The following is a 57,671-nucleotide window of genomic DNA, read 5'->3' as shown; positions in this document are numbered from 1 at the left end:
GCCGGCCGGATGGAACCCGACGCGGGCCGCGTCACGCGCCGGCGCGGCGTCACCATCGGCATGCTCGACCAGTCCGACGACCTCGCTTCGGGCCAGACCGTGGGCCACACCATCGTCGGCGGCATCGACGAGCACGTCTGGGCGGGCGACGCCAAGGTGCGCGACGTGATTGCGGGACTCGTGCGGGACATCCCCTGGGACGCCCTTGTCGACGACCTCTCCGGTGGCCAGCGCCGCCGGGTGGCTCTGGCCTCCGTGCTGATCGGTGACCACGACGTCATCTTCCTCGACGAGCCCACCAACCACCTCGACGTGGAGGGCATCTCCTGGCTGGCCGGTCACCTGAAGACCCGCTGGGCCACGAACTCCGGCGGCCTGGTGGTCGTCACCCACGACCGGTGGTTCCTCGATGAGGTCTGCAACATGACCTGGGAGGTGCACGACCGCCTGATCGAACCGTTCGAGGGTGGCTACGCCGCCTACATCCTGCAGCGCGTCGAACGCGACCGGATGAGCGCGGCCTCCGAATCCAAGCGCCAGAACCTGATGAAGAAGGAACTGGCCTGGCTGCGGCGCGGAGCCCCCGCCCGCACCGCGAAGCCCAAGTTCCGCATCGACGCCGCGAACGAGCTGATCGAGAACGAGCCGCCGCCCCGCGACACCGTGTCGATGCAGTCGATGGCCATGCAGCGCCTGGGCAAGGATGTCGTCGACCTGATCGACATCGGCGTGAAGTTCGGCGAGAAGACCGTGCTGAACGACATCACCTGGCGCATCGCACCAGGTGAGCGCACCGGCATCATGGGCGTCAACGGCGCCGGCAAAAGCACGCTCCTGAACCTGGTGGCCGGCACACTTCTGCCCACCACGGGCACCGTCAAGCGCGGCAAGACCATCAAGGTCGCCGTTCTCACCCAGCAGCTGTTCGAACTCGACGACATCCAGAACGACCGCGTCAGCGAGGTCATCGGCCGTCAGAAGACGTCGTACATGGCCGGCGGCAAGGAAATCACGCCCGGCCAGATGCTCGAGCGCATGGGTTTCATGAGCGCCCAGCTGACCACCCAGGTCAAGGATCTCTCCGGTGGCCAGAAGCGCCGCCTGCAGCTGCTGCTGATCGTGCTCGACGAGCCCAATGTGCTTATCCTCGACGAGCCCACCAACGACCTGGACACCGACATGCTCGCGGCCATGGAAGACCTGCTCGACTCCTTTCCCGGCACCCTCCTCGTGGTCTCGCACGACCGGTACCTGATCGAGCGCGTCACCGACAACCAGTACGCGGTCACCGAGGGCGGCTTCCGCCACCTTCCCGGCGGTGTGGACCAGTACCTCGAGATGCGCAAGAAGCAGACGAGCGGCATTGACAAGCCCGCCGAGGCGAACGCGGCGAACACCTCCGGCGGGAAGGCGTCGCGCAAGCTCGCCATCGGTGGCGCCGACCTCCGCAACGCGCAGAAGGAACTCGCCTCCATCGATCGCAAGGTCGCCAAGCAGAACGCGCGGATCGCGGCCCTGCACGAGAGCCTCGCCGTGCACGACCAGTCCGACTTCGACGGCCTCGGCGTGCTCAGCACCGAATTGCAGACGCTCGAGTCCGCCATCGCCGGCTTCGAAACCCGCTGGATCGAACTCTCTGAGTTGATCGAGGGCTGAAGTCGCAGATGCTGTGACCGCGTGTGACGTTGGCGCGCACGCGGCGCAGCATCTCCCGTTAGCCTTGTAACGTGCCTCGCGACGCAGCGGCACAGACTCCCACCCCTCTTTGTCCCGTGGTCCCTCTGTGCCCGAAATCGCGCCGGCACCCACCGCCGTCCAGACGGCACCGAAGCCAACAAGGGGAACCCCATCGTGAACAAGAAACTGCTCGCCGCTCTCGCGGTCGTACCGCTCGTCGCCCTGCTCGCCGGTTGCTCCGGTGCGGCCGCCGACGAGACCGTGAAGATCGGCGTCGTCGGCGCCAGCGACCCATACTGGGCCGTCTACGAGAAAGCCGCGGCGGATGCCGGCATCACCGTCGACATCGTCGACTTCACCGAGTTCGGGCAGCCGAACCCGGCCCTGTCTGCCGGCGAGCTCGACCTGAACCAGTTCCAGCACATCGTCTACCTCGCCGAGTACAACGTGGCCAGCAAAGAAGACCTCGCGCCGGTCGGCGCCACCGCGATCTACCCGCTCGCCCTGTACTCGACCCAGTATGACGACGTCAGCAAAATCAAGAAGGGCGACACCGTCGCTGTGCCGAACGATGCCAGCAACCTGGCTCGCGCGTTGCTCGTACTGCAGTCGGCGAAGCTGATTACGCTCTCCGACGGTGGCAGCATCTACTCGACCCTCGACGATATCGATAAGAAAAAGTCCAAGGTCACCGTGACCGCGCTCGAGGCCTCGCTCACCGCCACGTCGCTTCCCGACGTCGCCGCCGCGATCATCAACAACGACTTCGTCGAGAAGGCCGGTTTGAAGGTTGAGGATGCCCTCGCCCAGGACGATCCCGCCGACCCCAACGCGCTCCCGTACGTGAACGTTTTCGCGGCCCGCGCAAAGGACAAGGACAACGCCACCTACCAGAAGCTGGTCGAGATCTACCAGACCACGAAGGCCGTTCAGGATGGCGTGATCGACGTGTCCGCCGGTTCCGCGGTGATGGTCAAGACCCCGGTCGCCGACCTCGAGGCCTCCCTCGCCACGGTCGAGAAGGACACCATAGCCCAGAGGTAGCGCCGCCCGACCTCAGCCCAGCACAGCCGCACAGTCCGGCGCCACGCCAGTCAGTAAGGACGTCCCATGCCTGCCCCCACCTCCGTTGTCGAACTGCGTGACGTGAGCAAGGTGTACCTGCCCACGACCCGGGGCGGGGCCGAGGTCGTCGCCATCGACAAGGTCAGCCTCACGATCGACGCCGGGGATGTCTACGGCATCATCGGTTATTCGGGGGCAGGCAAGAGCACCCTGGTGCGGCTTGTGAACGCCCTCGAACGGTCGACGTCGGGCGAGATCCTGATCAACGGCACCGACATCGCCCGCCTGCCCGAGCGGGAGCTGCGCCCGGTGCGGCTGGGCATCGGGATGATCTTCCAGCAGTTCAACCTTCTGGGGTCACGCTCCGTCGCGGCGAACGTCGCATACCCGCTCGAGGTGGCCGGACAATCGAAGGAGACGCGCCGGGCCCGGGTCGCCGAGATGCTCGACTTCGTCGGGCTCGGCGACAAGGCGGGCGCCTATCCCGACCAGCTCTCCGGCGGTCAGAAGCAGCGCGTGGGCATCGCACGGGCCTTAGCCAGCCAGCCGGGCATCCTGCTCGCCGACGAGGCCACCAGCGCCCTCGACCCGGAGACCACCTCCGAGGTTCTGGACCTGCTCGGGCGGGTGAATAAGGAATTCGGGGTCACCATTATCGTGATCACGCACGAGATGGATGTCATCCAGACCCTGGCGACGAAGGTCGCCGTGATGGACCAGGGCCGGGTGATCGAGCGCGGCGACGTGTTCGACGTGTTCTCGAACCCGCAGCAGGCGGCCTCCGCCCGGTTCGTCTCGACTGTTGTCAAGGGTCTCCCTTCTTCGTCGGAACTCGCCGTGCTGCGGCGGCGTCACCCGGGCCGCCTCGTCACGCTGGCGTTCCGCGACAGCAGCGTCGATCAGGCCCGCGTGTTCGGCGAGTTCGTCTCCGCCGGCGTCACCTTCGAGGTCGTCTACGGCGGCATCAACGAGATCCAGGGCCGGTCGTTCGGACACCTGACGCTGGCACTGGCCACGCCGGGGGCGACGGATGCCGCGGCCGACGCCGCCATCGACGCCGCGCTCGACCGGGTGCGAACCCTCACGACCGTGACCGAGGTGCGCTGAGATGGACAGCCTGATCGACCTGTTGCCCGAACTCTGGATCGCCGCGGGGGAGACCCTCTACATCGTCGGCCTCACGCTCTTCTTCGGCGGGATCGGCGGCCTGCTCGTGGGCCTCGGCCTGTATCTGACCCGCGCCGGCAGCATCCTCGAGAACCGCGGGGTCTTCGTGGTGTTGAACCTGTTGGTGAACATCGTGCGGCCGATCCCGTTCATCATCTTCCTGGCCGCCGCCCAGCCGCTGGCCCGGACCGTGGTGGGAACCGGCATCGGCAACGCGGCGATCATTTTCACGATCTCGCTCGCGGCATCCTTCGCCATGGGGCGCATCGTGGAGCAGAACCTCCTCACGGTGACGCCCGGTGTGATCGAGGCGGCCCGCAGCGTGGGGGCCGGGCCGATCCGGATCATCTTCACGGTGCTGCTGCCCGAGGCGCTCGGCCCGCTCATCCTCGGCTACACCTTCATCTTCGTGGCGCTCGTGGACATGTCGGCGGTAGCCGGCTACGTCGGCGGCGGCGGCCTCGGAAACTTCGCGCTGCTCTACGGTTACCGCCAGTTCAATCCCGTGGTGACCTGGGCGGCCGTGCTGCTGATCATTGTGCTTGTGCAGCTGGTGCAGTTCCTCGGAAACTGGCTGGCCCGGAAGGCATTCCGCCGGTAAGACGACCCCCGAGTGCGGGACATCTTTCGCGCGTTCTTTCAGCGCCGGACATCCCTCGTTCACCTCCGGTTCAGGTGATGCTCCCGGAACGGACATTCGTGGGCTGGACAGTACACGCGGGGTCGGCCTATTCGAGCCGCTTACACGTCACAGTGGCCCCTTCGCTGCATCATCCTTGCCCAGGGAGTCATCTTGTCGCCGAGCCCGAGCATCGTCTTCTCGGCGTTTGAATCCGCCGCCGACCCCCGATTGCATGGATGGGTGGCTTTCCGTGAGAGCGTGCGGAATGTCGGCACTCCCGTTAGGGCGGTCGCCGTGCGTGACGGGCACCGCGCCGGTCCCTTGCTCACGGGAGCGCCGCGGCACTCCGGTATCTGGCGACTGCTCGCCTCGAACCGGCGCGAGCTCGGCCGTAGCTCCTCCGTCTACGCAACGTTCTCCAGCGCGCGAGCCCACGTCCTCGAACTCAAGGGCCAGTGCGATTCGATGGTCGCCACGGTTGTCACGGGTCCCAAGGCCGGCACACACGGGTGGGTGATCAGCGTCGGTGATGTAGTCGTGATGACTGCAGGGCGCTGGTATGGCGCGGCGTCGACCAGCCGCGAGGCCTCGGCTGGAACCATTGAGGCTTTCCACAGCGCGCTCGTCGGTGCGGACGCCCGTCATGCCACGGAGGCCGGGCAGCGCGGCAACCGGGTACTCTCCGACGAGGAACGGGCCCTGTCCTGGTGACCGTGCGCAAGCACCGCGGAACCCCCATGATCGCCACGGTTGCCGGCCTCTCCGTGGTCGGCTGGCTGGTCTTCGGCTGGCTGGTACCCGGTTTCCAGGCACCCGAGGGCGTGCGGGCGAGTCTCGCACCGGCCGCGTCGGCGGTCATCACCACCGTGCCGCCAGAGGTTGCCCGATCGCTGCCCGCGGCCGAACCAGCGCCCGCCACGCTTGCCCTGCCGACGGTTACGCCTCCGATTGATGGCAATGCGGCGCTCGCCGACCCTGCCTGGGCCGTCCGCGTCGCCCAAGCGGCCGGCATCCCAGTGCGCGCCCTGCTCGGCTATGCAGGGGCGTCCCTGGCCCTGGCGGCCGAACAACCGGGCTGCCACCTCGGTTGGAGTACCCTGGCCGCCCTCGGCAACGTCGAATCCGGTCACGGCAGCCACGACGGTTCGGCACTCGGAGCGGATGGCGCCGCCCGCCCGGGCATCTTCGGCCCCGCACTCGATGGCAGCGCTTTCGCCGCGATGAGCGACACCGATCGCGGAGTCTGGGATGGCAGCACCGAATGGGACCGCGCGGTCGGGCCCCTGCAATTCATTCCGGCAACGTGGCAGCGATGGGGCGCCGACGGCAACGGGGACGGCGTCGACGACCCGCAACAAATCGACGATGCCGCCCTCGCCGCCGGCCGCTACCTCTGCCACTACGGCGAGCTGTCCCGGCCCGATCGCTGGCGCGCCGCCGTGTTCGCGTACAACCACGTCGATTCTTATGTGAACACCGTTGCCGCGACCGCGAATACCTACGCCGCGGTGGCGGGCGCGCGGTGACGCCGTATATAAACGTAGCGAGCTAAACCGCTCGGTGGCGCACGCCACTTCGCGCTCACCGCGCGGCCGCCGTTCTCCCGTGACTCGGCTGCCGCCGTGATGCGCGCCCACGTGCGGGCGCCCTCTTCGGGGCCCCCGGTCCTGCGCCGGGTGCAATCCCGCGCGCTCAACTCTCCACTACGCGTCCACCTCTAGCTGGACAAATCGACGCTCAGTGTTAACCAAGCGCCCCAAACATGTGTCTCGGACGTGCTACCGCCGCGTTCGTTCCGCTCCCCACACCCGAATGTGCAAGGACACCCATGTCGTTTTCGACCCTCTTCGACGCGCCTGCGATCGAGCCGCCAACGGTCGACCCGGCGAACCCGGACTCGTCCCCGCGCCGCTTACTGACAGCACGTCCCTCGGTCTCGGACTCGGTGTTCCGTTCGGTGGCCTTCTTCGCCGGCTGCATCACCGTGGCGATCATGCTCGCCGTGGGCGTGTTCCTGTCGTTGCGTGCCTCGCAGGCCCTCGGCGTCGCCGGGTTCAGCTTTCTGGTCGAGCAGGACTGGTCGCCGGAGTCGCAGAAATTCGGCATCGCAGCCGTCTTGTTCGGCACCATCACGATCGCGGTGATCGCGATGTGCGTCGCCGTGCCGCTCGCCCTCGGCACGGCCCTGCTCATCTCCGAGGTCGCCCAGGGCCGGATGAGCTCCACGCTCGTCACGCTCGTCGACCTGATGGCCGCCGTGCCGAGCGTGGTCTTCGGCCTCTGGGGCGTCTTCTTCCTGCAGGCCAACGTGATCCCGGTCGCCACCTGGATCTCCAGCTACTTCGGCTGGATCCCGCTGTTCCGGGTGGCGGATGCCAGTGGGCAAGCGCTCACCGAGGCCAGCGCGTTCACCTCCTCGGCGTTCATCGCCGGCATTGTCGTCGGCCTCATGGTGGTCCCGACCCAGACGTCGGTCATGCGCGAGGCCTTCTCCCAGGCGCCGATCGGCGAGCGCGAGGCCGCCTTCGCGCTCGGGTCGACGCGCTGGGGCATGATCCGTGCGGTCGTGCTGCCCTTCGGTCGTGGCGGCATCATCGGCGGCACCATGCTCGGCCTCGGCCGTGCTCTCGGTGAGACCATCGCCGTCTACATGATCATTTCGCCGATCTTCACTATCAACTGGGAGGTGCTGAAGACCGGCACCAACTCCGTCTCCGCGCTCATCGCCCTCCGCTACGGCGAATCCAGCTCATTCGGCCTCTCCGCGCTGATGGCAGCCGGACTCGTACTGTTCCTGATCACCCTCGTGATCAACTTCACGGCCTCGTCGATCGTGGCACGGTCTCGATCCGGGGCGGAGAGCGACTGATGACGATCACGCACGCACCCAACATAACGCACGCCGCGACCAGCACCTGCACGACGAACGACACCCACACCACGACGATCCCGGCCTACGACGGCACCCCGATCGGACCGCGACGCCGGGTGCGCGGCGCCCGGCTCGACGACCGGTTCAACGTTCTCGGTGCCGCCGCAGCCGGAATCGCCGTCGCGGTGCTCCTCTTCGGCTGGATCACTCCGCTTTCCGGCGGCGTGGGCTGGGCGCTCGTGGCGTATCTGGCGTTCCTTGGCTTCTACGCCCTGCTCGTAAGCTTCACGAGCGACGCGCAGGAGGTCAAGGACCGCGTGATGGCGGTGCTGCTATCAAGCGCCGGTGTGGTGCTCTTCGGCGCCCTGGTCTTCGTCGTGGCGTTCACTCTGATACGCGGGCGGGAAGCCCTGCCTCATCTGAACTTCTTCACCCAGAGCATGGAATTGGCCGGACCCCTCGACGGCCTCGACCTGGGCGGTATCGTGCACGCGATCCTGGGCACGCTCATGCAGATTTCGATGGCGCTGGCGGTCACGATTCCGCTCGGCATCACCACCGCCCTGTTCCTGAACGAGGTCGGTGGCCGATTCGCGAGGTTCGTGCGCACCATTTCGGATGCGATGACCGCGCTGCCGTCCATCGTGGCCGGCCTGTTCGTCTACTCGGCGATCATCGTGCTGATCACGCACCAGCGGTCGGGCTTCGCCGCGGCCATGGCGATCACCGTCATGATGCTCCCGATCGTCATCCGGGCCTCGGATATCGTGCTTCGCCTGGTCGCCGGCAACCTGCGGGAGGCCGCCTATGCCCTCGGTTCCACCCGCTGGGCCACCATCTGGTATGTCGTGCTGCCGACCGCCCGGCCCGGACTGGCAACGGCCGTGATCCTGGGCACAGCCCGCGGCATCGGCGAGACCAGCCCAGTGTTGCTCACCTCGGGTGTCACCGCGGTGACCAACCTGAACCCCTTCGCCGGCCCGATGATCTCCCTCCCGCTGCAGGTCTTCGACTTCGTCAAGTCTCCTGAGCCCACCATGATCGCCCGAGGTTTCGGCACGGCCGCCATCCTGATCCTCCTGGTGCTCACCCTCTTCGCCATTGCTCGACTCATTGGCGGCACCGGTCCCGGCCAGTTGTCCCGTCGGCGGCGACTGCGCGTCGACGCCGCATCGGAGCGGGACCTGCAACGGATGAGCGTACGGGGTGACCTCGGTCCGGGGATCACCGGAACCAATTCAATGCTCCGGCCGACCAGTTCACCTACCGACCTCACCACGAAGGAGACGTCCTCGTGACGCCGCAAACCCGACAGATTCGCACAGTCCGAGCCTTATTCGCGCTCGTCGTTGTGCTGCTGAGCGTTTTCACGGCGCCAGCTGCCCAGGCAGCGAGTTACGACCAAATCACCGGTACCGGCTCGACCTGGTCGCAGAACGCCCTGGACCAGTGGCGCAAGAATGTTGCCAATAACTACGCGATGACGGTGAACTACTCCGGAGTCGGCTCATCGGCCGGGCGCCGTGACTTCGTCGCGGGCAACGTGGACTTCGCCGTCAGCGAGATCCCGTTCCAGACCGCCCCGGAGGACGGTTCGGCCCCCGAGGTGCCTGCCCGCGGTTACGCCTACATGCCCATCGTGGCTGGTGGCACGTCCTTCATGTACAACCTGAAAATCGGCGGCAAGCGAGTCACAAACCTTCGGCTCAGCGGAGAGGTCATCACCAAGATCTTCACCGGCGCCATCACGAAGTGGAACGACCCTGCCATCGCGACCGACAACCCCGGGCTGGCCATGCCCGACAAGGGTATCGTGCCCGTCGTTCGCTCGGACGGCTCCGGCTCCACGGCGCAATTCACACTCTGGATGTCCAAGCAGCACCCGGCCCTCTGGAATTCCTTCTGCACGAAGGTCGGCCGGTCTGCCCCCTGCGGCCTCACCTCGCAGTTCCCCACCTACGGCAACGCCAAGGCGCAAAGCGGATCCTCAGGCGTCGCCGGCTACGTGAGCCAGGACTACGGCGAGGGTGCGATCACCTACGTGGAGTACTCCTACGCCAAGAACTCCGGTTTCCCCGTCGCCAAGGTGCTCAACGCCGCGGGTTACTACACGGAACCCACGGCCAATTCCGTGGCCGTCGCACTGCTGAAGGCATCCATCAACACCACACCCGGGCCTACCTACCTCACCCAGATCCTGGACGGCGTGTACAACAACGCGGACCCCCGCACCTACCCGCTCGCGAGCTACTCCTACATGATCGTGCCGACCGAAGTCGGCGGCGTCTTCACCGCCAAAAAGGGCCTGACCCTCGGTACCTTCGCACATTACATGCTCTGCGAGGGGCAGCAGCAGGCCGAAGCCCTGGGCTACTCGCCTCTGCCGATGAACCTTGTGCTGGCCGGCTTCGACCAGATCAAGCGAGTGCCAGGCGCCGATGCCAGCGGCGTCGACATCAACAAATGCAACAACCCGACATTCAAACCAGGTGACTCCCCATCAAGCAACCTGCTGGCCACCACGGCTCTCCAGCCGGCCGCCTGCGACAAGATAGGGGCCAACCAGTGCACCACCGGCACGGCCGGGGCGCTGGCAGACACGGCCGTGTCCGGTAGCGGATCGGGTGGTGGCGCGGCCGGCTCAGCCGCCGCGACAACTGCCGGGGGAACGGCTTCGCCGGCAGGGTCCGGGGGAACAGGTGCGGTGGCGCAAGGCGGAACGGATGCGGCATCAGGCGCGGTGGCCTCGCCCGTGTACGACGAGAACGGCGCCCTCGTGTCCACGGTCGGCGCCACGGCAACCGGCGTGGTCGCCACGGCCATCGCCGCACCGTTCACGTTGGCGGAAGGCGGGTGGGGCGCCCAGCAATCGATCATGCTCGTCGCCGGGTTTCTTTTGCTGGCCGCCGCCGTGCTGCCGCCGGTGCTCGCCGGCCGGTTCAAACCGCGTGTCGCGAAGGCAGGAACCAAGTGAAGCGCGTCACCTTCGCCCCGAAGAACGCGCTCTGGGCCCGCGCCGGCGCCAGCGGAATCGTCGTCGGTCTGGTGGTCGGCGTGGGTGTCGCCGCGCTCGGCTCCCTGGTTCCCTCTGCAGCATTCGCTGACACGTCGACCGCGGTCACGGTCGCGTCGAGGGGCTACGACCCGGACGTCGCCACCGCCCCCTTCCCCGACCTCAAGGTCACCGTGTCCCAGACCGAGGACCTTGTTTCCCAAGGGATCGTCGTCAACTGGAGCGGAGGCACGAAGTCCGAGCGGCCCGATGGCAGCTCGGGAGGTCAGGACTTCCTCCAGATCGCGCAGTGCTGGGGAGACGACCCGACGGATTCCAGCCGCCCGGATCGCACGACCTGCCAGTACGGCGGCTTCCCCGGCAAGGCCGCGTCCACCCGCGACACCGCGGTCAGCCAGGACCAGGTGGCCCCGCAGGACGCGCAGTACACATCGCCAGCCAACGGGTTCACCATTCCGGCGTTCACCGCGATTCCCTACCGCGCATCCACGGGCGGTTCGATCTCGTCGGTGTTCGCCGACTCGGCCAACGTTCTCACGCACCATGTCGTGGATCCCCTGACGGGCCTCGTGCAGACGGCCACCGGTTCGCCGTCCGACACCGGGGTCACATTGCCCGACGGCATCTCCGGCGTTGACCTGGCCACCAACGAGTTTTACACCCAGTACACGACGAATGAGGTGCCCTGGGCCGGATCGAGCGACAGTGGCGACGGCTCCGTCAAATTCGAGGTGCAGACCGCGATGCAGTCCCCGGGACTGGGCTGTGGCACACCCGTGACCGCCGCGGACGGCTCTGTCTCCGGAAAATCCTGCTGGCTCGTGGTCATCCCGCGCGGAAAAAGCGACGCGGGGGAGTCCTACATCACCAAGTCCGGCTTGCTGTGGGACTCCTGGAAGCACAGCGTGGCCGTCAAGCTGGATTTCAAGCCCATCGGCCAGCGCTGCGCTATCGGCTCGGCCGAGAAGCAGCTTTCCGGAAGCGAACTGGTCGCCGCGGCGATCGGGTCATGGCAACCCAAAGTGTGCACCGGTGCGACGGGTTCCTCTTTCGCGCTCAGCATCGGCAACGAGGAGGACGCGCTTGCCGCGGCGAGCCTCACGACACCCAGCCCGCTGGCTCTCACCTCACGTCCCCTGCAAACCGACAGGGTCGATCCCGTCGCATACGCACCGATCGCCCTCAGCGGCGTCGCGGTTTCGTTCTCCATCGACCGCCGGGTGAAACCGGCGGGCGCAGTTCCCCAGGAATACAAGGCCAGGAATACCGAGGCGTTCACGTCACTGAACCTCACGCCTCGCCTGGTCGCCAAGCTCCTCACTAATTCGTATCTCGACTCACTGCCTTCCGGGGCGCCGGCCACGTCGGACTCCCTCAAGTTCTTCGGCTACACCGACTCCGCGAACCCTGGCGCGAACGCGCGCAACCTCACGGTCGACCCCGATTTTCTGGCGGTCAACGACGATGAGTGGAAGTACCAGGACCTGACCGGGCCGTCCCTGGGAGACATGCTCCTTCCCTCCGGGAGATCCGACGAGGCCCAGCAACTGTGGCGTTACGTCCTTTCCGACCCCGCCGCCGTCGAATTCCTGAACGGAACGCCCGACACGTGGGGAATGAAAGTCAACCCCTGGTCGTCCACCAATGCCGATGTCAACCCGTCCGGGACGGCCATGACGATTCCCCGCACGAATTTTCCGAAGGCTGATCCACTGGAGCGGCCCGCGGCCGCTGCCGGCACCGGAACAACGGCGGTGAACCTGGTCACCTGGCGCCCCTACACCAGCGACTTCGAGAGCGGCGCGTATCTCACCCTGCGCGGCGACGGGCAGGAGCTCGGCGACTGGAACCCCACCAGCGTCCCGCCGAAGTTCGGCAAGAGCGTGCGCAGCCTGGTGGGCAACCAGCGCGTGCTTGGCGTCACCACCGCAGCCGCGGCCGCTCGCTACCAAACGGTGACGGCGTCATTGCAGAACTCAGCGGGCTCGTTCGTGGCGCCATCGCCGGAGTCCATGCTCGCGGCCTCCGCCGCCATGGTGCCGACCAGCACAAACCCCAAGGTGCTCGAATACGACCCGGCGAACCCAAGCGCCAAGGCTGCCGCCACAGCGTACCCAATGACGATGCCGGTCTATGCCGCGTTGAATCCGCTGCAAACGGATGCCGCCCAGAGGGCCATCTACGCCAACCTGATCCGGTACGCGGTGGTGGCAGGCCAGGTACCTGGGACGGAGATCGGGCAGCTGCCGCGCGGCTACACCCCGCTCCCGAAGAGCTGGGTGGACCAGGCGCTCGCCGCCGCGACCGCGATCGAACAGGGCGGCAGCCCGGTCGTCGCAATGGCCATGCCCGAGACTGCCCCTGCGGTCGACAGGCCGGCCTATGTGCCGACCCCGTCAACCTACGGTCCGGCAGAGTTCCAGGCTCAAGCCGCGCCGGTGGTGGCCGACGCCGCGGTCGACCCGGCCGCGACGGGCGCCGTCGTCGACCCCTTGGTGGCGAGACCGACGCCCGCGGACCCGGTCATGGGACCGGTACGCGCGGCGGTGCCGGCCGGGCTGCTCTCCGGCCTGCTCGCCGCCTGCGGCGTCCCCTTTATTTCGCGCGTTCGGAGACGATCCTGATGCGCGCCCAACGTGACGCTTCGCGCGGAAACCCCGCTTCGGACCGTAGCGCTGAGACAAGAGGGACCCATCCGGATCCGTCTCCTGCATCACCCACGAAAGGCACCCCAGTGAACACCAAGAAGGCTCTTGCGCTCTGCGCAACTGTCGGCGTGGCCATCTCCGGCCTTGTCATCGTCAGCCCGGCTAACGCCGAGCCCGTCTCGAACAGCTACTCCATCGTCGGCTCCGACACCCTCGAGGACGTCGTCAGCGCCCTGGCCAACGGCTCGGGCCTTTCGGGCGCGTCGGTTCGTTCGACAGCCAACGGAAACAGCATCGGCTCGTTCGACGCGACCGGCACCCCGTTCATCACGACGAAGTCCTCCGGTGTGCGTTTCGGTCGCCCGAATGGCTCAAGCGACGGGCGCACGGCCCTTCTCCGTTCCATTGACGGCGCTCCGTACACGTCCGGAACCGTCGGCGCGCCCGCGGGCGTCATCATCACGGGGCAGATCGACATCGCCCGTTCGTCCGGATCAGGCACGGTCGACCCGGCAGGTAGCCTGATCCAGGTGCCTTTCGGTCGCGACGCGATCGCCTACGCGTATGACAGCGCTTCGACGGCAGCCGGGATCGGTACCATCGACACCGCGACCATGACGAGTCTTTACACCTGCAGCGTCACCACCCTCGGCGGAGTGAAGGTCACACCGGTCATCCCGCAGGCCGGTTCCGGAACGCGCAAGGACTTCATGTCCAAGATCGGCGTCACGGATTCGACCCTGGGTTCGTGTGTCACCGTGGGTCAGGAGCACGACGCCTCTGACCTGGGTATCAACACTGTCGCGCCTATGTCGGTGTCCCGCTGGGTCGCCATGAACACTGGTGCGAGCTTCCCCAAGAAGAAGGACACCACGGTCCTGGGCTCCCTGGTCGCAGGCACCACCCCCGTGACAGGCACCGGCACCTCGATGGCCCCGGTGGCCGCCTACTACGCCGACTCTCGTTGGGGACGCGACACGTACCTCGTTGTGCAGTACGCACGAGTTGACCCGACGAATGCCGCATATGACTCGACTCTGGCCGACCTGCTCGATCCGACAAAAAGCGCCAGCCTGACGAACTCCCAGACGACTTTTGCCGCCAAAGCCGGTTCGTTGAAGAAAAAATTCGGCATTCTCGCACCCTCGACCACCACCGCCGTTCGAATCTCCAAGTGACCTCCGCCCAAGAACAGGACTGTAAATAAATGAAGATCAACAAGAAGTCGCGTCTCGTCGCCGCCGGCGTCGTTTCGCTCGCTCTGGTCGCCGGAGCCACGGCCGCGGCGACTGCCGCGACAGCCGCAACGCAGACGAATGGTTCTGCCGCTCCCGTCTACATGTACGACACGGATGCCGTCCAGAAGTCGGACGGCTACGTCTGGGGCTGGAAGGAGGACCTCTTCGGCTCCTCCACTCAGGGCGACATCAACGGCGAGTTCACCTGCCCGGCGAACTCAACGAATATCTTCGCCTTCCTGGCCACCCCCGGGACCGAAAACACCGTCCTCACCTGGAAGGCGTACGCGCCCCTCGCGTTCAACGGAGCGACACGCAACGTGCTCAACCCGACCCTCGCGCCGATCTCGCTCATCAATAACTCCCAGACTGCGGCCAGGAACGCCGGCGGCAACTACAGCCTGGGCCTCGCGTGCACGATGAACTCTGGTGTCACAGTGACCGCCGCCTTCTACCGTACGATCAGCGTCGTTCCGGTCACCGGCGCCTTCACGTTCCTGCCGCAGGCCGATGTGCCGGTGACGCCGACGCCGACTCCGACTCCGACGCCGACTCCGACGCCGACCGCGACTTCGACGCCGACCGCGACTTCGACGCCGACCGCGACTTCGACGCCGACCGCGACGCCGACGCCGACTGTGACGCCAACGCCGACCGCGACGCCGGCTGCGGTTCCTGCTGTGACGCCGGGCCTCAACTCCGGCTCGTCGGGCAACCCGGCGTCTGGCTCGTCAGAGCGCGTTGCCGCAGCGACGAAGGCCGACAAGGAGCTCGCGTCGACCGGAACCGCCAACACCCTTCCGCTGCTGGCTTCGGGCATGCTCGCCCTCGCGGCCGGGGCCGGCGTGATTATCGCGCGTCGCTTCCGCCGCGCTGACAAGTAGGCAGCACACCGTACGTCCGAAGGCCACGGGACGAGTTGTCCCGTGGCCTTCGGGCGTTCGTCGGCGTCTATGCGTCTGTTGAGTTGATGCATTGGTGCTCGCGCGCGAGATCGCGTTTCCCCGTCGTTTGCTCTGCGTCCAGCATGCCGAAACCTGGAATGGACTAACTTGATTGTGCTCACATCCACTGCCGCGCCCCGCCTGACGGCCGTGACCCTCATCGCAATGTCCTTGATTTGCGGGCTTGCCGGGCTCACCGCGACCCCCGCGAGCGCCGAGGCTGCCACGAATGGGCCTAGCGGTATGAGCGGGGAGCCGACGAACATCCACGATTTCTTCTATGTCAGCGGGCTCACCGTGCTACCCGCTCCGCAGATCGGGCCGGAGGGCGGGGACCTGACCCTGGAGTTCACGATGAAGAACGTCAGCACCGCCCCGATCACCTCGAGCCTCCGGTTCTGGCTCGACAATGCGATCAACCTGCCCGTCCAGACGCTCGACACGGTCGAGGTTGCCAACCTCGCACCGGGGGAGACACGCACCATGAGGGCAACCTTTGAAGATGTCGGCCAGTGGACCTTCTTCCGAGGCCACGTGACGATGACTCCGCCCGTGGACATCGCCGGCACGGCTCTCTGGTCGCTGACCCGCGACTCGTTCACGCTCATCCTGCCGTGGTTCCTCACGGCGATGCTCGTGCTCCTGGCAGCGCTCGTCCTGGCGGTGCGCCAGTTGCTTCGGCTCCGCCGGTCGCGACGCCCACTGCCCGACCTCGCACTCGGCTACGGGCCGGTCACATCGTGACGGTTGCCACAACGCTCCGGCGACCGAAGCTGCCAACGCCGCCGCGGCGCATGCCCGTGCCCCCGCGCGCATTCGTGGTGCTGAGCGCACGCGAGCAGGCCATCCGCACCACGCTCACGATCGTTGCCGTGCTCATCTTCGGCTTTCTCGCCAACCTCACGATTTTCGGCCAAGTGCAGCACTTCGTCTCGCAGCAGCAGCTGACGAACTCGCTGCGAGCAGAGCTCGCTCAGGGCACGGCCCCGGTCAGCGAGGGCACCGTGGACCAGGTTCTGCTCGAGGCCGGAGCCCCAGTGGCGCTGATCGACATTCCCTCGATCGGGGTGCACGAGGTGGTCGTCGAAGGAACCGACTCCGGTACCCTGCGTGCCGGACCGGGCCACCGCCGCGATACCGTGTTGCCGGGCCAGGCCGGCTACAGCGTCATCATGGGCCGCGCCGCTGCCTACGGCGGCCCTTTCGCCCGACTGCAGGAGTTACGACCGGGGCAGCAGTTCACCGTCATCACCGGGCAGGGCCGTCAGGAATTCTCCGTTCTCGGCGTTCGGTACGCGGGTGACCCCATGCCGGCTCCCCTCGGCGCGGGGAAGAGCCGCCTGATCCTCGTGACGGCTCGCGGCCCCGCGTTTGTGCCGAGCGGGATCGCCCGGGTGGATGCTGAGCTCGTTTCGGAAACGAAACCGGCGGGCGTCCGAGCGACCACATTCGTGACCCTGCCTGCCGTCGACCGGGAGCTCGCCACTGACACCAGAACGGTGTGGGCGCTTGTGTTCGCCTTGCAGTTCCTGCTGCTGGTCGAGCTTGCCGCCGTGTGGGCCTATCGACGCGTCGGCCTCCGCAAAACCTGGACGGTTTTCCTCCCCGTCGTCACCGTGGGCGGCCTGTTCGTGGCCGACCAGGTGGTGCGCCTGCTTCCGAACCTGCTGTAGAAACGATGGAGTCCATGAACGACGAAATGATCAACGCTGACGCGACGCAGGTGCTGCCGCTACAGAAGGCGCCACGGCAGCGAGAGAGCAGGCTGCGCCCGCCGGCTCGATCCGCCGTGCCGACCCTGACGAGTCGCCTGTCCGTGCCGTGGCGCAAACGCCCGGCCGGCCAGGACCTGTCCCCGGAAGCCCCGGGCCACGCGGCTGTGGGGGACCTCGCCCCACTGGCCACCCTCGAAGGCCGCAACGTTTCCGCCTGGTTCGGCGAGCGTCAGGTTCTCGACCGGGTCAACCTCGTGATGCCCGCGGGCGTCATCACCTCGCTGATCGGGCCGTCGGGCTGCGGCAAGTCGACGTTCCTGCGCATCCTGAACCGGATGCATGAGCTCGTTCCCTCCGCAAGCCTGGCCGGAGAGGTGCTCCTCGACGGCGTAGACATCTATGACCCGGAACGCAAGCTCGTCGACGCCCGCAAACACATCGGGATGGTCTTCCAGAAGCCCAACCCCTTCCCGGCGATGTCGATCTACGACAACGTCATCGCAGGCCTCACCCTCACCGGCCAGCGTGCCTCGAACGACGAGAAGGACTACCTCGTGGAGAGCTGCCTGACCAAGGCCGGCCTGTGGAAGGAAGTGCGGGACCGTCTTCGGGAGCCGGGCGGCGGGCTGTCCGGCGGCCAGCAGCAACGCCTGTGCATCGCCCGATCCCTGGCGGTGACTCCGCGCATCCTGCTCATGGACGAACCGTGCTCGGCCCTCGACCCCACGTCGACGCGGGTGATCGAGGAGACCATGCTCGAACTCGCCCGGGAGGTGACCATCGTGATCGTGACCCACAACATGCAGCAGGCGCAGCGCGTCTCGCAGAACTGCGCCTTCTTCCTCGCCGCTCAGGGCACGCCCGGCGGGATCGTGGAACACGGACCCACCGACGCCATGTTCGGCAACCCGATCGACCCGCGCACCGCGGACTACGTCAACGGCCGGTTCGGGTAACGATCGGCGGCCTGGGATCTGAGAACCGGCCGGAAACTGGGGGTCAGCTTTTCCCCTCCGGGTCGCCTGGCCGAATTACACTGAAGCATGACTTCCGCTGGCTATGCCGAGATCGAACGCACTTTCGACGTCAACCCGGCGACGACGCTGCCGCCCCTGCACGACCTGCCGGGCGTCACCCACGTGGAGCCGCCCGTCGAGCACCACCTCGATGCCCTCTACTACGACAGCATCGACTTGGTCCTCGCCAGCCGGCGGCTGACCCTGCGCCGCCGCACCGGGGGAGTCGACGCCGGCTGGCACCTCAAGCTCCCGGTCGCCGTTGACGAGCGTCGCGAGATTCGGGAGCCGCTGGGCGAGCACCCGGAGCACATCCCGGAGGCCATCCTCAACCTCGTGCGCGCGGTGCTCCGCGGCCGCACACTGGTGCCCGTGGTGCGGCTGCGCACCCGACGCACGGTGCACGAACTCGTCGGCGAGGACGACCAGGTGCTCGCCGAGGTGTGCGACGACGAGGTGCAGGCCGACCGGCTCGCGCCGGAGCCGCTCAGCCAGACCTGGCGGGAATGGGAGGTCGAGCTCGTGCACGGCTCCCGCGACCTGCTCGACGCCGCCCAGGTGCGGCTCGCGTCGGTCGGCGTGGAGCCATCCGGAACCCCGTCCAAACTTGCCCGCGCCCTCGGCGACGCTCTGCCGCCCTTCGTCACGGTCCCAGTACCTCGGCCGACCCGCAAGAGCTCCGCCGGTGCCGTGCTGCTGAAGTACGTGCACGAACAGGTGCGGGCGATCGGCACTCAGGATGCCCGGGTCCGAGAGAACGACGTGGACGGCGTGCACCGGATGCGCGTGGCCACCCGCCGCCTGCGCTCGGTCCTGTCCACTTACCGGGACTGTCTGGACACCGCGGTCACCGGGCCTCTCCGCAACGAGCTGCGCTGGCTGGCCGGCTCGCTCGGCGCCGCCCGGGACGCGGAGGTGATCCGGCAGCGCCTCGCCCACCGGCTCGGGCAGGAACCGGCCGAACTCGTCGTGGGTCCGCTGACGGAGCGCATCGACGAACATTTCGCGGCGGTCATCCGGGGTGCCTGCAGCCAGACCCTCGCCGCCCTCGACTCCGAGCGGTACTTCCGGCTGCTCGACACACTCGACGCCGTGCTGGCCGCCCCGCCGCTGCTCCCTCCGGCGGACAAGCCCGCGAGCATCGTCATCCCCGAACTGATCCGCGCGGACTGGAAGCGGCTGCGCGCATCCGTTTTCCTGGCGCAAGGCACCCCGTCGGGCGCTGTGCGCGACGAGGCGCTGCACGAGGCGCGCAAACGGGCCAAGCAGCTGCGCTATGCGGCCGAGACGGCCACGCCGCTGCGGCGCAGCCGAGCGGTGCGGCTCGTAGCCGCGGCCCGGCAGGTGCAGGACACCCTCGGCGACCATCAGGACAGCGTCGTCGCCCGGGAGAAGCTGCTCCGGCTCGGCATGGCCGCGTACCTGCAGGGTGAGAACGCCTTCAGCTACGGTCGGCTGCACGCAGTGGAACAGAACGGGGCCGCCGCCGTGGAGGCGCGTTTCTTCCGCACCTGGCGGGACTTTCCCAAGGCCTCGATCGCGAAATAACTTAGTCGAAGCCGAGGCTGAGCTTGCGCAGCAGGGTCGCGAGACCGGCCTGCTCGCTCGGCGACAGCATGGCGAGCAATTCGGCCTCGGCGTCGACCAGCCGGGTGATGGCGGCATCCACCCGGGTGAGCCCGGCCGGGTTCATCCCCACGAAAATGCCGCGTCCGTCATTGGGGTCCGTGCGCCGGGTGACCAGCCCGCGCTCGACGAGCCGGTCGATCCGGTTGGTCATCGTGCCGCTGGAGACCAGCGTCTGCTGCAGCAGGGCCTTCGGGCTCAGCTCGTAGGGTGCCCCCGCGCGGCGCAGCGCCGAGAGCACGTCGAACTCCCAGGAGTCCAACTCTGAGCGGGAGAACGCGGTGCGGCGGGCGCGGTCCAGGTGCTTGGACAGACGGGCCACGCGCGACAGCACCTGAAGCGGTGCGAAGTCAAGGTCGGGCCGTTCGCGCAGCCAGGCGTCAACGATCCGGTCGACTTCGTCATGTGCGGGCATCCGTCTATTATCCCGCTCGGGCACGCCAACCGGCGCAGGAGCGCGTCCCAGGAGCGCCGGGGCGCGCTATCGGCGCGATATCTGGCAGACTTGTCACCGTTGGTCGGCCCGCGGTCGACGAATTCCGCCGTGGTGTAATGGCAGCACGACAGCCTTTGGAGCTGTTAGGTCTAGGTTCGAGTCCTGGCGGCGGAGCACTGCATGGCGTCACCATCCGGTCTTCCCCGGGCGGCTCCACCGAAGCTAGAGGAAACCCCGTGACTGATTCCCGACTCGCAATCGTCGTGCTGGCCGCCGGCCAGGGCACCCGCATGAAATCAAGCACTCCGAAACTGCTGCACGAGTTGGCCGGTCTGCCCATTCTCAGCCATGTGCTGGCGACCTCCCGCGCCCTCGAAGCGGCACATGTCGTCACCGTGGTGCGCCACGAGCGCGACCAGCTGGCCGCCCTCGTCGGCAAGGACCTGCCCGAGAGCCTGATCGTCGACCAGGACGAGCTGCCCGGCACCGGACGGGCCGTGGAGCAGGCCATCACCGCTTTCCCCGATGACTTCGAGGGCGACGTGCTCGTGGTCAGCGGCGACGTGCCGCTGCTCAACGCGGCCACGCTGGCCAGTTTCGTCGCCGCGCACCGCGACCGGGACGTCTCGGCCACCGTGCTCTCTTCCTTTCCGGAAGATGCCACCGGCTATGGCCGCATCGTGCGCTCCGAAGAGGGCGCCTTCGACCGCATTGTCGAGCAGAAGGATGCGACGGCCGAGGAACGTGCCATCTCCGAGACGAACGCCGGGGTCTACGTCTTCCGCGTAGCCGAGTTGCGCGAGCAGCTGGCCAACGTCACCACCGAGAACGCGCAGGGAGAGAAGTACCTCACCGACGTGGTCGGGCTGCTGCGCCAGGCCGGGGCCGAAGTGCGGGCCGTGCCGGTCGCCGACGCCTGGCTGGTGGCCGGCATCAACGACCGGTCCCAGCTCAGCGAGACCGCGCGCCAGCTGAACGGCCTCATCGTCTACGGCTGGCAGCTGGCCGGCGTGACCGTGCAGGATCCTGCCACCACCTGGATCGACCTCAAGGCGAAGCTGGCTCCGGATGTCATCATCCGGCCGGGCACGCAGATCCTCGGTTCGACCGTGATCGAGACCGGTGCCGTGATCGGCCCGGACACCACCCTCCTCGATTGTGAAATCGGCGAGAACGCGGTGGTGAAGCGCACGGATGCGACGCTCGCGGTCATCGGCGCCGGCGCATCCGTCGGTCCGTTCGCCTATCTGCGCCCGGGCACGAATCTGGGCGCTGACGGCAAGATCGGTACCTTTGTCGAGACCAAGAACGCGACCATCGGCGTGGGTAGCAAAGTGCCGCACCTCAGCTACGTCGGCGACGCGACCGTGGGAGTGGGATCGAACATCGGGGCCGGCACGATCTTCGCTAACTACGACGGTGTGACCAAGAACCACAGTGAGATCGGGTCCCACGTGCGCACCGGGTCGCACAACGTGTTCGTCGCGCCGATTAGGATTGGGGACGGGGCGTACACGGGTGCCGGAACAATCGTCCGTAAGGACGTGCCGGCCGGGGCCTTGGGCCTCACCGTGGCCCCACAACGCAATATGGACGGCTGGGTACAGACCAACCGCCCAGGAACCGATGCGGCGGCGGCTGCGGCAAAGAGTGGAGACTAGGTGTCTGGAATCAAGACCAGCGGCGAAAAGCGACTTGTATTGGTTTCGGGGCGAGCACACCCGCAACTGGCACTGGACATCGCCACGGAACTTGGTACCGAACTCGTTCACACCGACGCACGCACCTTCGCGAACGGCGAGATCTACGCGCGATTCGATGAGAGCGTGCGCGGCTCGGACACCTTCGTGATCCAGTCGCACACCGACCCGATCAACGAGTGGCTGATGGAACAGCTGATCATGGTCGACGCGCTCAAGCGGGCCTCCGCCAAGCGCATCACGGTCGTGGCGCCGTTCTACCCTTACGCCCGCCAGGACAAGAAGGGCCGCGGCCGCGAGCCGATCTCGGCCCGGCTGATCGCCGACCTGTTCAAGGTCGCCGGAGCCGACCGGATCATGGCCGTCGACCTGCACGCCGCCCAGATTCAGGGCTTCTTCGACGGCCCCGTCGACCACCTCTTCGCCATGCCCGTGCTGCTCGAGCACTTCAAGGAGAAGCTCGACCCGGCCACCCTGACTGTCGTCTCGCCCGACATGGGCCGCGTGCGCGTCGCCGACATCTGGAGCGACAAGCTCGGCGCCCCGCTGGCCATCATCCATAAGCGTCGCGACCCGAAGGTCGCCAACCGGGTCTCCGTGCACGAGATCGTCGGCCAGGTCGAGGGTCGCGTCTGCCTGATCGTCGACGACATGATCGACACCGGCCGCACAATCGTTCTCGCCGCCGAGGCCCTGCGCGCCGCCGGCGCGATCGGCGTCGTCGTCGCCGCCACCCACGCCGTGTTCAGCCACCCGGCGCTGGAGCTGCTGCAGAATCCCGCGATCTCCGAGGTCGTCGTCACCGACACCCTGCCGATCCCCGAGGAGAAGCGCTTCCCCACGCTCACCGTACTGCCGATCGCGCCGCTTCTGGCACGGGCCATCCACGAGGTCTTCGACGAGGGTTCCGTCACCTCGATGTTCGAGGGCGCCGCATAGCCGCGGGCCCTTCGCACAGCGAACCCCGGCCGGTCGTCGACGGATGTCGGTGACCGGCCATCAGTCTGTCGGGGCTCAGTCCTGATCGGGACCGGGTCTACACCGGCATCTCGGTGCTGGGCGCCCGGGGCGCCGAGGGAATGATGCCGAGCGGCACGACATACGTCTCGCGCTCGTTCAGATCGATCGCGTAGCACTGCCAGCCGAAGCCGCCCGGACCGTTCAGCTCGAAGCGGGCGTCGAAGTCGACGGCGCCCGGATAGTACCGAGCCGTGGCCACGCTGCACGCATTGGCGGCCGTGGTCGTTGCCACCTGCACGCTCGTCAGGATGCCGGGCACGATCAGCGCCACGAGCCCGAGCACGACGACGATGCGCATGATCAGGAGGGTGCGCGGACTGCGCAGGGGCCGGCCGGCATCCAGCGGCTCGTAACCGGAGAGTTCGGGGTGGTCGTCGCTCGTCATCAGGCTCCCAGTATCGCAAACAAGGCTGCTTCGTGCTGAACCTCCCCAACAGTTGCCCCAGCGGACGACTGTTGCCGGTGTGCGGGCAACAGTCGTCCGCTGCGGCAACGTTTGTTCCGCCGGGAGCGACGCGGCCACCCCTCCCCAGGCTCCCCGGGCCGCGCGGGCCCCACGGAACACGGGGGAGCGGCACCGTACCCGCTTCACACCGCGAACCTCGGCAGATGGCTGACGCGCGAATCGACGAGCACACCGGACTGTACCTCTCGGGCGGGGCCGCCGCCACAGAGTCAGACGACCGGCACTTTCGGCGCGAGGCGCAGTTCGGGAGGAGTGCACTACGGCTACGCCGCGGTGTCTTCACCACGACGGAACACTGGGGGCCGCTCCCACCGCGACAGAGGCACCTCGCCGAGATCCGCGCGGTCGTCGCCACGCGAATGCGCGACCCTCTGATCAGCCATCAATCGGCGGCGGCCGTGTGGGGGATTCCCCTGGCCGAGGCCTGGCCGAGCACGGTGCACGTGCTCGCACCACCGCAGTCCCGGGCGCGGAGCAAGAATGGCGTGACGGTCCACCGCATCGACGTTCCCGACGGTGACATCGTCGACATCGACGGGATGCTCGTGACCAGTCCCGCGCGCACCCTGCTCGACCTGGCGCGCACCAGGAGTTTCGCCACAGCCGTCGTCGCGATCGATCATGCCCTCAATCCGCGAAGTGCATCCCCGGAGGTCTTCCTGACGGACGAGGTGCTGCGCGAGAAACTCCAGGAGTCGGTGTCGCCCCGGGGGTGGGTGAAGGCGGAACGGGCCATCCGCTTCGGACGGCCCAATGCGGACAACCCGGGTGAATCGCTCAGTCGCGTGGCGATCTTCGAGCTGGGCTTCCCCGATCCCCTGCTGCAGACGTGCCATCGCAACCCTCGCGGCGGCTTCTATTTCACCGACTTCGAGTGGCCGGCCTATCGTCTGATCGGGGAGTTCGACGGGCAGGGCAAATACCTGAAGGCGGAGTATCTCCGGGGACTCACGCCCGGGGAGGCGGTCACCCGGGAGAAGGTGCGCGAGGATGACCTCCGCTCGGAAGGCAATCGCATGGCCCGCTGGGGTCCCTCCGATGTGCGCCAGCGCGGGTCGCTCTTGCGCATCCTCACAACCGCAGGCCTCCCGGTCCTCCGATAATCTGCCGGCTGACACACAGGTGTTGCCAGCGCATAAAACTGTTGCCGGAGCGGACAACTGTTGCCGGTGTGCGGGCAACACTCGTCCGATCCGGCAACAGTTGCGCCACCGTAGGAGCGGCTCTAGTGCGAGGAGCCCTCGGTCTTGATCTCGCTGCGGTCCCCCGACCACAGGGTATGGAAGGTTCCGGGCATGTCGACGCGCTTATAGGTGTGCGCGCCGAAGAAGTCGCGCTGGCCCTGCACGAGTGCGGCGGGGAGCCGTTCACTCGCGAGCGAGTCGAAGTAGCTGAGCGCCGACGCGAAGCCGGGAACCGGGATGCCCGACAGTGCCGCCGTCGAGACCACGCGGCGCCACGCCGACTCGCCGTCGGCGACGGCCTGGGCGAAGTACGGGTCGGCGAGCAGGGAGGCGATCGACGGGTCGTTGGCGTAGGCGTCGACGATGCGGTTCAGGAACTGGGCCCGGATGATGCAGCCGCCGCGCCAGATCGTGGCGATGGCGCCCTTGTCCACGGTCCAGCCGTACTTCTTCGCACCGGCGATGATCGCGTCAAAGCCCTGGGCATAGGCAACGACTTTCGACGCGTAGAGCGCCTGGCGCACGTCGTCTTGGAAGGTGTGGCCGACGACGGCGATTTCCGGGCGCGCGGTGATGGCGGCGCGCACGGGGACGCGCTGCTCCGGATGGCTGGACACGGCGCGGGCGAAGACGGCCTCGGCGATGCCGCCGACGGGCACGCCCAGGTCGAGCGCGTTCTGCACGGTCCACACGCCGGTGCCCTTCGAGCCGGCCTCGTCGAGCACGACATCGATGAATGGCAGGCCGGTCTTGGCGTCGTCCTGGCGCAGCACCTCGGCGGTGATCTCGATCAGGTAGCTCTCGAGGTCACCCTCGTTCCACTCGGTGAACACATCGGCGATGGCGGCGGGGGAGTGCCCGGTCACCTTGCGGAGCAGGTCGTAGGCCTCCGCGATGAGCTGCATGTCGGCGTATTCGATGCCGTTGTGGATCATCTTGACGAAGTGACCGGCGCCATCCGTGCCGATGTGAGTGACGCAGGGGACGCCGTCGACGACGGCTGCGATCGATTCGAGGATCGGGCCGAGGGTCTTGTAGGCCTCCACCGAGCCGCCGGGCATAATGCTGGGGCCCTTGAGGGCACCCTCTTCGCCGCCGGAGATGCCGGCCCCGACGAAGTTCACGCCCGTGGCGCGCACCTCTTTCTCGCGGCGGATGGTGTCCTGGAAGTCGGCGTTGCCACCGTCCACGATGATGTCGCCGGGCTCGAACAGGGTGGTCAGTCGGCTGATCACGGCATCCGTGCCCGCACCGGCCTGCACCATGATGATCGCGGTACGCGGCTTCTGCAGCGACGCCACGAACTCCTCGATGGTCTCTGAGGCGACGAAGCCGGCCTCGGGGTGCTCGGTCGTGAGCAGGCGGGTGCGCTCGGGGGAGCGGTTGAACACCGCCACGGTGTTGCCCGCACGGCTGGCCAGGTTGCGGGCGAGGTTCGAGCCCATCACCGCCAGTCCCACTACGCCAATGTTTGCCTGTGCTGCGCCGGTTTCGGCCACGTTTGCTCCTTCAGCTATCTGTTCTCAGAACTCCTTCAAGGCTAGTCGCTCGGCCCATGGCCGTGACGTGGAGTGACGCGGGCGGCGCCGGTGACGGATGCCGCTGCGCGCGTTCGCCGCGCGCCGTCGCCTCCGCTAGACTTACGAGTTGAACTTCGGCGAGGGCTGCCGCCCGCCGGGAAACCGAGGGTGCGGCATCCGTTATCGACGCGGCGGAATGCTTCACGGCCTTTCCTCACGCTGACACGCGTTCGAGTTGAAAAATGAACCAGTACCCACCTTTGCGGGCATCGTCCGCAAACCAGATCTGGGCCGTAGCGGTCCGCAAGGAGAAACACCATGGCTGACGCCACCAACAAGATTGTCGCCGACCTGCGCGTGAAGTTCGGCAAGGGTGCTGCCCGCAAGCTGCGCGTGCTGGGCAAGATCCCCGCCGTCATGTACGGCCACGGCACCACCCCGGTTCACGTCGCGCTCCCCGCGCACCAGATCGGCCTGCTGCTGCGCCGCGCGAACGCAGTCCTCGAGCTGGACATCGACGGCAAGAGCCACCTGACCCTGGTCAAGGACGTCCAGAAGGACCCGTTCCTCCAGATCATCGAGCACCTCGACCTGATCGTCATCCGAAAGGGTGAGAAGGTTCAGGTCGAGGTTTCCGTGCACCTGAACGGCGAGTCGGCCCCCGGCACCATCGCCGACCTGGACACCAAGACCCTCCTGCTCGAGGTCGAGGCCACCAGCATCCCGCAGAACCTTCCGGTCTCCATCGAGGGCCTCGAAGACGGCGACCAGATCCGCGCGAAGGACGTCGTGCTCCCCACGGGCGCCACGCTCATCTCCGACGAAGACGCCGTCGTCGCGTTCGTGCACCTGCCGGCCGAGGAAGAAGAGGAAGAGGAAGAAGAGGCCGAGGCCGCCGAGGGCGACGCCGAGGCCGCTCCCGCCGAGTAGTCATCCCCTTCTGGTTTCGTCGTAAGCGGAGGATTCCCCTGGACGACAATCTTTGGCTCGTAGTCGGGCTCGGCAACCCCGGGCCCGACTACGCCGGTCACCGACACAATGTCGGCCACATGGTGGCTGCCGTGCTCGCCGACCGCCTGTCGGCGGCTTTCAGGAACCACAAAACGAATTCGTCGGTCGCCGAGGGGCGCAGTTTCCCCGGGGGGCCGAAACTGGTGCTGGCCAAGCCGAACACGTTCATGAACGTGTCCGGCGGGCCGGTGGCCGCGCTGCTTCGCTTCTACTCGCTGGAGCCCGCGCACCTGATCGTCATCCACGACGACCTTGACCTCCCGTTCGACACGATGAAGATCAAGGTCGGCGGCGGCCACGGCGGCCACAACGGCCTGCGCGACATCATCGCCGCAGCGGGTACGAACGAGTTCATCCGCATCCGCGTCGGCATCGGGCGCCCGCCTGGCCGGCAGCCGGCCGCGGACTTCGTGCTGCACGACTTCACGTCCCCGGAACGTTCGGCTCTGCCCAACCTGTTGACGGATGCCGCCGACGCGATCGAACTCATCGCAGCCGAGGGCGTCACTGCCGCGCAGCAGAAGTTCCACGCCCCCTGATTCCCCTTGATCGCCCGGGTTGGCTGTCAGCTGGGTTGCGTAGAATGCTCCGGTGACTCTCCAGGGCTTAATTGCCACACTTTCGCGCGCCTCCACATTCGACAATGCCCTCGCCTTCGCGAACCGGAACGTCGATTTCTCTCTCACCGAGGGGCTTCGCGCCCCGCTGCTCGCCGCCCTGCTCGAGCAGCGCACCCGGCTGGGCAAGGCCCCGGCCCTGCTGCTGATCACCGCCACCGGGCGGGAGTCGGAATCGCTGCACGAGAACCTTGCCTGCTTCGCCGCCGACGCCGAGATCATCGACTTCCCGGCCTGGGAGACGCTGCCGCATGAGCGGCTCAGCCCCAGCGCCGAAATCGTCGGCAAGCGCCTCTTCGCCCTGCGACGGATGCGCGAGTGGGAGGAGAGCGCCCCGGCCGCCCGACGCCCCCTGATCGTCATCGCCTCCGTGCGCGCCGCGCTGCAGCCTGTGGCCGACAACCTCACCGACTACGAGCCGATCGACCTGGTCGCCGGCCAACGTGGTCACGACCTCTCCGCCATCGCACGTGAGCTCGTCAACGTTGCCTATGCCCGGGTGGACATGGTCACGCGGCGCGGTGAGTTCGCGGTGCGCGGCGGCATCCTCGACGTCTTCCCGTCGATCGCCCCGCACCCTTTCCGGGTGGAGTTCTTCGGGGACGAGGTCGAGCAGATCCGCGCGTTCTCGGTCGCGGACCAGCGCTCCTTTCCTGCCCCGGTCGACTCGGTGAGCCTGCCGCCGAGCCGCGAGCTGCTGCTCAGTCCCGCCGTTCGGCAGCGGGCCCGTGAGATGCAGCACGAGTTCCCGAGCCTGTCCGGCCTGCTCGCGAAGATCGCCGAGGGCATCCCGGTCGAGGGCATGGAGAGCCTCGCACCTGCTCTCGTCGACCGGCTCGTGCCGATCACCCACTATCTGCCCGCGGAGGCGGCCGTCGCCGTCATCTCGCCCGAGCGCGTCGCATCCCGGGCGATCAGCCTGGCCGAGACCAACCGGGAGTTCTTGGGCGCGGCGTGGAGCGCCGCGACCGCGGGCGCCGAGGCGCCGATCGACCTGGAGTCGGGCGACTTCCTCACCCTCGGGCGGCTGCGGGAGGCCGTGCAGTTCAGTGCACCCGGCGCCCCGGCGTCCGCGCACGTGTGGTGGACCCTGAGCTCCTTCCAGGCGGCGCCGACGGATGCCCCGGTGCTGCCCGAGCACCGGGAACTCGACGACCTGCTCACGGTGCGGGTCGAGGGCGACGCCGTGCCGAGCTTCCAGGGCAGCGTCGAGGGCGCCGTCGGTCACCTGGCCGAGCGGCTGAAGGCCGGCTGGACCGTCGGCATCGTCGCCCAGGGTGCCGGGCTGGTCGAACGCGCCGCCGACGTTCTGGCCGAGCGGGAGCTGCCCGCCCGGATCGTCACGGAATGGCCGAGCCGACCCGAGGCCGGTATCGCCTACCTGCTGAAAGCATCCGTCGACCACGGTTTCGAACTGCCGGAGACGAAATTCTCCCTGGTCAGCGAGTCCGAATTCTACGGCCGCACCGTGGGCTACGACGCGCGCCAGGTGAAGAAGCTGGCCAGCCGGCGCAAGAACGTCGTCGACCCGCTGCAGCTGAAGGCCGGCGACCACGTCGTGCACCAGACCCACGGCATCGGCCGGTTCATCGAGCTCACCCAGCGTGAGGTCTCCAGTGGCGGGCGCAACCCGGTCAAGACCAAGCGTGAATACCTCGTGCTCGAATACGCGCCGTCGAAGCGCGGGCACCCGGGTGACAAGCTCTACGTGCCCACCGACCAGCTCGACCTGGTCAGCCGCTACGTCGGCGGGGAGGCGCCGACGCTCAGCAAAATGGGCGGCAGCGACTGGTCGGCCGCGAAGACCAAGGCGCGTCGTGCCGTGCGGGACATCGCCGTCGAACTCGTCAAGCTCTACTCCGCACGGATGGCCAGCAAGGGCCACGCGTTCGGGCCGGACACCCCCTGGCAGCGCGAGTTGGAGGAGGCGTTCCCGTTCGCCGAGACGCCCGACCAGCTCACCACCATCGACGAGGTCAAGGCCGACATGGAACGGCCCATCCCGATGGACCGGCTGCTCTCCGGCGACGTCGGGTTCGGCAAGACCGAGGTGGCCGTGCGCGCCGCCTTCAAGGCGATCCAGGACGGCAAGCAGGTCGTCATGCTGGTGCCGACGACCCTGCTCGTGCGCCAGCACATGGAGACGTTCCAGGAGCGCTTCGCCGGATTCCCGGTGCACCTGCGCGCGCTCAGTCGATTCCAGACCGAGAAGGAATCCCGCGAAACCATGGCGGGCATGCTCGACGGCACCGTCGACCTCGTGATCGGCACCCACCGGCTGCTGTCGGACTCCATCGTGTTCAAGGACCTGGGCCTCGTGATCATCGACGAAGAGCAGCGCTTCGGCGTGGAGCACAAGGATGCGCTGAAGAAGCTCAAGACCAACGTGGATATCCTCGCGATGAGCGCCACGCCCATCCCGCGCACGCTGGAGATGGCGGTCACCGGCATCCGGGAGATGTCCACCCTGGCCACCCCGCCGGAGGACCGGCACCCGATCCTCACCTTCGTCGGACCGTACTCCGACCGTCAGGTGGCCGCGGCCATCCGGCGGGAGCTGCTGCGGGAGGGCCAGATCTTCGTCGTGCACAACCGGGTGTCCAGCATCAACCGGGTGGCCGCGAAGCTGGCCGAGCTCGTGCCGGAGGCACGGATCGCCGTGGCGCACGGCCAGTTGCCGGAGGCACAGCTGGAACAGGTCGTCGTGGACTTCTGGGAGCGCAAATTCGATGTGCTGGTCTCGACGACGATCATCGAAACCGGCCTGGACATCGCCAACGCGAACACGATCATTATCGACCGCGCCGACAAGTTCGGGCTCAGCCAGTTGCATCAGCTGCGGGGGAGGGTCGGCCGCGGCCGGGAGCGCGCCTACGCCTATTTCCTCTACGACGAGAACAAACCGTTGACTGAGATCGCCCACGACCGGCTGTCGACCATCGCCGCGAACAACGAACTGGGCGCCGGCATGCAGGTGGCGTTGAAGGACCTCGAAATCCGCGGCGCGGGCAACCTGCTCGGCGGCGAGCAGGCCGGGCACATCGCCGGGGTCGGCTTCGACCTTTACCTGCGAATGATCGGCGAGGCCGTGAGCGCCTTCCGCGGCGACGTCGCGGAGGGCCAGACGGAGCTGCGGCTCGAACTGCCCGTCGACGCCCACATCCCCGAAGACTACGTCGACAGCGAGCGGTTGCGCCTCGAGGCCTACCAGAAGCTGTCCGCCGCAAGCTCGCCGACGGCCGCGAAGGACCAGATCGACCTGGTCCTCGACGAACTCACCGATCGCTACGGCGAGCCGCCCCAGCCGGTGCAGAACCTCATCCTGGTCTCCCGGCTGCGGTGGCTGGCCCAGCAGGCCAGTCTCGGCGAGGTCGTCGCGATGGGTTCGAACCTGCGCGTGTCGCCGGCGAACCTCGCCGACTCGATGCAGGTGCGCCTGCAGCGCATGTACCCCGGGTCGCGCTACTTCACCCAGAACGGTGCGCTGACCGTGCCCATGCCGCGCATCAACGGGGAACCGCTTGGGGATGCGGCGCTGATCGCCTGGGCCGGCAACCTACTCGACGCTCTCTTCCCGCGTCCCGTCGTCGCGGTCGCGTAGCCCGCCGCGGCCGGGTGGCCCGTCGCGATCGCTTGACGAGTGGCCGTGGGTCCGACCCGTCTTTCAGCGGTTCCGTCCCGAACGAATTCGACGGAGATTCTGTCCAAATCGGACGTAAACACACCTAGAGTGCGCTCTTTCGAGAAAATCTCCGTCGAATTGGTACGACGCCGGATACTCCACTCAGGTCTCCGGTGCGCCGCTGCCAGGCATCGGGCGCAGGATCGCGGCGGCGGCCCGCAAACGGCTCCGGGTACCCACGATGAACACTGGGTCGCCTACCCGGCGCTCGCCGGCCACCGTGAGCTCCCGCCGCATCCCGATGCCTGGCAGCGGCACCTCCGTGAAAATCATGGCGCCGGCATAGACCGGGACTGGGGCTCCTCACGGGACGGATCAGGCCCCGCAGACTCCGTCAATTCCGGGCGATTAGTGTTGTCACGTGTCCCCTACAGAGAATCCCACCGCCCCGGCATCCGCCTCGGCATCCGCCTCCAATCTCGACGAACTCGTGCGCGTGGTGGCTCTCCTGCGTGCACCGGGCGGATGCCCGTGGGACGCAGAACAGACCCACGAGTCTCTGGTGCAGTACCTGACCGAAGAGACGCACGAGCTGATCGAGGCGATCGAGTCGGGCAGCCGCGACGAGATGCTCGAGGAGCTCGGCGACGTGCTCTACCAGGTGGTCTTCCACGCCGACCTCGCGGCGCACACCGCGGGCGAAGACTTCGACATCCACGATGTCGCCGCGCATATGACCGCGAAAATGGTGGGGCGGCATCCGCATGTCTTTGGCGACCTGAACCTGGAAACGGCCGACGACGTGGCCCTCGCTTGGGACGACTTCAAGGCTGCGGAGAAGCCCTCCCGCACGAGCGTGCTCGACGGGATCCCGCAGGGCATGCCGGCCCTCGCGCTCGCCGACAAGGTGCTCGGCCGAGCCCGGAAGATCGGGCTGCTCGGCACCGAGGCCGCGTTCCCGCTTCCGATCGAGACCGAGGGCCAGCTCGGCCCGCTGCTGCTGGCCATCGTGTCTGCGGCCAAGAGTCAGGGGCTCGACTCCGAACGTGCCCTGCGCACGGCCCTCCGCGGTCTGCAGGAAGAGATCCGCGAGGCCGAGACGACGGATGCCGGCGACGTTTCCGACGCCGGCATCATCGGCCTGCCCGGCTGAGGCTTGCGCGAAGGCCTGCGCTGAGGCCACGCGGCGGTGCCGACAGGGCGGTGGCGGAACAGTCCAACCATGAGCCAGACATCCGTCAATGGTCTTCTGTCCGCTCAGATCGGTGACGAATTCGATGCCTCGCAGCAGTTCAGCGCCATCGCCGTCTGCTTCGCATCGCCCTGGCGCTGGCCCAGGAGAAGCAGGTCACAGCGCAGGCCGAGGAAGTGGCCTGGATGTCCACCCTCCTGACCATCGCCAGGGCGCCGGTGACAACCACTTCGACATCTTGCACTACATCGCATGAGAGACCGTGTCGGGCGTCCCGGCGGAAATCGACGGGCCGACCCGAACTGACACAATTGGGGCTATGGCAACACCAGTGACCCCTCCCCGCGGCATGCGCGACTTCCTCCCCGCCGACAAGGCGTCCCGGGAACACGCACTGGCCGTGATCCGGCGAAGCTTCGCGGCGCACGGCTTCGACGAGATCGAGACCCCGGTGATGGAAGACGCGGCCCGGCTGCACTCCGGGCTCGGCGGCGACAACGAGAAACTCGCCTTCGCCGTGCTGAAGCGTGGGTTGAAGCCGACGGATGCCGCGGCCGCCGCCGCATCCGGCGACCTGCTCGGGCTGGCCGACCTGGGCCTGCGGTTCGACCTCACCGTTCCGCTCGCCCGGTTCTACGCGACTCACCGGGCGGAACTTCCGACGGTGTTCCGGTCCATCCAGATCGCGCCGGTCTGGCGGGCGGAGCGTCCGCAGAAGGGCCGCTACCGGCAGTTCGTGCAGTGCGACATCGACATCATCGGCGAGTCCGGCCTGCTTGCCGAGATTGAGCTGATCACCGCGACCGCCGCCGCGCTCGACGCCCTCGGCCTGACCGGGTGCTCTATCCGCGTCAACGACCGCCGCATCCTGACCGCCCTGCTCGCCCATTGGAGCGTGGCTCCCGAGCTGAACGAACGCGCGCTGATCGTGATCGACAAACTCGACAAGATCGGCGTCGACGGGGTTGTCACGGAGCTCGCCGGCCTGGGCATCGCCACCGACGGCGTGGCCGATACCCTGACCCAGATCGCCGATGCCGGCTGGACGGCCGCCGAGCCGACGCCGCCGGCCTGGCTCAACACGGACGCCTTCGCCGACCTGCTCGCGCTGCGCGCCGCGATGCCCGAGGTTCGGCTCGTGTTCGACCCGACCCTCGTGCGCGGGATGGGCTACTACACCGGCACCATCTTCGAGATCTCACACCCCGATCTCGGCTACTCCCTCGGCGGCGGCGGCCGGTACGACGGCATGATCGGCCGCTTCCTCGGCACCGAGGTGCCGGCCTGCGGGTTCTCGATCGGGTTCGAGCGCATCGTCGACCTGTTGGGCGTGGATGCGGCATCCGCTGAGAACGCCGTTGTACTGGTGTACGACAAGGGAACAGACCCGGCCCGGCTCGTGGCGCTCAAGCGAACACTGGTCGAACAGGGCCTCCGGGTGCGGCTCGAACAGCGCACCAAGAACGTCAAGGCGCTGCTTGAACGCGCGGCCGGAGCCGGTTACGGGCGCTACGCGTTCGTCGGGGCGGATGCCTCCGGCGCGGGCGAACTCGATTTCCGTCCCCTCGGCGGCTGAGGCCAGTCGCTAGACTGTTATGGGATTGGAACACGGCGCTGTCTTCCTCGATTCCTTCAGACCAACACCCCAACAATTAAAAAAATATAGGAAACAGGAGATAGCTGTGGCTCTCATTGAGGCAGTAGTAGCGCGCGAGATTCTTGACTCCAGAGGCAACCCGACCGTTGAGGTCGAGGTATTGCTTGATGACGGTTCGGTCAGCCGTGCCGCCGTTCCGTCCGGCGCATCCACCGGTGCGTTCGAGGCTTACGAGCTGCACGACGGCGACAAGTCACGTTATCTGGGCAAGGGCGTCCGCAAGGCCGTTGACGCTGTCATCGACGAGCTCGGCCCGGCAGTCGAGGACCTCGACGCCGCTGACCAGCGCATCATCGACGCCGTCCTGAACGAGACCGACGGAACCGACAACAAGCACCGCGTCGGCGCCAACGCTATCCTCGGCGTCAGCCTGGCCGTCGCCAAGGCCGCCGCGACCTCGGCCGGCCTGCCGCTGTTCCGCTACCTCGGTGGCCCGAACGCACACACCCTTCCGGTCCCGATGATGAACATCATCAACGGAGGCTCCCACGCCGACAACGACGTGGACATTCAGGAATTCATGGTCGTCCCACTCGGAGCCGAGTCCTTCGCCGAGGGCCTCCGCTGGGGCACCGAGACCTACCACGCCCTCAAGGCGCTGCTCAAGTCCAAGGGCCTCTCTACCGGCCTCGGCGACGAGGGTGGCTTCGCCCCCAACCTGCCGAGCAACCGTGCCGCTCTCGACCTCATCGTCGAAGCCATCCAGAACGCCGGCTACACGCCCGGCAAGGACATCGGTCTGGCGCTCGACTGCGCCGCCTCCGAGTTCTACAAGGACGGCGTCTACCACTTCGAGGGCAAGGAACTCACCGCCCTGGAGCTGTCCGCGTACTACGTCGAGCTCGTTGCGGCCTACCCGCTCGTCTCGATCGAAGACCCGCTCGAGGAAGACGACTGGGACGGCTACGTTCACCTCACCGCCGAGCTCGGAGACAAGGTCCAGATCGTCGGCGACGACCTCTTCGTGACCAACCCGGTGCGCCTTGCCAAGGGCCTGGCCCTCGGCACCGCGAACTCCATCCTGGTCAAGGTCAACCAGATCGGCACCCTGACCGAGACGCTTGACGCGGTGTCCCTCGCGCAGCGCGCCGGTTACACCGCCGTCATCTCGCACCGCTCCGGTGAGACCGAGGACACCTTCATCGCCGACCTCGCGGTTGCGACGGATGCCGGCCAGATCAAGACCGGAGCACCCGCCCGCAGCGAGCGCGTCGCGAAGTACAACCAGCTGCTCCGCATCGAGGAAGAGCTGGGCGAGGCCGCCGTGTACGCGGGCCGCTCTGCCTTCCCGCGCTTCAAGGCGTAGTTCGACTGGAGCTCTCGGAGCGCGGGTTCACCCAGCGGCTTCGGGAGCTCCATTTTTTTGTCTGATTGCGGTTAGGGTTCCAGTGCGGGACAACCGCGACCAGCGATTCACGAAGGGAGTTGCCGTGGCCAGGAAACGCGCCGAAGAACAGCCCGTCGCGCTGCCCCCGACCGAGACCGCGGCCGCTCGCTGGCTGCGCGGCCTGCGCCTGTCCGGGTTTTCGCTGGTGATGATGGGCCTCCTGATCATGGCCGTGATCGTCCTGGCGCCCGGCATCCGCACCTACGCCGACCAGCGCCAGCAGATCGAATCGCTCACGGCGGCGGTCGAGGCCCAGCAGGGCGCCGTGGAAGAGTTGAAGAGTGAGCGGGAACGCTGGAACGACCGCACCTACGTCACCACGCAGGCCAGGGACCGACTGTCCTATGTGCTTCCCGGCGACGTGAGCTTCCTCGTGATCAACGATCTGGCCCTGCCCGTCGCGGGCGACACGGCCGCACCGGTCGCCACCCCCACCATCCAAACCACCAACGTCGATTGGCTCTCCTCCATGTTCGCCTCCGTAATGACGGCCGGTCTGGCTCCCGAGGCCGCGAAATGACCAGGCCTCCCTTCGATTCGGTCACCGAGGACGACATCACCATCGTCTCGGCTCAGCTGGGACGCCCGGCCCGCAACGTCGTGGGCATCGCCGCGCGCTGCGTTTGCGGCGCCCCGACCGTGGTGGCGACGGCGCCGCGCCTTGCCGACGGCACCCCCTTCCCCACGCTGTACTACCTGACGCACCCCGCGGCGACCGCCGCGCTGTCGTTCCTCGAGGCCACCCAGGTGATGAACGAGTACAACCAGTTGCTGGCCGATGACGAGCAGGTGCGTGCCCGCTACCGGCGTGCGCATGAGGGCTTCCTTGCCGACCGCGAGATCCTGGGCACGGTTCCGGAAATCGTCGGCATCTCCTCCGGTGGTATGCCCGAACGCGTGAAATGCCTGCACGCGCTGGCCGCCCACTCTCTGGCCGCAGGCCCCGGAGTGAACCCGATCGGAGATCTGGCCCTCGGCCGGGCGGCCTGGACGCCCGCCGTCTGCGAGTGCCTCGACTACACCACGGCCGACGAGTGACCCGCTCCGCCTGGCGTCGGATCGGCGCGGGCGTCGCCCTGGGCCTGACCGTGGCGCTGGGCGGGGCTTTCGTTGCACCGACCGCGCCGGCCTTCGCGGAGAACACGCAGGTGCGTGACCTTGAGTACTGGCTCAATGACTACGGATTCACCCAGGCCTGGAATACGACCCGTGGCGCGGGCGTGACGGTGGCCGTCATCGATACGGGTGTCGCCGACGTCGCCGACCTCGCCGGTGCGGTCGTCGGCGGAACGGATGTCTCCGGGCTCGGCTCCACCAATGGGCAGACGCCCGTCGGAGAAGGCAGCGAGCACGGGACTCTGGTGGCATCCCTGCTGGCCGGACGCGGCACGGGTGAGGGGTCCGGCGTGCTGGGAGTGGCTCCCGAGGCGTCGCTCCTGGCCGTCTCGGTGGCCTTCGGCACCAGCGACGCCACCCTCAGCAACGACGACCAGATCGCCGAGGGCATCCGCTGGGCCGTCGACAACGGCGCCGACGTCATCAACATGTCCCTCACCCGCAACACCTTGGACTGGCCGCCGAGTTGGGACGACGCCTTCCTCTACGCGTTCGAGAACGACGTCGTGGTCGTCGCCGCCGCCGGGAACCGAGGCAGCGGCACCACCGAGGTCGGAGCCCCGGCCACCATCCCTGGGGTGCTCACGGTCGCCGGTGTCGACCGCAACAAGGGCGCCAGCTTCGACGCGTCCTCGCAGGGCATCACGATCTCGGTGGCCGCGCCCAGCGAGCAACTCGTGGGCGTCGTTCCGGGCGGCGGCTACGTGCAGTGGAACGGCACCAGCGCGGCCGCGCCCATCGTGTCGGGCCTGGTCGCCCTGGTGCGCGCCGCCTATCCCCGCCTCGATGCTGCGGAGGTGATGAACCGGGTCATCGAAACTGCCGACCCGAACGGGCGGGTCGTGCCCAGCCCGATCTACGGCAACGGTCTGATCGATGCCGCGGCGGCGGTCACTGCGGCCGTGCCGGCATCCACGAGCCCGGAACCGGCCGCCCTGCTGGAGGAGTGGATCCGGGTACACCGGCGGGCGGACACCGAGGTCGAGCCCACGCCGCAGACCGCCACGCAGGTGCCGGTCGCGCCGCAGGAAGACCCGGCGTTGCCTGCCCCCAGCGTCGTCGCGGCATGGTTGCCCAGCCCGCTCACGCTGACGTATGTCACAGTGCCGCTCCTCGTCCTGGTCGGGTTTGGTACTCTGGTAACGCTGCTCGGCACCGGGGCCACTCGGCACATCAAGCGAATCCGGTCAAAACGGTAAGTTTTCGTGCAGCCAAATCATGTAGGAGGACTTTCATAGTGCCCAAAATTCTTATTGTCGGTGGCGGCTACGCCGGGTTCTACACCGCGTGGAAGCTGGAGAAATGGCTTCGCGCCGGCGAGGCCGAGGTCACCATGGTCGACCCTCTGCCGTATATGACCTACCAGCCGTTCCTGCCGGAGGTCGCAGCCGGCTCCATCGAGGGTCGCCACGCCGCAGTCGCGCACCGTCGTCACCTCAAGAAGACCAACGTCGTGACGGCCAAGGTCACCCACATCGACCACGCCACGAAAACCGCGACCATCACCCCGCCCATTGGCGAGCCCTACGAATTCGTCTATGACGTCGTCGCGGTGACGGCCGGCGCCGTGTCGCGCACGTTCCCGATCCCGGGCGTCGCGGACCAGGCCATCGGTCTGAAGACCATCGAGGAAGCCGTCGCCATCCGTGACCGCGTGCTCACCAACTTCGACAAGGCTGCCCAACTTCCGGCCGGCCCCGAGCGCGACCGCCTGCTCACCTTCGTCGTCATCGGCGGGGGCTTCGCCGGCATCGAGGTCTTCGCAGAGCTGCGTTCCTTCGCGTCATCGCTGCTGAAGTCCTACCCGCAGATCGGGTTCGACGACACCCACTTCCACCTGATCGAGGCGATGGGGCGCATCATGCCCGAAGTTTCGCTGCCGACCAGCCTCTGGGTCATCAAGCACCTCGACGAACGCGGCGCGCAAATCCACCTGAACACGCAGCTGACCAGCTCGGTCGACGGCAAGGTCGAACTGTCCACCGGTGAGAGCTTCGAGACCGATCTGATCGTCTGGACAGCCGGAGTCATGGCTAACCCGGCCATCGTGCGCCACACCGACCTGCCGATCGAAGATCGTGGTCGCCTGCAGGTGCGCCCCGACCTGCGCGTCGGAACCGATGACGAGATCATCGCGGACGCCTGGGGCGCCGGCGACATCACCGCCGTTCCCGACCTGAGTGGCGGGGGAGTGGGCGGCTTCTGCGTGCCCAACGCTCAGCACGCGGTTCGCCAGGGCAAGCTCCTCGCGAAGAACATCGTCGCGGTGCTGCGCGGCGAGAATCCCGAGGAATACCTGCACAAGAACTTGGGTGCCGTCGCCGGCCTCGGCATCGGTTCCGGTGTCTTCCAGTCCGGCAAGATCGCCATCACGGGTCTGCCGGCCTGGTTCGCCCACCGCGGCTACCACGGCTTGGCCATGCCCAGCTGGGAGCGCAAGCTGCGCATCATCTGGGGTTGGATGAACAACTTCTTCCTCGGTCGCGACATCGTCTCGTTGGCCGCGGTGCAGAACCCGCGGGCCACGTTCGCGGAGTTCGCCTCGCGGCCCAAGCCGGTCGTGGATTCTGCCGCTCCGGCCAAGGCTCCGGTGACCGTCGCCGCATCGGCCAAGGCAGCGGCCACCGTAGCCGGCCCCGGCACGGGTCCCGCCGCCAAGGCAACGGCGCGTGCACCCCGAGCCCCGCGAAAGACCGCGGCCGACAAGGCTGCGGAAGTCGCTCCGGCAGGGACGACCGAGAAGGCCGCGGCGACCGCAGCCGTCAAGTAACAGCGTCTGCGGGCGTCACCGAGAGAAACCGATGACGCCCGCAGCCCCTACGCTTGAGGCGTTCGGTTTCGCCGGGCGTGCCCCCGTAGCCCAATGGCAGAGGCAGACGACTTAAAATCGTCACAGTCTGGGTTCGACCCCCAGCGGGGGCACCACACGGTACGTCACAGCGTCATCGCGTCACCGCGTCACCGCGTCACGGCCCCGACTCCCGCCGCCCGGGCGACAGCATCCATGCATCGTCGTTCAACCTGCCGGCAGACCCTGAACGGATGCCGCGGTAAATCCCTGCCCCCGGTCTGTGCCGGGTGAGGCAGCCTGTCCGGCCCGGTTTCGTCGCGCTACGATCCGCGAGTGAAACGGTCGATGCCTCCTGCCACGTGCCATTCCCCGATGTAGGAACGGTGTCAGGGGCTTTCTGCAAACAACGTGGGACATCACCCGGTTCTTCTTCTGGAAGTGATCACCACGGCGAAGGTGCTGCCCGGGCGCGGAACCATCACGACCGGCGAGGGCGCCGCTCACGGCCAAGGTGCTGCGCCGACCCGGCCGCTCCCTCGGCGTCACCGGCGCTTTGCACCACCGATGCCCCGCGCGCTTTCCGCTCACGGCGTCACTCTGTTGGAGTCCAGACGGCCGAGGGCGGAACCAATTCGACGGAGATTTTGGCCTCAGAGCCCGGTTCCCGTCTGTTTGGCGCCATTCTCGGCAGAATCTCCGTCGAATTGGTTAGGGGCAGCTACTCCAGGTGGTCCAGATACCTCAGGATGATGCCCTCGCGGAGCGCCCACGGCGACACTTCCAGCTCGGTCACCCCGAACGCGGCCATCGCCGCGTGGAGCACGATGCCGCCCGCCACGATCTGGAAGGTGCGGTCGGCGGTGATGCCGGGCAGCGCCGGGCGCGCCTCAGCCGGGATCCGGGCCAGCCGGGGGACCCAGTCGCTCAGCTGCGAGCGGCTCAGCTGCATCCGCTCGCCTGAACCGAAACCCTCCGCGGTGGAGCCGGCCAGTTTGGCCAGGGAGCGGATGGTCTTGGACGAACCGACGACGTGGTGCGGCGCCGGGAGCCCCTCGAACGCCACCAGGGCTTCCGCGAGCACGGCGGCGGCGTGCTCGCGGAGGGCGGAGACCTGCGCGGGCAGCGGCGGGTCGTCGTGCAGGAAGCCGATGGTGGAACGGCCGGCGCCCAGCGGCAGCGACAGCGCGACCGCAGGCACCTCGTTCGCGCCGGCGGCGATCTCCAGGGAGCCGCCCCCGATGTCGAAGAGCAGGATGTCCCTGGCGGACCAGCCGTACCAGCGCCGCACGGCCAGGAACGTCAGTCGGGCCTCGTCCTCGCCGGACAGGACCTGCAGGGCGACCCCGGTTTCCCGTTCGACCCGGGCGAGCAGTTCGGGCCCGTTCACGGCCTCACGGAGTGCGGAGGTAGCGAACGGCAGGAGGTCGTCGACGTGGTGGCGGCGGGCCACCTCGGCCGCGTTCCGCACCGACTCGAGCACGGCGGTGCACCCCTCCTCGGTGATGGCGCCCTCAGTGGTGAGGTAGCGCATCAGGCGCAGCACGGCCTTGTCGGAGGCCATCGGCACCGGCTGGGCGCCTGCGTGCGCGTCGACAACCAGCAGGTGGACGGTGTTCGAACCGACATCAAGGACTCCGAGGCGCACGCTCTCGACGATAGCGTGCGCCGCGGACGCGCCGTTACGCGCTGACGCTGTGGCGGTTCGTCGTTCGGGTGCCGTCGACCATGGTGTGCAGGGAGTCCATCAGCGGCAGCAGCCGCTGGTCGTGGGTGACCAGCACCGTGGCGGTGTCGTGCTCGACGGTGAGCCGCGCGGGCCGTTTGCCGGCCTGGCCCAGAAGACCCACGGCATCCGGCATAAGGTTCGACTACTGGAAGACGATGCCGAGCCGATCCCAGCGCAGCTGCGCCTTTTCGGCCAGGGACAGCAGGGTCGCATCGATTTCGCCCATGTGCACGGACCCGCTGTCGGGCGTGATCAGGGTGGACGCCACGGCGAGCAGGCTGAACGTGCCGCTGGATGCTCCAGACCGTGAAGAATGCGCCGAAGACCAGCGCCGAGATGCCGAACAGCATCGCCACCACGAGCAGCAGGCCGCCACACATCTACCCGAAGCTCGGGGTGTCCTCACGCCCGGCAGGCCGGCCTGATCCGTCGGGCCTGACCGGCCGTGTGACCTCTCGGCGGGCCTGACCCCGCGCCCTCTCGGCGGAATCATCGGGGGTGGCCGAGGCTTAGACTCGGGCGGGCGTGACGAACCGCTGCCAGGCCCAGGCCCCGATGCTGAGGGCGGCGAACAGGGTGCCTGCCACCCACCACAGGCTGAGACTGCCACCTTCGTGCCAGAGTTCCACCGCCGGGGACAGCACTCCGAACATAATCGTGAAGGCGAGCACGGTCAGGCACGCCCAGATCGGCGGTGACCAGGCGAGGATGCTCCGTCCGCTGGTGCGTCCGATCGGGATCAGCACCAGCGCTGCCGAACCGATCGCGGCCAGCACCACACTGTTGATGATCTCGGCCGCCAGCGCGCTGAGGAAGCCGTCCGCGGTCGGCAGCAGGCCCAGCGTCAGCCAGCCGACCACGGCCAGCCCGATCAGGCTGCCGGCCCGAACGGCGGCGAGTGGGCCGCGCCTCGGCGTCAGTACCTCGGGGGCCACGGTGACGCTGCCGAGCAGCCCGAAGACCAGCGCCGGGTGAACGTCGAAAGCCCGGGAGGCCAACGCGGTCAGGGCGACCAGCAGCAGGTAGCGGGGCAGGAAAGTCACGGATGCTTTCGTCCGCCACATGCGGGAGCTCCACCAGAGCGGAACGAGCGCTCCGACCGCGTTGACGATGAGGAGGGCCAGCGCGACGGCGAGGAGCAGCCGCAGGTAGGCAGGCTGGCTGGTGACCGGCCCGGACAGCATGACGAGGGTGGCCGCGGCCAGCACGGCGGCGCCGGCCACCAGCCACCGGTTCAGAGGTAGTTCGGGAACGGTCTCGAATTCCTCGCGGGACCGGTTGCGGCCCGCGATCGGCATGCTCTGCCAGAGCGGGTGGCCGTCCGTGGCCCGGAACACGGTCCCGGCGAGGAGGCGCGCGGGGATGCAGAGCAGCAGGAGGGCACCGAGCGCCAGCAACGCCGCCTGGAACCAGGAGAGGTCGGGGGTCGACCACGGCGGCAGCACTGCCGTGGCGAACCGGGTGGGGTCGTTCCAGCCGCCCGGCAGCGGTGTGGCCAGGGCCACGGCCGGACGGTCCGCCGGCGGTGCCGGCGAGGCCGGGGCTGCAGAACCGGGCGGGGCTTCCGTCGGTGCCGACTCCTCGGCCGGCGGCGGGGCGGCGGGGGCGTCGGCGGACGGGGCGGTCGCCTCGGGGCCGGTCGAGCCGGAGGGGGAAGGGGTGGGGACGCCGTAGAGCACGTCCACCCCGGGGCTGCCCGGGCCGAGGTTGCCGGCCAGGTCGAGTTGCACCGCGATCACCCGGAAGGTACCGGCAGCGACTCCGCCCGCCGAGCAACTCCACGACCCGGATGCGACGACGGCGCTGCAGACCGAATATGACCCGGCGAAGACGGTCACGGTCGCACCCTCTTCTCCGGTGCCCGTGTACCCGGCGTCGGTGAGCGGCAGCTGGGCGCCGCTCGCCGGCGTGGTCAGCGTGGGCGGCGCAGGACGGTCGAGGTCGAAGACGAGGTCGACCGGTGCGCTCGAATTGGACCATGAGGGATTGCTGTAGCTCGTCTGCTGGCTGGCCGAGACCTCGGCCTGCCCGCCGGCGAGGCCGTCGGCGAACGTGCACGACCAGTTGCCGGAGGAGTCGGCGGTGGCCGTGCAGCGCGGGCCGCCGCTCACCGTGATGACGACGGAGGCCCCCGGATAGCCGGTGCCGCGCACCGTGCCGTTGGTCAGGCTCCCACCGGTGGGACCGCCCGTCACCCGGGGGGCGGACAACACGGCGATCGTGTGCTCGTCGGTCAGGTCGGCGGCTCCGGTGACGACGACGCGAAGCGGCACGGATGGCCCGCTCAGCAGGGAAACCGCGGCGCAACTCCACTGGCCGGCGCCGTCGACCACGGCGAAGCAGAGCGGGTCCTGACCGTCGACGGGGGAGAGCAACCGGATCTCCCGGCCGGCTTCGCCCGTGCCGGAGACGGTGGTGGTTCCGCTACCCACGAAACTGCCCGGCGGTGGGCTGACGATGGCCGGCGCGTTCGTCGGCGCCGCCTTGGCGTCCCGCTCGCTTGTGGGAGCCGGTGTGGGAGCCGGCGTGGCTGCGGCAGTCGGTTCGGCGAACGCCGCGCCCGGCACGCCGAGGAGAGACAGGCCGACCAGGGCGACGAACAGAGGCAGGGTGCCGGGCGTCCACCGTCGGCTACGGCGCCCGGGCGTTCCGCCCGAACCGGCCATACGTGTCCCGTACATGATTCCCCCTGTGACCATTTCACGGGCCAGCGCCGGGAAAGTCAACGTGCGACACGCAATTTGACGGCGACGGCACCCATTCGTGATCGGCGGGGGCCATAGGGCATACTGGCGTCGGAACATCCACGCTACTGCTTCCCCGCGCAAGAGCACGGGGCGGCTGTGGTTGGGTCACCGCGCCGGGTATCCTCAATTCCGGCTAACTGAAGGCGGTGCGCCGATGCTCGACCTCTCCCACCGCCTTACGGGCCGGCCGTGGCAGACCCCGGGGTTGTTCTGGCCCGAGCTCACGGCCGCGACGGCGCACCTGGACGCCCCCGTCGCCGCCCTCCACCTGGGTGCCCTGCGCCACAACGCGCACGACCTGCTGGACCGCGCGGCCGGCACCTCCCTCCGGGTCGCGTCGAAGTCGATTCGGGTGCGTGGCGTGCTTGAGGCCATCCTGGCCGTGCCCGGCTATCGGGGTGTGCTGGCCTACACCCTGGCGGAGGCGCTCTGGCTGGCTGAGACGGTGACGGATGTCGTCGTCGGCTACCCCACGGCCGACCGGTCCGCGATCCGGAAGTCGGGCCGCTCGCCCGAGCTGGCCAGGGCGGTCACCCCGATGGTCGACTCGATCGCGCACCTCGACGTCATCGACGCCGTGCTTCCGCCCGGCAGCCGGACCCCGATCCGGGTCTGCCTCGAACTCGACGCGGCCTGGGACGCCCCCGTGCTCGGCCATCTGGGCGTCTGGCGTTCACCCGTGCACACACCCGGCGAGGCCCGCCGGGTCGCCGCGGACATCGTCGCCCACCCCGGCTTCGTCCTCGTCGGCGTGATGTCCTATGAGGCGCAGGTGGCTGGGATCGGCGACAGGCCGGCCGGGAAACCGCTCCGGGGCCTGGTCACCCGCTGGGTGCGGCGCCGGTGCGTTGGCGAGCTCAGGGAGCGGCGCAGCGCGGCCGTCGCCGCGGTGCGCGAGGTCGCGCGCCTCGAGTTCGTGAACGGGGGCGGAACCGGCTCGGTCGAGAGTACGCGCGCCGACGCATCCGTCACCGACATTGCCGTCGGCAGCGGCTTCTTCGGCGGCCACCTCTTCGACAATTTCGCGAGCTTTCGGCCCGCGCCTGCGGCCGCGGTCGCGGTCGCGGTCGCCCTCACGGTGGTGCGGAAGCCCAGCCCCGACACGGCCGTACTGCTCGGCGGCGGCTGGATCGCGTCCGGCGTGCCCGGGGCCGACCGGCTGCCCCGCGTGGTCTGGCCGGAGGGCCTCAGCCTGGCGCCGCGGGAGATGGCCGGTGAGGTGCAGGCGCCGCTCACCGGTGTCGGTGCGGCCCGGCTCCGCGTCGGTGACCGCGTCTGGGCGCGGCACACCAAGTCGGGGGAGCTGAGCGAGCACGTGAACGAGTTCGCGCTGGTCGAGAATGGGAAGGTGGTCGATATCCTGCCGACCTACCGGGGTGAGGGGAAGGCCTTTCTGTGAGTGCGAGCGGAGCGGTGTGGCGCAACTGGGCCCGGAACCAGGCGGTGACCCCGGTGCGCGTGGAGCGGCCGTCGAGCGTCGCCGCCGTGCAGCGCGCCGTGGTGGCGGCCGGGGCGGTGGGCCTTCGGGTCAAGGCCGTGGGCTCCGGGCACAGCTTCTCGGGCATCGCGCTCGCGCCCGGGGTCCAGCTTGACCTGTTTGACCTCGCCGGGCTGATCGGTGTGGACACCGTGGCCGGGCAGGTCACTCTGGCCGCGGGCACCCGACTGTTCGAACTGCCCCGTCTGCTGCGGCCCTACGGTCTGGCCCTGCCGAACCTGGGCGACGTGGACCGGCAGACGATCTCCGGCGCCACGTCCACCGGGACCCACGGCACGGGCGGCCGGTACGGCGGCCTGGCCACCCAGATCGTGGCGCTGACCCTGGTGGTCGGTGACGGCACCCTGCTGCGCGTGAGCGCCACGGAGAACCCGGAGCTGCTGCCCGCGACCCGGCTCGGTCTCGGTGCGCTCGGAATCGTGGTGGACGTGACCCTGCAGTGCGTGCCCGCGTTCCTGCTGCACGCGGTGGAGGCGGCCGAGCCGCTCGAGGAGGTCCTGGAGCACTACCTCGACCGGTCCGACCACAGCGATCACTACGAGTTCTTCTGGTTCCCGCACACCGAGACCGCCCTGACCAAGACCAACACCCGGCTGCCCCTGGAGTCCGGCCGGTCGCCGCTCGGCAAGGTCGCCCGCTTCGTCGACGACGAATTGCTCGCGAACGGGGTCTACCGCGGCATTTGCGCCCTGGGCGCCGTGGCGCCGGCGACAGTCCCCGGATTCAACCGACTCGCCGCCCGCCTGACCGGCAGACGCGAATTCACGGATGTCTCCCACCGCGTGTTCCTGACGAACCGCACGGTGCGTTTTCAAGAAATGGAATATGCCCTGCCGCGCGCCCTGGTACCGGCCGCGCTGCGGGAAGTGCGGGCGCTGATCGAGGCGCGGGGTTGGCGCATCTCGTTCCCGATCGAGGTGCGCTCGGCCGCCGCCGACGACGTCTGGCTGTCCACCGCAGCGGGCCGGGAGACCGGCTACATCGCCGTGCACCGCTACTACCGGGAGGATCCGGCTGCGTATTTCCAGGCGGTCGAGGCCATTATGCGCGCGCACGGCGGGCGTCCGCACTGGGGCAAGACGCACGACCGGGATGCGGCGTCCCTCCGCACCGACTATCCGCACTTCGACGACTTCCTCTCGGTGCGTGACAGGCTTGACCCGGAGCGCCGCTTCAGCAACAGCTATCTGGAAAGAGTCCTGGGTCGATGAGCAACAGCAACACCCCCGCCGCCCGTGCTTGGGAACACCGTGCGGGGGAGCTGGGAGACCGGCTGCCCGACGGCTTCACCGTGGGCGTGGCAACGTCCGCTTTCCAGATCGAGGGTGGCGCCAGGCAGGGCGGTCGCGGCGAATCGAGTTGGGACACGTTCACGGCCACCGCCGGGCGCATCCGTGACGGCTCCAACGCATCCGTTTCGACCGATCACTTCAATCGGCTCGAGGAGGACGTCACGCTGCTCCGCGAACTGGGCGTCGACGTCTATCGGTTCTCCCTGGCCTGGTCCCGGCTGCAGCCCGATGGCCGCGGCTCGCTCAGCCGGGCCGGCCTGGCCTTCTACGACCGGCTGCTCGACGGGCTCCTGGTCGCGGGGATCAGCCCGATGGCGACCCTGTTCCACTGGGACACCCCGTTGCGGTTGCGCGGCGGCTGGCTGAACCGAGACACCGCGATGCGGTTCGGCGACTACGCCCACCAGGTCGGCGAGGTGTTCGGGGACCGGATCGACTCCTGGCTGACCCTGAACGACCCCGCGACGGTGACCCTCAACGGCTACGCCCTCGGCACGGATGCCCCGGGGGAGGCCCGGCTCTTCGGTGCCCTGCCGGCGGCGCACCATCAGCTGCTTGCTCACGGACTCGCTGTGCAGGGGCTGCGCGCCGCCGATGTGCGCGGCCGGATCGGGATTTCCAACGTGCACTCGCCCGTGCAATCCGCCAGCGGCCGCGAAGCCGACGAGGTTGCCGCCGCGCTCTTCGACGTGCTGCACAATCGCGTCTACGCCGACGCGGTGCTGCTCGGCCGCTACCCGGAACCGCCGGAGTCCTACCAGGTGCCGATGCGGATGCTGCTGGAAACCGACCCGGACGACCTCCGCACCATCCACCAGCCGCTCGACTTCTACGGGCTGGGCTACTCCCAGCCGAGCCGGATCAAGGCCGGCGCCGCTGCCCCGAAGACCCCGAACGGGCCGCCGCCCAGCGGGCCGCCGGAAAAGGTCGTGGCCTTTCCCTTCCACGTCACCCCGTTTCGCGAGTTCCCGGTGACCAACGCCGGCACGGCCATCGCGCCCGAATACCTCGGTGTGGCTCTCGGCGAACTGCGCGACCGCTACGCGGAGAACCTGCCGCCCGTCTGCATCACGGCCGGGGGAGCGAGCTTCCCCGACGTCGCCGACACGTGGGGTGCCGTGCACGATCCGGCGCGGATCGACTACCTGGCCGAGCACATCACGGCGGCGCTCGCCGCGGTGGCCCCCGGCGGGATCGCCGACGGGGTCACCCTGCAGGGCTACCTGGTCTGGTCCCTGCTGGACAGCTTCGAATGGACGGCCGGCTACACCCAACGGTTCGGCCTCGTGCACGTCGACTTCCAGAGCGGCACCTGCACCCGCACCCCCAAGTCTTCCTACCGCTGGCTGCAGACGGTGCTCTCCGCCCGCTGACGGTCGCGTGGGGCCGGTCGTCGCCGCGTTACTTGGAGTGTGTCGGGAAGCGCATGTGAGCCTCAGGGCGCGCGGTTATGATAATTCGTGCGTCGTAAAAAACGCCGCCGCGGCCTGCTTGCCCGCCCCGCCTCACCTCAAGGAGAAGCTGCCATGGAATGGCTCATCCCGGTCCTCATCGTTGTTGCACTCGTCGTCATCATTGGGATTTACCTCTGGGCCACGTACAACTCTCTCGTCACCCTCAAAGTGCGCGTGGACGAGGCATGGAGTGATATCACCGTTCAGTTGAAGCGCCGGGCCGACCTGATCCCGAACCTGATCGAGACGGTCAAGGGCTACGCGGCACACGAGCGGGCCGTTTTCGAGAACGTCACGAAGGCACGGGCCGAGTCGCTCAACGCGCAGGGTCCGGCCGAGGCCGCCGCCGCCGAGAACCACATGCAGACCGCGCTGCGCAGCATCTTCGCCGTAGCGGAGGCGTACCCGCAGCTGCAAGCCAGCCAGAACTACCTGCAGTTGCAGGGCGAGCTTGTCGACACGGAGGACAAAATCCAGGCCTCACGCCGGTTCTATAACGGCGGCGTTCGGGAACTGAACACGAAGATCCAGGTCTTCCCCAACAACCTCATCGCCCGCAACCTCGGGTTCACCCAGCGAGACTTTTTCGAGGTGTCCGACTCCGCCGCCATCGCGGAGCCGCCTCGCGTTCAGTTCTAGCGGACGGCTTCCATGTACAGCGCAATTGCGCGCAACAAGCGCAACACCGTCTTCATCATCATCCTGTTCATCGCCATCATCGCGGGTCTCGGCTGGCTCGCCAACGCGGTCTATAGCACGCCCGGTGACTACAGCATCCTGATCTTCACGGTCGTCTTCGCCACGGGGTATGCCGTGGTGCAGTACTTCGTGGCCGGTCGCCAGGCGATCGCGATGAGCGGCGGCATCCGCATCACCAGTCAATCGGAGAATCCGAGGCTCTGGAACATCGTCGAGAACCTCTCGATCACCACCGGCACGCCGATGCCCGCGATCTATGTCATCAACGACCCGGCGCCGAACGCCTTCGCCACCGGGCGCGACCCGGAACACGCGATCGTCGCGGCCACCACCGGCCTGCTGGAGATCATGACCGACTCCGAGCTCGAGGGCGTCATGGCGCACGAGCTCGGCCACGTGCGCAACTACGACATCCGCCTGTCGATGGTCGTGTTCGGCCTCGTCGTCGCCGTCGGGTTCATCTCGGACATCTTCCTTCGAATGGCGTTCTTCGGCCGGAACAGCAAAAACAATGGCAGCCCCGTCATCATGGTGGTCGGTCTCGTCGCCATGCTCGTGGCGCCCCTGATCGCCACGATCGTGCAGCTTGCGGTGTCGAGGCAGCGCGAATACCTGGCGGATGCGACGGCCGCCCTGACCACGCGGCATCCGGACGCCCTGGCCAGCGCACTCGGCAAGCTCGAGGCCTTCGGGCGCCCGATGAAGAAGCAGAATACCTCGATGGCCCACCTCTGGATCGCCGACCCGCTCAAGCCCGGCGTGATGGACAAGCTCTTCGCCACGCACCCGCCGATCGCCGAGCGCGTCGAGCGCCTGCACACGATGGGCCGCAAGTTCTGACCTGCTTCGACGGCCGCTAACGCAGCTCGGCGGCCAACGCCTCGGCGAGATTGCCGCGCCGTTCCACCTCGATCTGTGGCAGGCCCTGCCAGGCGGCGGCCTCCTTGAGAACAGATGAGAGACGCCCGGCCGTGTCCGACGGCGCGCCCGGCTCCACCCAGGCAGCGCGCACCCGCAGCACCTGCGCCTGCCGGTCGTTCTTCAAGTCGACCCGGCCCACGATCGTGTCTCCGAGCAGCACGGGCAGGCAGTAGTACCCGAACACCCGCTTCGGTTCGGGCGTGTAGATCTCGATCCGGTAGTGGAACCCGAACAGTCGCAACGCGCGCGCCCGTTCCCAGACGACCGGGTCGAACGGCGACAGCAGGGTCGCGGCATCCACCCGGCGCGGGAGCCGCGCGTCGCGGTGCAACCAGGCGCCCCCCGATGCGCCGCCCGCACCCCAGCCCGGCACCTCGACCGGGATGAGCTCGCCGGCATCCTCGAGGTCGTGGATGGCCGCCAGGGTCGCCGGGCCGCGCAACCGGAAGTAGTCGGCGAAGTCCTTCCCCGTGCCGATTCCGTGCGCCCGCGCCGAGCGACTCACCAGCTCGCGGTGCGCGTCGTCCCGGCCGATCGTGCGCTCCCGCAACTCCCGCGGGAACACCTGCTCCGGCAGCCCGTAGACCCGCTCGAACCGTTCCCGGCCCGAGATCGCCACGTCGCCCCAGCGGAACAGGGTCTCCAACCCGGTCTTCACGTCCGACCAGCCCCACCACGGGCCGCGGCGGCGGTTCACGTCGTGCTCGATGGCGCTCGCGCGCAGGGGACCGTTGGCGGCAAGCTCGGCGAGCAGCCAGTCGAGCATCGGCCGGTTGCCCTGAGCCCACGCCTCGGTTGCCGACCGGGTCCGGAATTCGCGCATCCGCCAGCCGAAGAGCGGCCAGGCGTCGCGCGGCAGGAACGATGCCTCGTGCGCCCAGTACTCGGTGAACCGGGATTCGCGGCCCGAGGTCAGCCGGTCCAGCTGCGCCTTGTCGTAGGCGCCGAGTCGGCTGAACGCCGGCATATAGTGGCTGCGCTCGAACACGTTCACGGAGTCGATCTGCAGCAGCCCGAGCCGGTTCACCAGGGCATCCAGTTGACGGATGCCCGGCGTCACTGACGGCGGGCGGCCGAAGCCCTGCGCGCCGAGCGCGATCCGGCGGGCAAGGGCTGGGGAGATCGTCTGCACCACTCTCCGACCCTAGTGGCACGCTTCAGACGGCATTCACCCGATGTTCAGCGGCGCACCCCCTCACGGTCGACGGCTGCTCCTAGCCTCGCTTTTACCGGCTACCCGGCTCCACACGTCCGCGTTTTCGCGCGGCGGCCGACACCGGTCCGACGGAGGAAACTTGTTCACCACCCGCATCCTGGCCGCCCTGGCCACGGCCACCGCCCTCGCCCTGAGCCTGTCCGCCTGCTCCGGTGCCGCGGATGCCGGTCCCGGCACCACGGGGGTCGATGCCGCCTCCGCGACCAGCCTCTCCGCCTTCGGCGACCTGGCCGCCCTCGAGGACGCGGCCCGGGCCGAAGGCGCCCTGAACGTGATCGCCCTGCCGCGGGACTGGGCCAACTACGGCGCCGTGCTCGACGCATTTTCCGAGAAGTACCCGGAGATCACCATCACCGAGGCCTCGCCGGACGCGTCCAGCGCCGAGGAGATCCTGGCCGCGGACAACCTCGCCGGGCAGGACACCGCCCCCGACGTATTCGACCTGGGCCTCGCGGTGGCGCTGTCCAGCACCGATCGCTTCGCGCCCTACCAGGTGGCGGCATGGGCCGAAATCCCGGATGCGCTCAAGGAGACCTCCGGGCTGTACACGGGCGACTACGGCGGCTACCTGGCGATCGGCTACGACCCCGACGCCGTTCCCGCGCCGACCGAGCTGCGTGACCTGCTCGGCGCCGAGTACACGGGCAAGGTCGCGATCAACGGCGACCCGACACAGGCCGGGGCTGCGTTCGCCGCCGTCGGGCTGGCCACCGTGCAGAGCGGGAGCGATGTGAGTGACTTCCAGGCCGGCATCGACTTCTTCGACGAGCTCAACCAGGCCGGCAACTTCGTCAAGATCGACCCGACTTCGGCGACCATCGCGTCGGGTGAGACCCCGGTGGTCTTCGACTGGGACTACCTCAACGTGGGCTACGGCACGAGTCTGGCCGGCGAGCGCAACTGGGAGGTCGTCGTCTTTCCGGGAACCGGGTACGCCGGCTACTACAACCAGGCCGTGAACAAGGATGCCCCGAACCCGGCCGCAGCCAGGCTCTGGCAGGAATTCCTCTACAGCGACGAGGGCCAGAACCTCTGGCTCGCCGGTGGCGCCCGCCCCGTGCGCGCCGAGGCGATGGCGGCGGCCGGCACCATCGACGCGGCGCTCTTCGCCGCACTCCCTGCGGCCCCGGCCGAGACGGTCGTCCCCTCCGAGGCGGAGAGCGCCGCGGGAGCCGCGCTCCTCGGCGCGAAGTGGGCCGCAGCTGTCCGGTAGCCGGCGCGGCACGGCGGCAGCCTTCGGGCTGTTGCCGTTCGCGGCATATGTGGTGCTCTTCCTGCTCGTGCCTACCCTGATCGCAGTCGGAAGCGGCTTCGTCGACGAGTCCGGGGTGTTCACGCTCGACACTGTGGCCGCGCTGGGCAACCCGGTCGTGAGAGACGCCTTCGCCGCGTCATTCGGACTGTCGGCACTCACCGCCGTTGTGGGTGCGATCGTCGGTGCCCTTGCCTGCTACGGCTTGCTCGGCGCGCGCGACGACGGCCCCCTCCGCGCCGTCGTGGACTCCCTCAGCGGCGTGCTCGCCCAGTTCGGCGGCGTCATGCTGGCCTTCGCGTTCGTGGCGACTATCGGCATCCAGGGTCTGGTCACCGTGATCCTGCGCGACACCTTCGGCGTCGACATCTTCGCCGACGGGGTATGGCTCTACGAACTCCCCGGCCTCGTGCTGCCCTACATCTACTTTCAAGTTCCCCTGATGATCATCACCTTCCTGCCCGCGCTGCAGGCACTCAACCCGCACTGGGCCGAGGCCAACGCAACCCTCGGCGGCAACCGGGCCACCTACTGGTTCCGGATCGCGTTCCCGGTGCTGGCGCCCTCGTTTCTCGGCAGCCTGCTGCTGCTCTTCGCCAACGCGTTCTCCTCCTATGCGACCGCCGCCGCGCTCACCAGCCAGGGATCGCAGATCGTTCCGCTGCAGATCCGCTCGGCCCTGACCAGTGAAACCCTGCTCGGCCGGGAGAATCTCGCCGGGGCGTTGGCGCTCGGCATGATCCTGGTGATGTTCGTCGTCATGTCCGGCTACTCGGCGTTGCAGGCACGGGCGGCCCGGTGGCAGCGATGAAGGCGGTGGCGCACACCCCCACCCGGCTGGCGCGCGGCCTCATCCTCGGCAGCATCGGCCTCCTCTTCGCCGTCCCCATCGTCGCCATGGTGGAGTTCACCTTGCGCCGCGGCCTCGCCGGCGGCCACGACCTTTCCCGCTGGACGGCCCTGTTCCAGGGTGGCTTCGCCGGCCCGTACCGTTCGGTTCTCGTCGCGCTCGGGAACTCGGTCGGGCTGGCCGTGGGCACCGTCTCGATCGTTCTCCTGCTGCTGGTGCCGACCTTGCTGCTGGTGCACCTGCGGTTTCCCCGCCTGCGCCGCGTGATGGAGTTCGTCTGCATCCTGCCCATCAGCATCCCGGCCATCGTCCTCGTGGTCGGCCTGGCCCCGGTGTACTCGGTGCTCGCCCGCCTGCTTGGCAGCGGCGTGTGGACCCTCGCGTTCGCCTACGGCATCACGGTGCTCCCGTTCGCCTACCGGGCCATCCAGACGAACCTCGACGGCGTCGACGTGTGCACGCTCAGTGAGGCGGCCCGCACGCTCGGCGCGGGCTGGGTGAGCGTGCTCGTGCGGGTACTGATCCCGAACCTGCGCCGCGGCATCCTCGCCGGCGCGTTCATCTCGATCGCAGTCGTGCTCGGCGAATTCACGATCGCCTCCCTGCTCAACCGCATCACCCTGCAGACCGCGCTCGTTGTCGTGAGCAAGGCCGACCCCTATACGGCCGTCATCCTGTCTCTGCTCGCACTCACTTTCGCATTTCTGCTCTTGCTCGTCATCGGGCGTCTCGGCACGGTTCGCGCCGGCAGCCGGCGACGGCCCACCACCGGAGGTCAGCTATGAACCAGAACCAGCTTCGGACCCAGAATCAGAACCGAGACCGTTCGGTGGCGATCGCTCCGGCGGGAGCCTCGGTGCGCTTCGCGGGCGTGGTGAAGGACTTCACCGGCCACCGTGCCCTGGCCGGCTTCGATCTCACCCTGCACGCGGGCGAGTTCGTCGCCCTGCTCGGCCCGAGCGGTAGTGGCAAGACCACCGCGCTGCGGGTATTGGCCGGGCTCGAATCCACGGATGCCGGAAGCATCCTGATCGACGGAGCCGACGTGTCGACACTGCCGACGAGCCGGCGCGACCTGGGCATGGTGTTCCAGTCCTACTCGCTGTTCCCGCACCTCAGCGCGGGCGAGAACGTCGAGTTCGGCCTGCGCATGCGGAAGGTCCGCGGCGAGGAACGGCGCGCCCGAGCGGCCGCGGCCCTCGCCCTGGTCGGGCTCGACGCCCACTACGATCGCTTCGCGCACCAGCTCTCCGGCGGTCAGCAGCAACGGGTGGCGCTGGCGCGCGCCCTCGTCACCGAGCCCCGGGTTCTCCTGCTCGACGAGCCGTTGTCGGCCCTTGACGCCCAGGTTCGGGTGGTGCTGCGCGAGGAGATCCGGCGCATCCAGACCGAACTGGGCATCACGACCCTGTTTGTCACGCACGACCAGGACGAGGCGCTCGCCGTGGCCGACCGCGTCGCCGTGATGCGGGCGGGTTCCATCGAGCAGGTCGGAGCACCGGAAGAGCTCTACACCCGGCCGGCCTCGTCGTTCATCGCGGACTTTGTGGGGCTCAGCAATCGACTGGTCGGCGTGGTGCGCCACGGGTTCGCGCGGGTTCACGGTGCCTCTCTGCCGCTACTCGACCCCTCGCAGGCGGATGGCGCTGTGTCCGTCTCCGTGCGGCCGGAAGACCTCGAATTCGGCGCTGCGGGGGCACCAGGGGTCGTGCTCTCGTCGAGTTTCCACGGCTCGCTCCGGCGCACGAGGGTGCGCCTGGACGACGGCGCGTCGCTCGTCGTGCAGCACGGCGCGCGGCTGCATCCGTCGGCCGGGGACCGGGTCCTGGTGCGGTTCACGGGCGCGCCCGTCTCGGTCGACCCGCTCCCCTCTCCGGCGTAGTGACCGGTCCGGGGCCTGAGGCAGCGAGCACCTTTGGCCCATACCGGAGACGGCACGTGTGATTGCCTAGACTGATGCCGTGATGGAAACCGACGGAAAACCCGCCCGCAGCGGCTTCTTCGGCGTGTTCGGACGCCGCCGCACCGTACCCCCGATCCTGGTCGAGCTCCCGCCCTCGCATGGCTACGGAGTCGACGAGAACCTGCCGGCCGGCATCCGACTCGCCGCCGCCTGGTCCTGGCGCCTGCTCGCGCTCGCCGGCGCACTTGCTGTTTTCATCTTCATCGTCATCCAGCTCCGGTTGATCGTCATCCCGCTGCTCGTGGCCGTGCTGGTGTCGGCACTGCTCGTGCCCTTCGTCGGATTCCTGGTGCGACACCGATTTCCCAAGGCTCTCGCGGTCGTGGTCGCTCTGATCAATACCTTCGCGATCCTCGGCGGACTGATCACGCTGGCCGTGAAGCAGATCGCCATCGGCACGGTCGGCCTGAACGAGAGGCTCGCCGCCTCCTACGAGAGCCTCAAGGCCGTTCTCCTGGCGTCGCCGCTGCAGCTGACCGAACCGGAGCTCAACGCGTTCCTCGGCCAGGCCTGGGACGCCATTCAGGCGGACAGCCAGGTTTTCGTCTCTGGGGCGCTCTCCGTGGGGTCCTCGCTCGGCCACCTGGTGACAGGTTTCCTTCTGGCGCTGTTCAGCCTGCTGTTCATCCTGATCGATGGCAAGGGCATCTGGTCCTGGATCGTGCGCCTGTTCCCCCATGGCGCGCGCGCGGCCATCGATGGCGCGGGGGTGGCCGGCTGGACCACGCTGGGGAACTTCGCCAGGGTGCAGATCCTGGTGGCGTCCATCGACGCGATCGGCATCGGGGTCGGGGCCGCACTGCTGGGGGTTCCGCTCGCCATCCCGATCGGCGTGCTCGTTTTCCTCGGCTCGTTCATCCCCATCGTCGGCGCCGTGGCCACGGGCGCGGTGGCGGTCGTGATCGCCCTGATCTTCAACGACTGGGTGGTGGCTTTGCTGATGCTCGGCGTTGTGCTGCTGGTGCAGCAGATCGAGGGTCACGTGCTACAGCCCCTGATCATGGGTACGGCGGTCAAGGTGCATCCACTGGGTGTCGTTCTCGTGGTGGCGGCCGGCGCCCTGCTCGCGGGCATCGCCGGCGCCCTCTTCGCCGTGCCGATCGCTGCCGTACTCAACGTCATGATCAGCTACATCAACAGCGGGGCGTGGCGATCCGAGCAGACCGCCTCGGCACCCGTCTTCGCCTCCTCGTTGTGGCAGACCGTCCCGCAACGCCCCGGTTTCCGCCGACCGGCATACCGCCTCAAGAAAAGTGCCTCCCATGACTAATGTCTCGCTCGTCGGACCGACCCTGGCCGATTTCGAGTCCGCCCGGGACATCGTCGGTCGGGTCGCCGCCGTCACCCCGATGGAAACGTCCCGCTACCTCTCGGAGCTCCTCGGCGCGCCGGTCCTCCTCAAGTGCGAGAACCTGCAGCGCACCGGGTCCTACAAGATCCGCGGCGCGTACAACCGGATGTCCAAGCTCACCGACGAAGAGAAGACCCGCGGCGTCGTGGCCGCCTCGGCCGGCAACCACGCCCAGGGCGTCGCCTTCGCGGCGCGGGAGCTCGGCATCCAGGCCACGATCTTCATGCCCGTGGGCGTCGCCCTGCCCAAGCTGCAGGCAACCCGCGACTACGGCGCGCACGTCATCCTGCGCGGCAATACGGTGGCCGAGCCGCTGCTCGCGGCCGCGGAGTGGGCCGCCGAGACCGGCGCCATCCTGATCCCGCCGTTCGACCACGCGGATGTCGTCACCGGCCAGGGCACCGTGGGTCTGGAGATCCTCGACCAGGTTCCCGACCTCGCCACCGTGATCGTTCCGATCGGCGGCGGCGGCCTCATCTCCGGTGTCGCCAGCGTGCTCAAGCAGCGCGCGCGCCGGGACGGCCGCCAGATCCGGGTGATCGGGGTGCAGGCCGCCAACGCGGCCGCTTACCCTCCGTCCCTCGAGGCCGGCCGGGTGCTGGAGATCCAGATCATGCCGACCATCGCCGACGGCATCGCGGTGGCCAAACCGGGCCTGCTGAATTTTGAGATCGTGCGTGATGCCGTCGATGAGGTCGTCACCGTCACCGAGGATGACACGGCTCGTGCCCTCCTGGTGCTGCTCGAGCGCGCCAAGCTCGTGGTCGAGCCGGCCGGCGCGGTCGCCGTGGCGGCGATCCTCGCGGGCAAGGTCACCGCGACCGGCCCGACGGTCGCGATCCTCAGCGGGGGAAACATCGACCCGCTGCTGATGCAGCGCGTGATCAGCCATGGCCTCTCGGCATCCGGCCGCTATCTCACGTTGCGCATCATGCTGCCCGACCGTCCCGGGCAGCTGGCCCGCATCTCGGAGCTGCTCGCCGAGGCGCACGCCAACGTGATCGAGGTTCTCCACACGCGGCACGGTGTGGGGCTTCAGATCAGCGAGGTCGAACTCAACGTCAGCGTCGAGACTCGCGGGCCCGACCACCGCCAGCTCGTCGTGGATGTGTTGCGTGCGGCCGGATACGACCCGCAGATCGACTAGCGGGGGGAGCTTCGACGAATCGTGCGTCGTGGGTTTGACGCTCGTGACGGTGCCGTGCCTCTAACGAATTCGACGGAGATTCTGCCCGGATCGGCTCCAGAAGCCCCGAGAACTCGCATTTTCCGCAAAATCTCGGCTCCCCTGCTGTATCCGTGGGTGTTTCGGAGCGCCTTAACGGCCGCACGCCGCTTCCTGTCTAGGTTTCTGACTGTCAAAGGAAAGAAACTTTATAG

Annotated in this window: 49 protein-coding genes and 2 tRNA genes (1 of these 51 running past the window's edge); 42 read left to right on the top strand and 9 right to left on the bottom strand. The window is 68.2% G+C overall.

The genetic code is table 11. The features are described from left to right. The 16 genes from E3T25_RS12460 to E3T25_RS12380 all read left to right on the top strand — a co-directional run. On the top strand, positions 1 to 1,656 hold the 3' portion of the coding sequence (locus E3T25_RS12460) for an ABC-F family ATP-binding cassette domain-containing protein (protein ID WP_134374558.1). The gene continues 150 nt to the left of window position 1, outside the view; only the last 1,656 of its 1,806 coding nucleotides appear in the window; the start codon falls outside the window, past its left edge; the stop codon is at positions 1,654 to 1,656. 195 nt (positions 1,657 to 1,851) lie between these two features. Next, positions 1,852 to 2,721, top strand: a complete 870-nt coding sequence (locus E3T25_RS12455) for a MetQ/NlpA family ABC transporter substrate-binding protein (protein WP_134374556.1) — start codon at positions 1,852 to 1,854, stop codon at positions 2,719 to 2,721. Positions 2,722 to 2,787: 66 nt separating this feature from the next. Further along, a complete protein-coding gene (locus E3T25_RS12450; RefSeq protein ID WP_134374554.1) occupies positions 2,788 to 3,849 on the top strand; it encodes a methionine ABC transporter ATP-binding protein in 1,062 nt (353 codons plus the stop codon). Between the two features lies 1 nt (position 3,850). Beyond that, positions 3,851 to 4,510 carry a methionine ABC transporter permease gene (locus tag E3T25_RS12445; protein ID WP_104100811.1) on the top strand — a complete coding sequence of 220 codons (660 nt, stop codon included), beginning with the start codon at positions 3,851 to 3,853 and terminating at the stop codon, positions 4,508 to 4,510. A 261-nt stretch (positions 4,511 to 4,771) separates the two neighbouring features. Beyond that, positions 4,772 to 5,242, top strand: coding sequence for a hypothetical protein (locus E3T25_RS12440; RefSeq protein ID WP_134374552.1), 471 nt, complete (start codon positions 4,772 to 4,774; stop codon positions 5,240 to 5,242). Beyond that, positions 5,239 to 6,057, top strand: coding sequence for a lytic transglycosylase domain-containing protein (locus E3T25_RS12435; RefSeq protein ID WP_241980850.1), 819 nt, complete (start codon positions 5,239 to 5,241; stop codon positions 6,055 to 6,057). The genes E3T25_RS12440 and E3T25_RS12435 overlap by 4 nt, the downstream gene beginning before the upstream one ends. A gap of 302 nt (positions 6,058 to 6,359) precedes the next feature. Then, the gene (pstC, locus tag E3T25_RS12430; protein ID WP_134374550.1) at positions 6,360 to 7,400 is read left to right on the top strand and encodes a phosphate ABC transporter permease subunit PstC; all 1,041 of its coding nucleotides are present in this window, start codon (positions 6,360 to 6,362) and stop codon (positions 7,398 to 7,400) included. Then, on the top strand, positions 7,400 to 8,701 hold the full coding sequence (pstA, locus tag E3T25_RS12425; protein WP_134374548.1) for a phosphate ABC transporter permease PstA: 1,302 nt from the start codon (positions 7,400 to 7,402) through the stop codon (positions 8,699 to 8,701). Before pstC ends, pstA begins: the two co-directional genes overlap by 1 nt. Next, on the top strand, positions 8,698 to 10,377 hold the full coding sequence (gene pstS / locus E3T25_RS12420) for a phosphate ABC transporter substrate-binding protein PstS (RefSeq protein ID WP_166786006.1): 1,680 nt from the start codon (positions 8,698 to 8,700) through the stop codon (positions 10,375 to 10,377). Before pstA ends, pstS begins: the two co-directional genes overlap by 4 nt. After that, positions 10,374 to 13,040: a hypothetical protein gene (locus E3T25_RS12415; protein ID WP_134374546.1), complete on the top strand. Its 2,667-nt coding sequence runs from the start codon at positions 10,374 to 10,376 to the stop codon at positions 13,038 to 13,040. Before pstS ends, E3T25_RS12415 begins: the two co-directional genes overlap by 4 nt. A 110-nt stretch (positions 13,041 to 13,150) precedes the next feature. Beyond that, on the top strand, positions 13,151 to 14,242 hold the full coding sequence (locus tag E3T25_RS12410; RefSeq protein WP_134374544.1) for a hypothetical protein: 1,092 nt from the start codon (positions 13,151 to 13,153) through the stop codon (positions 14,240 to 14,242). Positions 14,243 to 14,271: 29 nt separating this feature from the next. Next, positions 14,272 to 15,186: an LPXTG cell wall anchor domain-containing protein gene (locus E3T25_RS17020; protein ID WP_174843945.1), complete on the top strand. Its 915-nt coding sequence runs from the start codon at positions 14,272 to 14,274 to the stop codon at positions 15,184 to 15,186. A gap of 174 nt (positions 15,187 to 15,360) precedes the next feature. Next, a complete protein-coding gene (locus E3T25_RS12395) occupies positions 15,361 to 15,990 on the top strand; it encodes a hypothetical protein (protein WP_134374542.1) in 630 nt (209 codons plus the stop codon). A gap of 56 nt (positions 15,991 to 16,046) precedes the next feature. After that, positions 16,047 to 16,919: a sortase gene (locus E3T25_RS12390; RefSeq protein ID WP_241973039.1), complete on the top strand. Its 873-nt coding sequence runs from the start codon at positions 16,047 to 16,049 to the stop codon at positions 16,917 to 16,919. A gap of 224 nt (positions 16,920 to 17,143) precedes the next feature. Continuing rightward, complete coding sequence (locus tag E3T25_RS12385; protein ID WP_198411547.1) at positions 17,144 to 17,917, top strand: phosphate ABC transporter ATP-binding protein; 774 nt, start codon at positions 17,144 to 17,146, stop codon at positions 17,915 to 17,917. 87 nt (positions 17,918 to 18,004) lie between these two features. Next, the gene (locus tag E3T25_RS12380) at positions 18,005 to 19,525 is read left to right on the top strand and encodes a CYTH and CHAD domain-containing protein (protein ID WP_134343490.1); all 1,521 of its coding nucleotides are present in this window, start codon (positions 18,005 to 18,007) and stop codon (positions 19,523 to 19,525) included. Position 19,526: 1 nt separating this feature from the next. Here E3T25_RS12380 and E3T25_RS12375 read toward each other — a convergent pair whose 3' ends face one another. Then, positions 19,527 to 20,018 (bottom strand): MarR family winged helix-turn-helix transcriptional regulator, encoded by a 492-nt coding sequence (locus E3T25_RS12375; protein ID WP_104100822.1) that lies wholly within the window; start codon positions 20,016 to 20,018, stop codon positions 19,527 to 19,529. A 123-nt stretch (positions 20,019 to 20,141) separates the two neighbouring features. On the opposite strand from E3T25_RS12375, the gene E3T25_RS12370 reads away from it, so the two are divergent. The 3 genes from E3T25_RS12370 to E3T25_RS12360 all read left to right on the top strand — a co-directional run bounded on the left by E3T25_RS12370 (position 20,142) and on the right by E3T25_RS12360 (position 22,678). Beyond that, positions 20,142 to 20,213: transfer RNA gene (locus E3T25_RS12370), tRNA-Gln, on the top strand. A 62-nt stretch (positions 20,214 to 20,275) separates the two neighbouring features. Next, positions 20,276 to 21,700, top strand: a complete 1,425-nt coding sequence (gene glmU, locus E3T25_RS12365; RefSeq protein ID WP_134374538.1) for a bifunctional UDP-N-acetylglucosamine diphosphorylase/glucosamine-1-phosphate N-acetyltransferase GlmU — start codon at positions 20,276 to 20,278, stop codon at positions 21,698 to 21,700. Further along, on the top strand, positions 21,701 to 22,678 hold the full coding sequence (locus tag E3T25_RS12360; protein ID WP_104100824.1) for a ribose-phosphate diphosphokinase: 978 nt from the start codon (positions 21,701 to 21,703) through the stop codon (positions 22,676 to 22,678). 97 nt (positions 22,679 to 22,775) lie between these two features. Here E3T25_RS12360 and E3T25_RS12355 read toward each other — a convergent pair whose 3' ends face one another. Then, the gene (locus E3T25_RS12355; RefSeq protein WP_104195394.1) at positions 22,776 to 23,144 is read right to left on the bottom strand and encodes a hypothetical protein; all 369 of its coding nucleotides are present in this window, start codon (positions 23,142 to 23,144) and stop codon (positions 22,776 to 22,778) included. Positions 23,145 to 23,368: 224 nt separating this feature from the next. On the opposite strand from E3T25_RS12355, the gene E3T25_RS12350 reads away from it, so the two are divergent. Beyond that, positions 23,369 to 24,328, top strand: a complete 960-nt coding sequence (locus tag E3T25_RS12350) for a type IV toxin-antitoxin system AbiEi family antitoxin domain-containing protein (protein WP_134343489.1) — start codon at positions 23,369 to 23,371, stop codon at positions 24,326 to 24,328. Between the two features lie 122 nt (positions 24,329 to 24,450). On the opposite strand, the gene gndA is transcribed toward E3T25_RS12350, so the two are convergent. After that, on the bottom strand, positions 24,451 to 25,854 hold the full coding sequence (gene gndA / locus E3T25_RS12345; RefSeq protein WP_241980854.1) for an NADP-dependent phosphogluconate dehydrogenase: 1,404 nt from the start codon (positions 25,852 to 25,854) through the stop codon (positions 24,451 to 24,453). Between the two features lie 393 nt (positions 25,855 to 26,247). Here gndA and E3T25_RS12340 point away from each other — a divergent pair, with 393 nt between their 5' ends. From E3T25_RS12340 to mfd, 3 genes are read left to right on the top strand one after another with little or no spacing between them, the layout of a single operon-like run. Beyond that, positions 26,248 to 26,859, top strand: a complete 612-nt coding sequence (locus E3T25_RS12340) for a 50S ribosomal protein L25/general stress protein Ctc (RefSeq protein WP_134343487.1) — start codon at positions 26,248 to 26,250, stop codon at positions 26,857 to 26,859. Between the two features lie 38 nt (positions 26,860 to 26,897). Further along, positions 26,898 to 27,479: an aminoacyl-tRNA hydrolase gene (gene pth, locus E3T25_RS12335; RefSeq protein ID WP_134374534.1), complete on the top strand. Its 582-nt coding sequence runs from the start codon at positions 26,898 to 26,900 to the stop codon at positions 27,477 to 27,479. A gap of 52 nt (positions 27,480 to 27,531) precedes the next feature. Continuing rightward, complete coding sequence (gene mfd, locus E3T25_RS12330; RefSeq protein ID WP_134343485.1) at positions 27,532 to 31,158, top strand: transcription-repair coupling factor; 3,627 nt, start codon at positions 27,532 to 27,534, stop codon at positions 31,156 to 31,158. A 183-nt stretch (positions 31,159 to 31,341) separates the two neighbouring features. Here the strand turns inward: mfd and E3T25_RS16860 are convergent, their stop codons facing one another. After that, positions 31,342 to 31,512: a hypothetical protein gene (locus E3T25_RS16860; protein WP_158250261.1), complete on the bottom strand. Its 171-nt coding sequence runs from the start codon at positions 31,510 to 31,512 to the stop codon at positions 31,342 to 31,344. 88 nt (positions 31,513 to 31,600) lie between these two features. Between E3T25_RS16860 and E3T25_RS12325 the strand changes: the two genes are divergently transcribed. From E3T25_RS12325 to E3T25_RS12290, 8 genes are all read left to right on the top strand, one after another. Continuing rightward, a complete protein-coding gene (locus E3T25_RS12325; RefSeq protein WP_134374532.1) occupies positions 31,601 to 32,332 on the top strand; it encodes a nucleoside triphosphate pyrophosphohydrolase in 732 nt (243 codons plus the stop codon). A 358-nt stretch (positions 32,333 to 32,690) separates the two neighbouring features. Then, positions 32,691 to 33,947 (top strand): histidine--tRNA ligase, encoded by a 1,257-nt coding sequence (gene hisS / locus E3T25_RS12320; RefSeq protein ID WP_134374530.1) that lies wholly within the window; start codon positions 32,691 to 32,693, stop codon positions 33,945 to 33,947. A gap of 106 nt (positions 33,948 to 34,053) precedes the next feature. Next, entirely contained in the window at positions 34,054 to 35,334 is a 1,281-nt protein-coding gene (gene eno, locus E3T25_RS12315) for a phosphopyruvate hydratase (RefSeq protein WP_104170826.1), read from the top strand. 124 nt (positions 35,335 to 35,458) lie between these two features. Then, the gene (locus E3T25_RS12310) at positions 35,459 to 35,935 is read left to right on the top strand and encodes an FtsB family cell division protein (protein ID WP_134374528.1); all 477 of its coding nucleotides are present in this window, start codon (positions 35,459 to 35,461) and stop codon (positions 35,933 to 35,935) included. Then, complete coding sequence (locus E3T25_RS12305) at positions 35,932 to 36,453, top strand: DUF501 domain-containing protein (protein WP_104100835.1); 522 nt, start codon at positions 35,932 to 35,934, stop codon at positions 36,451 to 36,453. Before E3T25_RS12310 ends, E3T25_RS12305 begins: the two co-directional genes overlap by 4 nt. Continuing rightward, positions 36,450 to 37,730: a S8 family serine peptidase gene (locus E3T25_RS12300; protein ID WP_198415662.1), complete on the top strand. Its 1,281-nt coding sequence runs from the start codon at positions 36,450 to 36,452 to the stop codon at positions 37,728 to 37,730. Before E3T25_RS12305 ends, E3T25_RS12300 begins: the two co-directional genes overlap by 4 nt. 38 nt (positions 37,731 to 37,768) lie before the next feature. Next, a complete protein-coding gene (locus E3T25_RS12295; protein WP_104100836.1) occupies positions 37,769 to 39,301 on the top strand; it encodes an NAD(P)/FAD-dependent oxidoreductase in 1,533 nt (510 codons plus the stop codon). A gap of 79 nt (positions 39,302 to 39,380) precedes the next feature. Continuing rightward, positions 39,381 to 39,456: transfer RNA gene (locus E3T25_RS12290), tRNA-Leu, on the top strand. A gap of 584 nt (positions 39,457 to 40,040) precedes the next feature. Here E3T25_RS12290 and E3T25_RS12285 read toward each other — a convergent pair. From E3T25_RS12285 to E3T25_RS12275, 4 genes are all read right to left on the bottom strand, one after another. Beyond that, positions 40,041 to 40,967 carry a Ppx/GppA family phosphatase gene (locus E3T25_RS12285; RefSeq protein WP_134374526.1) on the bottom strand — a complete coding sequence of 309 codons (927 nt, stop codon included), beginning with the start codon at positions 40,965 to 40,967 and terminating at the stop codon, positions 40,041 to 40,043. A 34-nt stretch (positions 40,968 to 41,001) separates the two neighbouring features. Next, entirely contained in the window at positions 41,002 to 41,181 is a 180-nt protein-coding gene (locus E3T25_RS16855) for a hypothetical protein (RefSeq protein WP_166786004.1), read from the bottom strand. A gap of 9 nt (positions 41,182 to 41,190) precedes the next feature. Then, a complete protein-coding gene (locus E3T25_RS17710) occupies positions 41,191 to 41,316 on the bottom strand; it encodes a hypothetical protein (protein WP_255453035.1) in 126 nt (41 codons plus the stop codon). Between the two features lie 241 nt (positions 41,317 to 41,557). Further along, complete coding sequence (locus E3T25_RS12275) at positions 41,558 to 43,729, bottom strand: hypothetical protein (protein ID WP_134374522.1); 2,172 nt, start codon at positions 43,727 to 43,729, stop codon at positions 41,558 to 41,560. Positions 43,730 to 43,949: 220 nt separating this feature from the next. Here E3T25_RS12275 and E3T25_RS12270 point away from each other — a divergent pair, with 220 nt between their 5' ends. The 5 genes from E3T25_RS12270 (at position 43,950) to E3T25_RS12250 (ending at position 49,578) form a co-directional block, all read left to right on the top strand. Further along, positions 43,950 to 45,194: an alanine racemase gene (locus E3T25_RS12270; RefSeq protein ID WP_134374520.1), complete on the top strand. Its 1,245-nt coding sequence runs from the start codon at positions 43,950 to 43,952 to the stop codon at positions 45,192 to 45,194. Beyond that, complete coding sequence (locus E3T25_RS12265; protein ID WP_104100840.1) at positions 45,191 to 46,504, top strand: D-arabinono-1,4-lactone oxidase; 1,314 nt, start codon at positions 45,191 to 45,193, stop codon at positions 46,502 to 46,504. The genes E3T25_RS12270 and E3T25_RS12265 overlap by 4 nt, the downstream gene beginning before the upstream one ends. After that, a complete protein-coding gene (locus E3T25_RS12260; protein WP_134374518.1) occupies positions 46,501 to 47,958 on the top strand; it encodes a glycoside hydrolase family 1 protein in 1,458 nt (485 codons plus the stop codon). The genes E3T25_RS12265 and E3T25_RS12260 overlap by 4 nt, the downstream gene beginning before the upstream one ends. A gap of 153 nt (positions 47,959 to 48,111) precedes the next feature. Next, the gene (locus E3T25_RS12255; RefSeq protein ID WP_104100842.1) at positions 48,112 to 48,678 is read left to right on the top strand and encodes a LemA family protein; all 567 of its coding nucleotides are present in this window, start codon (positions 48,112 to 48,114) and stop codon (positions 48,676 to 48,678) included. A 12-nt stretch (positions 48,679 to 48,690) separates the two neighbouring features. Further along, a complete protein-coding gene (locus tag E3T25_RS12250; protein ID WP_104170837.1) occupies positions 48,691 to 49,578 on the top strand; it encodes a M48 family metallopeptidase in 888 nt (295 codons plus the stop codon). A 16-nt stretch (positions 49,579 to 49,594) separates the two neighbouring features. Here the strand turns inward: E3T25_RS12250 and E3T25_RS12245 are convergent, their stop codons facing one another. Next, complete coding sequence (locus E3T25_RS12245; RefSeq protein ID WP_134374516.1) at positions 49,595 to 50,794, bottom strand: winged helix-turn-helix domain-containing protein; 1,200 nt, start codon at positions 50,792 to 50,794, stop codon at positions 49,595 to 49,597. A gap of 160 nt (positions 50,795 to 50,954) precedes the next feature. On the opposite strand from E3T25_RS12245, the gene E3T25_RS12240 reads away from it, so the two are divergent. The 6 genes from E3T25_RS12240 (at position 50,955) to ilvA (ending at position 57,438) form a co-directional block, all read left to right on the top strand. Further along, positions 50,955 to 52,088 carry an ABC transporter substrate-binding protein gene (locus tag E3T25_RS12240; protein WP_241973038.1) on the top strand — a complete coding sequence of 378 codons (1,134 nt, stop codon included), beginning with the start codon at positions 50,955 to 50,957 and terminating at the stop codon, positions 52,086 to 52,088. A 28-nt stretch (positions 52,089 to 52,116) separates the two neighbouring features. Beyond that, positions 52,117 to 52,938 carry an ABC transporter permease gene (locus tag E3T25_RS12235; RefSeq protein WP_420898247.1) on the top strand — a complete coding sequence of 274 codons (822 nt, stop codon included), beginning with the start codon at positions 52,117 to 52,119 and terminating at the stop codon, positions 52,936 to 52,938. Then, entirely contained in the window at positions 52,935 to 53,762 is an 828-nt protein-coding gene (locus E3T25_RS12230; RefSeq protein ID WP_134374582.1) for an ABC transporter permease, read from the top strand. The genes E3T25_RS12235 and E3T25_RS12230 overlap by 4 nt, the downstream gene beginning before the upstream one ends. Continuing rightward, positions 53,759 to 54,859, top strand: a complete 1,101-nt coding sequence (locus E3T25_RS12225) for an ABC transporter ATP-binding protein (RefSeq protein ID WP_134374512.1) — start codon at positions 53,759 to 53,761, stop codon at positions 54,857 to 54,859. The genes E3T25_RS12230 and E3T25_RS12225 overlap by 4 nt, the downstream gene beginning before the upstream one ends. 82 nt (positions 54,860 to 54,941) lie before the next feature. After that, the gene (locus tag E3T25_RS12220) at positions 54,942 to 56,210 is read left to right on the top strand and encodes an AI-2E family transporter (protein WP_134374580.1); all 1,269 of its coding nucleotides are present in this window, start codon (positions 54,942 to 54,944) and stop codon (positions 56,208 to 56,210) included. Next, positions 56,203 to 57,438, top strand: a complete 1,236-nt coding sequence (gene ilvA, locus E3T25_RS12215; RefSeq protein ID WP_104100848.1) for a threonine ammonia-lyase — start codon at positions 56,203 to 56,205, stop codon at positions 57,436 to 57,438. The genes E3T25_RS12220 and ilvA overlap by 8 nt, the downstream gene beginning before the upstream one ends. Positions 57,439 to 57,671: the final 233 nt, after the last annotated feature.

Origin of the sequence: Cryobacterium sandaracinum, assembly GCF_004403415.1 — a bacterium.
Lineage (GTDB): Bacteria > Actinomycetota > Actinomycetes > Actinomycetales > Microbacteriaceae > Cryobacterium > Cryobacterium sandaracinum.
Note: the sequence above shows the minus strand (reverse complement) of the source record. Positions and strands in the feature narration are given on the sequence as shown.

Bases quoted from the DNA above. Each gene is read 5' to 3' on its own strand.
- E3T25_RS12305 (WP_104100835.1), top strand. From the start codon at position 35,932: ATGACCAGGCCTCCCTTCGATTCGGTCACCGAGGACGACATCACCATC.
- E3T25_RS12225 (WP_134374512.1), top strand. From the start codon at position 53,759: ATGAACCAGAACCAGCTTCGGACCCAGAATCAGAACCGAGACCGTTCG.
- E3T25_RS12375 (WP_104100822.1), bottom strand. From the start codon at position 20,018: ATGCCCGCACATGACGAAGTCGACCGGATCGTTGACGCCTGGCTGCGC.
- E3T25_RS12255 (WP_104100842.1), top strand. From the start codon at position 48,112: ATGGAATGGCTCATCCCGGTCCTCATCGTTGTTGCACTCGTCGTCATC.
- E3T25_RS12220 (WP_134374580.1), top strand. From the start codon at position 54,942: ATGGAAACCGACGGAAAACCCGCCCGCAGCGGCTTCTTCGGCGTGTTC.
- gndA (WP_241980854.1), bottom strand. From the start codon at position 25,854: ATGGGCTCGAACCTCGCCCGCAACCTGGCCAGCCGTGCGGGCAACACC.
- E3T25_RS12445 (WP_104100811.1), top strand. From the start codon at position 3,851: ATGGACAGCCTGATCGACCTGTTGCCCGAACTCTGGATCGCCGCGGGG.
- E3T25_RS17020 (WP_174843945.1), top strand. From the start codon at position 14,272: ATGAAGATCAACAAGAAGTCGCGTCTCGTCGCCGCCGGCGTCGTTTCG.
- E3T25_RS12250 (WP_104170837.1), top strand. From the start codon at position 48,691: ATGTACAGCGCAATTGCGCGCAACAAGCGCAACACCGTCTTCATCATC.
- E3T25_RS12355 (WP_104195394.1), bottom strand. From the start codon at position 23,144: ATGACGAGCGACGACCACCCCGAACTCTCCGGTTACGAGCCGCTGGAT.
- E3T25_RS12270 (WP_134374520.1), top strand. From the start codon at position 43,950: ATGCTCGACCTCTCCCACCGCCTTACGGGCCGGCCGTGGCAGACCCCG.
- ilvA (WP_104100848.1), top strand. From the start codon at position 56,203: ATGACTAATGTCTCGCTCGTCGGACCGACCCTGGCCGATTTCGAGTCC.
- hisS (WP_134374530.1), top strand. From the start codon at position 32,691: ATGGCAACACCAGTGACCCCTCCCCGCGGCATGCGCGACTTCCTCCCC.
- E3T25_RS16860 (WP_158250261.1), bottom strand. From the start codon at position 31,512: ATGATTTTCACGGAGGTGCCGCTGCCAGGCATCGGGATGCGGCGGGAG.
- E3T25_RS12380 (WP_134343490.1), top strand. From the start codon at position 18,005: ATGACTTCCGCTGGCTATGCCGAGATCGAACGCACTTTCGACGTCAAC.
- E3T25_RS12350 (WP_134343489.1), top strand. From the start codon at position 23,369: ATGGCTGACGCGCGAATCGACGAGCACACCGGACTGTACCTCTCGGGC.
- E3T25_RS12340 (WP_134343487.1), top strand. From the start codon at position 26,248: ATGGCTGACGCCACCAACAAGATTGTCGCCGACCTGCGCGTGAAGTTC.
- E3T25_RS12275 (WP_134374522.1), bottom strand. From the start codon at position 43,729: ATGTACGGGACACGTATGGCCGGTTCGGGCGGAACGCCCGGGCGCCGT.
- pstA (WP_134374548.1), top strand. From the start codon at position 7,400: ATGACGATCACGCACGCACCCAACATAACGCACGCCGCGACCAGCACC.
- E3T25_RS16855 (WP_166786004.1), bottom strand. From the start codon at position 41,181: ATGCCGGATGCCGTGGGTCTTCTGGGCCAGGCCGGCAAACGGCCCGCG.
- E3T25_RS12260 (WP_134374518.1), top strand. From the start codon at position 46,501: ATGAGCAACAGCAACACCCCCGCCGCCCGTGCTTGGGAACACCGTGCG.
- pstC (WP_134374550.1), top strand. From the start codon at position 6,360: ATGTCGTTTTCGACCCTCTTCGACGCGCCTGCGATCGAGCCGCCAACG.
- E3T25_RS12230 (WP_134374582.1), top strand. From the start codon at position 52,935: ATGAAGGCGGTGGCGCACACCCCCACCCGGCTGGCGCGCGGCCTCATC.
- E3T25_RS12450 (WP_134374554.1), top strand. From the start codon at position 2,788: ATGCCTGCCCCCACCTCCGTTGTCGAACTGCGTGACGTGAGCAAGGTG.